At 65.9% G+C, this 55,305-nt stretch carries 47 protein-coding genes, 2 tRNA genes and 1 other RNA gene (1 of these 50 only partly in view); 30 read left to right on the top strand and 20 right to left on the bottom strand.

Annotation, left to right across the window (positions count from 1 at the left end; genetic code table 11):
- Nucleotides 1-433 precede the first annotated feature (433 nt).
- Complete coding sequence (locus ACFOHJ_RS07585; protein WP_378219878.1) at nucleotides 434-1,594, top strand: porin; 1,161 nt, start codon at nucleotides 434-436, stop codon at nucleotides 1,592-1,594.
- A gap of 353 nt (nucleotides 1,595-1,947) precedes the next feature.
- Nucleotides 1,948-3,906, top strand: a complete 1,959-nt coding sequence (locus ACFOHJ_RS07580; RefSeq protein ID WP_378219877.1) for an oxidoreductase — start codon at nucleotides 1,948-1,950, stop codon at nucleotides 3,904-3,906.
- 19 nt (nucleotides 3,907-3,925) lie between these two features.
- On the opposite strand, the gene ACFOHJ_RS07575 is transcribed toward ACFOHJ_RS07580, so the two are convergent.
- Both ACFOHJ_RS07575 and ACFOHJ_RS07570 read right to left on the bottom strand, forming a co-directional pair.
- Nucleotides 3,926-4,285, bottom strand: a complete 360-nt coding sequence (locus tag ACFOHJ_RS07575) for a DUF167 family protein (RefSeq protein WP_378219876.1) — start codon at nucleotides 4,283-4,285, stop codon at nucleotides 3,926-3,928.
- On the bottom strand, nucleotides 4,282-4,572 hold the full coding sequence (locus tag ACFOHJ_RS07570) for a YggT family protein (RefSeq protein ID WP_378219875.1): 291 nt from the start codon (nucleotides 4,570-4,572) through the stop codon (nucleotides 4,282-4,284). Before ACFOHJ_RS07570 ends, ACFOHJ_RS07575 begins: the two co-directional genes overlap by 4 nt.
- Before the next feature lie 190 nt (nucleotides 4,573-4,762).
- Here ACFOHJ_RS07570 and ACFOHJ_RS07565 point away from each other — a divergent pair.
- Together ACFOHJ_RS07565 and ACFOHJ_RS07560 are read left to right on the top strand one after the other, a co-directional pair.
- Nucleotides 4,763-4,838: transfer RNA gene (locus ACFOHJ_RS07565), tRNA-Ala, on the top strand.
- A 177-nt stretch (nucleotides 4,839-5,015) separates the two neighbouring features.
- Nucleotides 5,016-6,197 carry a glycosyltransferase 87 family protein gene (locus ACFOHJ_RS07560; protein WP_378219874.1) on the top strand — a complete coding sequence of 394 codons (1,182 nt, stop codon included), beginning with the start codon at nucleotides 5,016-5,018 and terminating at the stop codon, nucleotides 6,195-6,197.
- Nucleotides 6,198-6,286: 89 nt separating this feature from the next.
- On the opposite strand, the gene ACFOHJ_RS07555 is transcribed toward ACFOHJ_RS07560, so the two are convergent.
- Nucleotides 6,287-7,924 carry a GMC family oxidoreductase gene (locus ACFOHJ_RS07555; RefSeq protein WP_449224164.1) on the bottom strand — a complete coding sequence of 546 codons (1,638 nt, stop codon included), beginning with the start codon at nucleotides 7,922-7,924 and terminating at the stop codon, nucleotides 6,287-6,289.
- Between the two features lie 201 nt (nucleotides 7,925-8,125).
- Between ACFOHJ_RS07555 and ACFOHJ_RS07550 the strand changes: the two genes are divergently transcribed.
- From ACFOHJ_RS07550 to ACFOHJ_RS07530, 5 genes are all read left to right on the top strand, one after another.
- Nucleotides 8,126-9,328: an ABC transporter substrate-binding protein gene (locus ACFOHJ_RS07550; protein WP_378219872.1), complete on the top strand. Its 1,203-nt coding sequence runs from the start codon at nucleotides 8,126-8,128 to the stop codon at nucleotides 9,326-9,328.
- Between the two features lie 14 nt (nucleotides 9,329-9,342).
- Nucleotides 9,343-10,125, top strand: a complete 783-nt coding sequence (locus ACFOHJ_RS07545; protein ID WP_378219871.1) for an ABC transporter ATP-binding protein — start codon at nucleotides 9,343-9,345, stop codon at nucleotides 10,123-10,125.
- On the top strand, nucleotides 10,125-10,835 hold the full coding sequence (locus ACFOHJ_RS07540) for an ABC transporter ATP-binding protein (RefSeq protein ID WP_378219870.1): 711 nt from the start codon (nucleotides 10,125-10,127) through the stop codon (nucleotides 10,833-10,835). Before ACFOHJ_RS07545 ends, ACFOHJ_RS07540 begins: the two co-directional genes overlap by 1 nt.
- 285 nt (nucleotides 10,836-11,120) lie before the next feature.
- Nucleotides 11,121-12,008, top strand: a complete 888-nt coding sequence (locus ACFOHJ_RS07535) for a branched-chain amino acid ABC transporter permease (RefSeq protein ID WP_378219869.1) — start codon at nucleotides 11,121-11,123, stop codon at nucleotides 12,006-12,008.
- A 1-nt stretch (nucleotide 12,009) separates the two neighbouring features.
- Nucleotides 12,010-12,984, top strand: a complete 975-nt coding sequence (locus ACFOHJ_RS07530) for a branched-chain amino acid ABC transporter permease (protein ID WP_378219868.1) — start codon at nucleotides 12,010-12,012, stop codon at nucleotides 12,982-12,984.
- Here ACFOHJ_RS07530 and ACFOHJ_RS07525 read toward each other — a convergent pair.
- Entirely contained in the window at nucleotides 12,981-14,156 is a 1,176-nt protein-coding gene (locus ACFOHJ_RS07525) for an NnrS family protein (RefSeq protein WP_378219867.1), read from the bottom strand. The genes ACFOHJ_RS07530 and ACFOHJ_RS07525 overlap by 4 nt on opposite strands.
- A 73-nt stretch (nucleotides 14,157-14,229) precedes the next feature.
- Nucleotides 14,230-14,670, bottom strand: coding sequence for a pseudoazurin (locus ACFOHJ_RS07520; protein WP_378219866.1), 441 nt, complete (start codon nucleotides 14,668-14,670; stop codon nucleotides 14,230-14,232).
- Nucleotides 14,671-14,877: 207 nt separating this feature from the next.
- On the opposite strand from ACFOHJ_RS07520, the gene ACFOHJ_RS07515 reads away from it, so the two are divergent.
- Nucleotides 14,878-15,582 (top strand): Crp/Fnr family transcriptional regulator, encoded by a 705-nt coding sequence (locus ACFOHJ_RS07515; protein ID WP_378219865.1) that lies wholly within the window; start codon nucleotides 14,878-14,880, stop codon nucleotides 15,580-15,582.
- Between the two features lie 15 nt (nucleotides 15,583-15,597).
- Here ACFOHJ_RS07515 and argB read toward each other — a convergent pair whose 3' ends face one another.
- Entirely contained in the window at nucleotides 15,598-16,491 is an 894-nt protein-coding gene (gene argB, locus ACFOHJ_RS07510) for an acetylglutamate kinase (RefSeq protein ID WP_378219864.1), read from the bottom strand.
- Between the two features lie 189 nt (nucleotides 16,492-16,680).
- On the opposite strand from argB, the gene ACFOHJ_RS07505 reads away from it, so the two are divergent.
- Nucleotides 16,681-17,850: an AI-2E family transporter gene (locus tag ACFOHJ_RS07505; protein ID WP_378219863.1), complete on the top strand. Its 1,170-nt coding sequence runs from the start codon at nucleotides 16,681-16,683 to the stop codon at nucleotides 17,848-17,850.
- A 72-nt stretch (nucleotides 17,851-17,922) separates the two neighbouring features.
- On the top strand, nucleotides 17,923-18,924 hold the full coding sequence (locus ACFOHJ_RS07500; protein WP_378219862.1) for an LLM class flavin-dependent oxidoreductase: 1,002 nt from the start codon (nucleotides 17,923-17,925) through the stop codon (nucleotides 18,922-18,924).
- A 4-nt stretch (nucleotides 18,925-18,928) separates the two neighbouring features.
- Here ACFOHJ_RS07500 and ACFOHJ_RS07495 read toward each other — a convergent pair whose 3' ends face one another.
- The 6 genes from ACFOHJ_RS07495 to ffs all read right to left on the bottom strand — a co-directional run bounded on the left by ACFOHJ_RS07495 (nucleotide 18,929) and on the right by ffs (nucleotide 24,501).
- The gene (locus ACFOHJ_RS07495) at nucleotides 18,929-20,191 is read right to left on the bottom strand and encodes a lytic murein transglycosylase (RefSeq protein WP_378219861.1); all 1,263 of its coding nucleotides are present in this window, start codon (nucleotides 20,189-20,191) and stop codon (nucleotides 18,929-18,931) included.
- Nucleotides 20,191-20,796 carry a recombination mediator RecR gene (gene recR, locus ACFOHJ_RS07490; protein ID WP_378219860.1) on the bottom strand — a complete coding sequence of 202 codons (606 nt, stop codon included), beginning with the start codon at nucleotides 20,794-20,796 and terminating at the stop codon, nucleotides 20,191-20,193. Before recR ends, ACFOHJ_RS07495 begins: the two co-directional genes overlap by 1 nt.
- A 67-nt stretch (nucleotides 20,797-20,863) precedes the next feature.
- A complete protein-coding gene (locus ACFOHJ_RS07485) occupies nucleotides 20,864-21,850 on the bottom strand; it encodes a cell wall hydrolase (protein WP_378219859.1) in 987 nt (328 codons plus the stop codon).
- Nucleotides 21,851-22,044: 194 nt separating this feature from the next.
- Entirely contained in the window at nucleotides 22,045-22,368 is a 324-nt protein-coding gene (locus ACFOHJ_RS07480; RefSeq protein ID WP_378219858.1) for a YbaB/EbfC family nucleoid-associated protein, read from the bottom strand.
- A gap of 81 nt (nucleotides 22,369-22,449) precedes the next feature.
- A complete protein-coding gene (locus ACFOHJ_RS07475; RefSeq protein ID WP_378219857.1) occupies nucleotides 22,450-24,303 on the bottom strand; it encodes a DNA polymerase III subunit gamma/tau in 1,854 nt (617 codons plus the stop codon).
- Nucleotides 24,304-24,404: 101 nt separating this feature from the next.
- Nucleotides 24,405-24,501, bottom strand: an RNA gene (gene ffs, locus ACFOHJ_RS07470) — signal recognition particle sRNA small type.
- 149 nt (nucleotides 24,502-24,650) lie between these two features.
- On the opposite strand from ffs, the gene ACFOHJ_RS07465 reads away from it, so the two are divergent.
- Both ACFOHJ_RS07465 and nudC read left to right on the top strand, forming a co-directional pair.
- Nucleotides 24,651-25,070 carry an HIT domain-containing protein gene (locus tag ACFOHJ_RS07465; RefSeq protein ID WP_378219856.1) on the top strand — a complete coding sequence of 140 codons (420 nt, stop codon included), beginning with the start codon at nucleotides 24,651-24,653 and terminating at the stop codon, nucleotides 25,068-25,070.
- Between the two features lie 35 nt (nucleotides 25,071-25,105).
- Nucleotides 25,106-26,047, top strand: a complete 942-nt coding sequence (gene nudC / locus ACFOHJ_RS07460) for an NAD(+) diphosphatase (protein WP_378219855.1) — start codon at nucleotides 25,106-25,108, stop codon at nucleotides 26,045-26,047.
- 3 nt (nucleotides 26,048-26,050) lie between these two features.
- Here nudC and ACFOHJ_RS07455 read toward each other — a convergent pair whose 3' ends face one another.
- Nucleotides 26,051-26,914, bottom strand: coding sequence for a prephenate dehydratase (locus ACFOHJ_RS07455; protein ID WP_378219854.1), 864 nt, complete (start codon nucleotides 26,912-26,914; stop codon nucleotides 26,051-26,053).
- A gap of 19 nt (nucleotides 26,915-26,933) precedes the next feature.
- A complete protein-coding gene (locus tag ACFOHJ_RS07450; RefSeq protein ID WP_378219853.1) occupies nucleotides 26,934-27,662 on the bottom strand; it encodes a 3-deoxy-manno-octulosonate cytidylyltransferase in 729 nt (242 codons plus the stop codon).
- Nucleotides 27,663-27,852: 190 nt separating this feature from the next.
- On the opposite strand from ACFOHJ_RS07450, the gene ACFOHJ_RS07445 reads away from it, so the two are divergent.
- From ACFOHJ_RS07445 to ACFOHJ_RS07405, 9 genes are all read left to right on the top strand, one after another.
- Nucleotides 27,853-28,512: a c-type cytochrome gene (locus tag ACFOHJ_RS07445; RefSeq protein ID WP_378219852.1), complete on the top strand. Its 660-nt coding sequence runs from the start codon at nucleotides 27,853-27,855 to the stop codon at nucleotides 28,510-28,512.
- 164 nt (nucleotides 28,513-28,676) lie between these two features.
- Entirely contained in the window at nucleotides 28,677-30,530 is a 1,854-nt protein-coding gene (locus ACFOHJ_RS07440) for an extracellular solute-binding protein (RefSeq protein WP_378219851.1), read from the top strand.
- Entirely contained in the window at nucleotides 30,527-32,395 is a 1,869-nt protein-coding gene (locus ACFOHJ_RS07435) for an extracellular solute-binding protein (RefSeq protein ID WP_378219850.1), read from the top strand. Before ACFOHJ_RS07440 ends, ACFOHJ_RS07435 begins: the two co-directional genes overlap by 4 nt.
- A 108-nt stretch (nucleotides 32,396-32,503) precedes the next feature.
- Complete coding sequence (locus ACFOHJ_RS07430) at nucleotides 32,504-33,613, top strand: microcin C ABC transporter permease YejB (protein ID WP_378219849.1); 1,110 nt, start codon at nucleotides 32,504-32,506, stop codon at nucleotides 33,611-33,613.
- The gene (locus tag ACFOHJ_RS07425) at nucleotides 33,613-34,764 is read left to right on the top strand and encodes an ABC transporter permease (RefSeq protein ID WP_378219848.1); all 1,152 of its coding nucleotides are present in this window, start codon (nucleotides 33,613-33,615) and stop codon (nucleotides 34,762-34,764) included. Before ACFOHJ_RS07430 ends, ACFOHJ_RS07425 begins: the two co-directional genes overlap by 1 nt.
- A gap of 49 nt (nucleotides 34,765-34,813) precedes the next feature.
- Nucleotides 34,814-35,062, top strand: coding sequence for a type II toxin-antitoxin system VapB family antitoxin (locus tag ACFOHJ_RS07420; RefSeq protein WP_378219847.1), 249 nt, complete (start codon nucleotides 34,814-34,816; stop codon nucleotides 35,060-35,062).
- A complete protein-coding gene (locus ACFOHJ_RS07415) occupies nucleotides 35,059-35,451 on the top strand; it encodes a type II toxin-antitoxin system VapC family toxin (RefSeq protein ID WP_378219846.1) in 393 nt (130 codons plus the stop codon). Before ACFOHJ_RS07420 ends, ACFOHJ_RS07415 begins: the two co-directional genes overlap by 4 nt.
- Complete coding sequence (locus ACFOHJ_RS07410; RefSeq protein WP_378219845.1) at nucleotides 35,448-37,079, top strand: ABC transporter ATP-binding protein; 1,632 nt, start codon at nucleotides 35,448-35,450, stop codon at nucleotides 37,077-37,079. The genes ACFOHJ_RS07415 and ACFOHJ_RS07410 overlap by 4 nt, the downstream gene beginning before the upstream one ends.
- A 27-nt stretch (nucleotides 37,080-37,106) precedes the next feature.
- Nucleotides 37,107-38,048 carry a 2-hydroxyacid dehydrogenase gene (locus tag ACFOHJ_RS07405; protein WP_378219936.1) on the top strand — a complete coding sequence of 314 codons (942 nt, stop codon included), beginning with the start codon at nucleotides 37,107-37,109 and terminating at the stop codon, nucleotides 38,046-38,048.
- Between the two features lie 19 nt (nucleotides 38,049-38,067).
- Here ACFOHJ_RS07405 and ACFOHJ_RS07400 read toward each other — a convergent pair.
- Nucleotides 38,068-38,143: transfer RNA gene (locus ACFOHJ_RS07400), tRNA-Thr, on the bottom strand.
- 237 nt (nucleotides 38,144-38,380) lie between these two features.
- Between ACFOHJ_RS07400 and ACFOHJ_RS07395 the strand changes: the two genes are divergently transcribed.
- Nucleotides 38,381-39,514: a hypothetical protein gene (locus tag ACFOHJ_RS07395; RefSeq protein ID WP_378219844.1), complete on the top strand. Its 1,134-nt coding sequence runs from the start codon at nucleotides 38,381-38,383 to the stop codon at nucleotides 39,512-39,514.
- A gap of 53 nt (nucleotides 39,515-39,567) precedes the next feature.
- On the opposite strand, the gene ACFOHJ_RS07390 is transcribed toward ACFOHJ_RS07395, so the two are convergent.
- Nucleotides 39,568-41,163, bottom strand: coding sequence for a cisplatin damage response ATP-dependent DNA ligase (locus ACFOHJ_RS07390; RefSeq protein WP_378219843.1), 1,596 nt, complete (start codon nucleotides 41,161-41,163; stop codon nucleotides 39,568-39,570).
- Between the two features lie 80 nt (nucleotides 41,164-41,243).
- On the opposite strand from ACFOHJ_RS07390, the gene ACFOHJ_RS07385 reads away from it, so the two are divergent.
- Nucleotides 41,244-41,642, top strand: a complete 399-nt coding sequence (locus ACFOHJ_RS07385) for a YbhB/YbcL family Raf kinase inhibitor-like protein (RefSeq protein WP_378219842.1) — start codon at nucleotides 41,244-41,246, stop codon at nucleotides 41,640-41,642.
- A 5-nt stretch (nucleotides 41,643-41,647) separates the two neighbouring features.
- Here ACFOHJ_RS07385 and ACFOHJ_RS07380 read toward each other — a convergent pair whose 3' ends face one another.
- Nucleotides 41,648-42,658: a ligase-associated DNA damage response exonuclease gene (locus ACFOHJ_RS07380; RefSeq protein WP_378219841.1), complete on the bottom strand. Its 1,011-nt coding sequence runs from the start codon at nucleotides 42,656-42,658 to the stop codon at nucleotides 41,648-41,650.
- Between the two features lie 157 nt (nucleotides 42,659-42,815).
- Between ACFOHJ_RS07380 and ACFOHJ_RS07375 the strand changes: the two genes are divergently transcribed.
- Both ACFOHJ_RS07375 and pdeM read left to right on the top strand, forming a co-directional pair.
- Nucleotides 42,816-45,428 carry a ligase-associated DNA damage response DEXH box helicase gene (locus ACFOHJ_RS07375; RefSeq protein ID WP_378219840.1) on the top strand — a complete coding sequence of 871 codons (2,613 nt, stop codon included), beginning with the start codon at nucleotides 42,816-42,818 and terminating at the stop codon, nucleotides 45,426-45,428.
- Nucleotides 45,425-46,138 (top strand): ligase-associated DNA damage response endonuclease PdeM, encoded by a 714-nt coding sequence (gene pdeM / locus ACFOHJ_RS07370; protein ID WP_378219839.1) that lies wholly within the window; start codon nucleotides 45,425-45,427, stop codon nucleotides 46,136-46,138. Before ACFOHJ_RS07375 ends, pdeM begins: the two co-directional genes overlap by 4 nt.
- 8 nt (nucleotides 46,139-46,146) lie before the next feature.
- On the opposite strand, the gene ACFOHJ_RS07365 is transcribed toward pdeM, so the two are convergent.
- The 3 genes from ACFOHJ_RS07365 to ACFOHJ_RS07355 form a co-directional block, all read right to left on the bottom strand.
- The gene (locus tag ACFOHJ_RS07365) at nucleotides 46,147-46,959 is read right to left on the bottom strand and encodes a TIGR02186 family protein (RefSeq protein ID WP_378219838.1); all 813 of its coding nucleotides are present in this window, start codon (nucleotides 46,957-46,959) and stop codon (nucleotides 46,147-46,149) included.
- Nucleotides 46,959-47,882: a sulfite exporter TauE/SafE family protein gene (locus ACFOHJ_RS07360; RefSeq protein ID WP_378219837.1), complete on the bottom strand. Its 924-nt coding sequence runs from the start codon at nucleotides 47,880-47,882 to the stop codon at nucleotides 46,959-46,961. Before ACFOHJ_RS07360 ends, ACFOHJ_RS07365 begins: the two co-directional genes overlap by 1 nt.
- Nucleotides 47,883-48,078: 196 nt before the next feature.
- Nucleotides 48,079-51,732, bottom strand: a complete 3,654-nt coding sequence (locus ACFOHJ_RS07355; protein WP_378219935.1) for a peptidoglycan-binding protein — start codon at nucleotides 51,730-51,732, stop codon at nucleotides 48,079-48,081.
- 468 nt (nucleotides 51,733-52,200) lie between these two features.
- On the opposite strand from ACFOHJ_RS07355, the gene ACFOHJ_RS07350 reads away from it, so the two are divergent.
- The 3 genes from ACFOHJ_RS07350 to ACFOHJ_RS07340 form a co-directional block, all read left to right on the top strand.
- Nucleotides 52,201-52,659 (top strand): MerR family transcriptional regulator, encoded by a 459-nt coding sequence (locus ACFOHJ_RS07350; RefSeq protein ID WP_378219836.1) that lies wholly within the window; start codon nucleotides 52,201-52,203, stop codon nucleotides 52,657-52,659.
- A gap of 171 nt (nucleotides 52,660-52,830) precedes the next feature.
- Nucleotides 52,831-54,609: an acyl-CoA dehydrogenase gene (locus ACFOHJ_RS07345; RefSeq protein ID WP_378219835.1), complete on the top strand. Its 1,779-nt coding sequence runs from the start codon at nucleotides 52,831-52,833 to the stop codon at nucleotides 54,607-54,609.
- A gap of 83 nt (nucleotides 54,610-54,692) precedes the next feature.
- A protein-coding gene (locus ACFOHJ_RS07340) for an acetyl-CoA C-acetyltransferase (protein WP_378219834.1) crosses the window boundary here: on the top strand, nucleotides 54,693-55,305 show its 5' portion. Its footprint extends 596 nt past the window's final position; 613 of the gene's 1,209 nt are visible here — the first part of the coding sequence; it begins with the start codon at nucleotides 54,693-54,695; its stop codon lies off the right edge, out of view.

Here is a 55,305-nt window from a genome sequence, read left to right as displayed (position 1 = left end):
GAGTGAGTAAGGTCGGTCGCTTTCGTCGGAAACTGACCGTCGACGCGGCTACGATCCATGGAGCTCGAGACCCGCAAACGCAGCGGATTTTCGCATCGGGCTCGCCTCGCTTGGAATCACTCGACGGGTGAGTCGCGGTGCGAAGTGGCCGAAATCCCGCTCTCGGCCGGGGTCGGCATGCCTCATTTATTAATGAAGTGTTTAGGCCCTCCTCAAAATGTGCTGTTTCTGCAACAGGCCGAACCGATAGCACCGCGCCGGCGCTTGTCGCCGTACGAACGAGGTTGAACGGCTCCGACCGATGGGTAATGTCGGGAAAGAGGAAGCGGCGCGGACGCGCATCTTTTTCTAAGTGGGGATGGGGCAGGGAAAGCTGTCCTTCAGCAAAAAATTACCCAGACCCGTTTGTTAACTTTTGACTGGAGGTCAGAAAATGAACATTAAGAGCCTTCTTCTCGGCTCCGCTGCGGCCCTCGTCGCAGTTTCCGGCGTACAGGCTGCTGACGCAGTCGTCGTTGCCGAGCCGGAACCGGCTGAATACGTCCGCGTCTGCGACGTGTACGGCGCTGGTTACTTCTACATCCCCGGCACCGAGACCTGCCTGCGCGTTGGTGGCCTGATCCGTCAGGACATCTTCGGTGGCGATCTGCTCGGCCGCACCGACGTAGCGGACTTTCAGGACGGTGATGAGCACGACTCGTACCACTACAAGACCCGCGCTGAGCTCCGCTTCTGGACCGGCCAGGAAACCGAACTCGGCACGCTGTCGACCTATGTCAGCACCCGTTTCGAGTGGACCAACGGTGCTGCCGTTGATGGCTGGCTGAAGTACGGCTGGGTCCAGCTCGGCGGTCTGCGCCTTGGTAAGGACGAGTCGGCCTTCGACGCATTCAGCGGCTACGCTGGCAACGTGATCCAGGACTCGCTGATCGGCTACGGCGGCGACTTCGACACCAACCTGATCAGCTACACCTTCGACGCCGGCAACGGCTTCTCGGCGATCGTCTCGCTCGAGCAGGGCTACAACGGCGAAGATGGTGGCCTGGTGCTGCTCCCCTCGGGCAACATCGGTTTCGTCCCCAGCAACGTCATCAACAGCTATGTCCCGCACATCGTCGGCGGCATCAAGTACACCCAGGGCTGGGGCAGCGCGTCCTTCGTCGCTGGCTATGACAGCAACTACGAGACCGTCGCCCTCAAGGGTCGTCTCGGCGTCAACGTCGGCTCGAACGTCGAACTGTGGGTGATGGGTGCGTGGAGCAACCACAAGTACGGTCGCGATGGCTTCGCTACCGACCACGACTTCTACAAGAACTGGGATGGCCGTTGGGCTGTCTATGGCGGCGGCACCTACAAGATCAACGAAAAGACCTCGTTGAACGCCCAGCTGTCCTATGACGCCAGCAAGACCTTCGCTGCTGCGGCCAACGTGTCCTACGACATCGTCCCCGGCTGGAACGTCACGGCTGAAGTTGACTACGTCAACCAGAAGAACTGGCATGCCGGTGATGTTGGCTTCGTCGGCGCTGCGACCTCCGCTCATGAAAAGGGCGACGCCTGGGGCGTGGCGGTTCGTTTCGACCGCGCGTTCTAATCAACGCTTCATCGTCTGATGGAAAACCCGGCGGGCAACCGCCGGGTTTTTTCTTTGTGCGAGGCCGGCTGTCGCCGCGCGCTGCATACCCCCACCCCCCCGACCCCTCCCCTCAAGGGGGAGGGGGACTTGGTACCGCGCTCCCGCTTCCCCTCCCCCTTGTGGGGAGGGGTCGGGGGTGGGGGTACTGAAGCCCACACCTCCCGCGCCCGTCCTTCCGGTTTCCGCCACGCGGCCCCGGCATGACGTGAGCAGGAGGCCCGTTGCCGGGCATGCCGGCATTGCGCTACAAGGCGGGTAGCCAAGCGCTCCGTCCTGTCTTCGCAGGCGTTCGCTCAGCCTTGTGAGGGTGCATGACCAGCTTTCCGCATCTTTTTTCACCGATCCGGGTGGGCAAGATGGAGGTTCGCAACCGCATCCTCTCCACAGGCCACGACACGGTCATGGCCCATCACGGCCATGTCACGGATCAACTGATCGCCTATCAGGAGGCGCGCGCCCGCGGCGGGGTCGGCCTCATCGTCGCCCAGGTGTCCGGCGTGCACGAGACCGCGCGCTATACCTCGCATATCCTGATGGCCACTGACGACGACGCCATCCCCGGCTATGCCCGGTTGGCCGAGGCCGTGCACCGCCATGGCGCGAAGATTTGCGGCCAGCTTTTCCATCCGGGCCGCGAGATCATGGAAACGCAGGACGGCACGGCGGCCGTCGCCTATGCGCCCTCGGCGGTGCCCAATGCTCGCTTCCATGTCATGCCGGTGCCGCTGTCCCTGAAACTGCTGCGGGAAATCGTCTCCGGTTACGGCGATGCTGCTGCCCGGCTGATGAAGGCCGGGTTCGACGGCTGCGAGATCGTTGCCAGCCACGGCTATTTGCCCGCCCAGTTCCTCAACCCGCATGTCAACCTGCGCGAGGACGCCTATGGCGGGAGCGTCGAGAACCGGCTGCGCTTCCTGCGCGAGGTGGCTGCCGGTATCCGCGCCAAGACCGGTCCCGATTTCGTGGTCGGGCTGCGCATCACCGGCGAGGAGCACGACAGCCAGACGCTTGAGACGGCCGAGGTGCTGACCTTCTGCAAGATGCTCGATGGCGACGGGGTGATCGATTATTTCAACGTCGTCGCCGGCACCTCGGCATCGCTGATGGGGGCGGTCCATATCGTGCCGCCCATGTACTATTCCGGCGGCTATTCCGCGCCCTTTGCGGCCGCGCTCAAGACGATCGTCGGCAAGCCGGTGTTCGTCGCCGGCCGCATCAACCAGCCGCAGATCGCCGAACAGGTGCTGGAGACGGGGCAGGCCGACATGTGCGGCATGACCCGCGCCATGGTCTGCGATCCCGACATGCCGGAGAAGGCGAAGGACGGCCGCGTCGACGATATCCGCGCCTGTATCGGCTGCAACCAGGCCTGCATCGGCCATTTCCACAAGGGCTACCCGATTTCCTGCATCCAGCACCCGGAAACAGGGCGCGAACTGACGCTGGGGATGAAGACGAAGGCGACGTTGCGCAAACGGGTGATCGTCGCAGGCGGCGGCCCGGCCGGCATGAAGGCGGCCGCCGTCCTGGCCGAGCGCGGCCATGAGGTGGTGCTGCACGAGGCCGAAGCCCAACTGGGTGGCCAGGCCCGGCTGGCGCAGCTTCTGCCGGGGCGCGCCGAATTCGGCGGCATCATCACCAACCTGCAGCGCGAGATGGAACTGGCCGGCGTCGTCGTGCAGCGCCGCTCGCCGGTCACGCGGGCGCTGGTCGAGGCGGCCGGCGCCGACGCCGTGGTGATCGCAACCGGCGGCCGGCCGCACCGGCCCGCCATGGAGGGCGGCGAGGACAGCCATGTCGTCGATGCCTGGCAGGTGCTCACCGGCCAGGCCAATGTCGGCGCCAGCGTCGTCATCGCCGATTGGCGGGCGGACTGGATCGGCATGGGGCTGGCCGAAAAGCTGGCGCGCGACGGCTGCCGGGTGCGGCTATGCGTGGAAGCCGTCGCGGCGGGCGAAACCATCCACGGCTATGTCCGCGACACCATGGTCGCCAACCTGCACCGGTTGGGCGTCGAGATCGTTCCCTATGCGCGCCTCTACGGGGCCGATGGCGCGACCGTCTACATGGAGCACGCCGCCTCCGGCGAGCCGATGATTTTCGAGGACGTCGACACGCTGGTGCTGTCGCAGGGGCACGATCGCGTTGCCGAACTGGAAGCCGAACTCGACGGTTTTTCGGGCGAGGTTCACGTCATCGGCGATGCGCTGACGCCGCGTACCGCCGAGGAGGCGGTGCTTGAGGGTCTCAAGGCCGGGCTCGCGATCTGAGAGGCGGGGCAGAAGAGGCTCAACCGCCTTCGCCTGACGGCTTTTTGCCATCCGGCTGTCCGGCCAGCGCCGCCAGAACCTCCGCGAGATTCGACGGGTCGCCGCTGATATGCAGGGTCTTGAGCCGGGCCGCGCCACCGGCGCTGACGGAAACGCTCGACGCCGCTACGCCGAGCGCCTTGGCGACCAGCTTTTCCAATGCGGCGTTGGCAGCGCCCTTTTCCGGCACGGCGCGGACGCGCGCTTTCAGATAGCTGTGCCCGTCCGCCGCGGTTTCGGCGCCCTCGAGCCGGTCCTGCGCCGATTTGGGCGTCAGCCGCACGAACAGGTCGATGCCGCCGCCGCGCCGGCGCCAGCAGGAAGGGCCGGGGCTCGTCAATAAAAGGCGAACCGGACGGTGCTGTCGAGGAAACGCTGCAGGAAGAAGATGACCAGGAGCACGATGATGGGCGAGATATCGATGCCGCCGAGGTCGGGCAGGAAACGGCGAATCGGCCGGTAGACCGGCTCGGTCAGGCGGTAGAGCACCGTGCCGATGTTGTTCACGAAGGCGTTTCGCGAATTGACCACGTTGAAGGCGAACAGCCAGGAAAAGATGGCTGACGCGATGATGATCCACCAATACAGGCTGAGCGCGTAGATGAGCGTGTCGATAAGCGCGTTCATTAAAGGCTCCGTTCGATGAGCGACATGTAGCCATTGCCGGGGAAGCGGGCAAGACCCTTGCCGCTCGCGCCCGGTGCACTGTGGTGCGCGCGGTAGGGTAGACCGAAGTCGTGCGATGAAATCGGCGAGCGGACGCGCAGGCCGCTTGACAGGCGCCAGCCGCACCCCATAAATGCGCCATCCGCTGAACGGGGCTGTAGCTCAGCTGGGAGAGCGCGTCGTTCGCAATGACGAGGTCAGGGGTTCGATCCCCCTCAGCTCCACCAGCGGATTTGGACTGTGTGCCTGGCGATTTCCCGGCTCACTCACCAGTTTCTGCACCACTCCCGTATCCTTGCGAAAGCCCGTTTGTGAAGGTGCTGTACCGAAGGCGCCGGTCCGTGATATGCGCTCGCGGCAGGCAACTTGGGTAAAATTCGCCGTCGGCGGGGGCAATATCGACCATGGTGGGGTTCAGGCGCGTCTGGTCCGAGAGGATGGTGGATTGGGGTGGGCTGATCCTGTGGGTGACCAGCTTCCTTGTCATCCTGGTCATTTCGAGCCTTGCGCCGGACCACCGGTCGGTGATCCCCGCTTATCGGCATGGCGCCGCGGCGTTCGCGGCCGGCCAATCGCCCTATAATCTCGATCTCGCGGTCGGCTATCTTTATACGCCGGCTTTCGCGGTACTGTTCATGCCGTTCGCCAAGCTCGGCCCCTTTGCCGGCGACCTTCTCTGGCGGTTGCTGGGTTTTGCCGTGCTAACCTGGGCGGTGATGCGCCAGATCGCTCGGCTCCAGCCGTCGAACCGGATCTGGATGCTGTCCTATGCCGTGCTTCTGGCCCTGCCTGTATCGGCGGGTGCGATGCGCAACGGTCAGGCGACGGTGTTGCTGACCGGGGCATGCTGGCTGCTCATGTTGTCGGCGCTGGACGGCAAGCGGGCCGAAACGCTTTTCTGGGCCACGCTTGCCCTCGTCGCCAAGCCGACGGCGATCGTGGTGCTGCTCTTGATCGGCGTCTTGAGGCCGAAGCTCATTCCGATGCTGCTTTTGTCGGTGCTTCTTCTGCTGGCGATTCCCTATGCCTTCGGGCCGGCGGACTACGTGACCATGCTTTACGAGGATTTCGCCAGGCTGATGACGTCGATGTCGCTGCACCGGTCGGTGGCGTTCCAGCCCGCCGATTTCACCGCGCCGTTCACCGCCATCGGGATGCCGCTGCCGGAGACGGTGGCGACCGGCATCCGCCTCGTTGCCGCGCTTGCCACGCTGGGGCTGGTCGTCTGGTACGACCGCAAGCTGGACCGCAAGACCAGCAGGCTCGCCATCTTCCTGGCGGCCTGCTTCTACATGTGCATCTTCAATCCCCGCGTCGAATACAACACCTTCATCATGCTCGTCCTGCCGGCCGGGGTCGCGATCGCCGTCATGTGGGAGAACGGAAGCAGGGGATGGCTGCATGCCGTCCTTGCCGCGCTGCTGTTCCTGGCTGGCCTTACCGGTTTGTTCGGACAGGTGCACGCCTTGATCCGGCTTTGGTTCCGGCCGATCGTCATGATCGTCGTCACCGTGCCGCTTCTATGGTGGTTCTGGGTGAATTTTCGCACCAGGTCCTATCCCGCCGCGCCGGCCGCCGCGGCCTGAACGGTCGGGACTCTTCCGTCGTCCAGCCTTCGAGCGTGGCGTAGCGGACATGGGCCGCCCGCCTTTGCCGACGGCGGGAGCGTAAAGGATCAGGCCGACAGGATCATCTCGGAGGCCTTTTCCGCGATCATCACCGTCGGCGCATGGGTGTTGCCGGAGACGATGGTCGGCATGATCGAGGCATCGACCACGCGCAAGCGCTCGACGCCGTGAACCTTCAACTCGGGATCGACCACCGCGGCCGCGTCGTTGCCCATCCTGGCGGTGCCGACGGGGTGGAATATGGTGGTGGCGATGTCGCCGGCGGCGCGCGCCAGATCGTCCGGGCTGCTGATATGCGTGCCAGGCTTGAATTCCTGCGGGGTGTAGCGGCGCATGCGCTCGGTTGCCATCAGCCGCCGCGCATGGGTGATCGATTGCGCGGCGATCTCGCGGTCGCCGTCGGTGGACAGGTAGTTGGGCGCGATCGCCGGGGCCTGGCGCGGGTCGGCGTTGCGGATGCGCACATGGCCGCGCGATTCCGGCCTCAGGTTGCACACCGAAACCGTAATCGCTGGGAAGGTGTGCAGCGCCTCGCCGAACTTCTCCAGCGACAGCGGCTGGACGTGGAATTCGATGTTCGGCGTGTCGAAGCGCGGGTCGGAGCGCATGAAAATGCCGAACTGGCTCGGCGCCATCGCCATCGGCCCGGACTGCCACAGCGCGTATTCGAGCGCGATGCCGGCCTTGCCCCACAGGCTCGCCTGCCGCTCGTTCAGCGTCGCCGCGCCCTGGATGCGGAAGGCGGTGCGGATCTGCAAGTGGTCCTGGAGGTTTTCACCGACCCCCGGCAGGTCGCGCAGCACCTCGACGCCGTGTTCCCTGAGCAGCGGCGCGGGCCCGATTCCCGAAAGCTGCAACAGTTGCGGCGAGTTGACCGCGCCGGCCGAAAGCAGCACCTCGCCCGCTGCCCTGGCCCGTGACAGGCGACCGTTCTCGCCGCGAAACAGGATGCCGGTGGCGCGGTGGCCCTCGAACAGGATGCGCTCGGCCTGGGCATGGGTGGCGACGCGCAGGTTGGCGCGCTTGCGCACCGGGCGAAGGAAGGCGCGCGCCGCGGAAAAACGCACGCCGTGGCGCTGGTTGACGTCGAAATAGCCGGCGCCTTCGTTGTTGCCGGTGTTGAAATCGTCGGTCGCCGGCACGCCGAGTTCGCCGGCCGCCTCGCGCACCGCATCGAGGATCGGCCAGTGGAGCCGCTGCCGCTCCACGCGCAGCGGCCCGCCCTGGCCGTGGTTGGCGTCGTTCAGCGCATAGTGGTCTTCCGAGCGCCTGAACAGCGGCAGCACGTCGCTCCAGCCCCAGCCCGGATTGCCGAACTGGCGCCATTGGTCGTAGTCGCGTGCCTGGCCGCGCATGTAGATCATGCCGTTGATGGACGAGCAGCCGCCCAGCACGCGGCCGCGCGGATAGGAAAGCGAGCGGCCGTTGAGGCCCTTTTCCGCCTCCGTGCTGTAGCACCAGTCGGTGCGCGGATTGCCCATGCAGTAGAGATAGCCGACCGGGATATGCACCCAGTGGTAGTTGTCCTTACCACCGGCCTCCAGCAGCAGCACCCGGTTCTTCGGATTGGCGCTCAGCCGGTTGGCGAGCACGCAACCGGCCGAACCGGCGCCCACGACGATGTAATCCCACTCGCCGAAATCGTCGGCGTCACTGCCGTCCCGGCCATGCACTGCGTTGCCCATGCGCCTATTCATCGCCAAAATTGTCCGCTCCGCAATCGGGGAGGCGGCAAAAATACGGTATTTTATCTCGCTAAACGATATTATACGCCGCAGCCTCGGTTCCGTTCTTGACGAGGGCACGGCTGTTCCTCATTCTTCGAGAGGTATCATGCAGCCTCCGCCGCCGCTTGACGACGCGCTGCGTTAAGGGAGGACAACCAAGTGCGACTGACAACCCTCGTTTCCGCGGTTCTTTTGGCCACCACCGCCATTCCCGCCACGGCAGCCGACATTTCGGACGGCAAGGTCAAGATCGGCATCCTCAACGACCAGTCCGGCGTCTATGCCGATTTCGGCGGCAAGTGGTCGGTGGAGGCGGCCAAGATGGCGGTCGAGGATTTCGGCGGAAAGGTACAGGGCTCGCCGATCGAGATCGTCGATGCCGATCACCAGAACAAGCCCGACATCGCTTCCAACATCGCCCGCCAGTGGTATGACACCGAGCAGGTCGACGCCATCATGGAATTGACCACCTCGTCGGTGGCGCTCGCCGTGCAGGGCATTTCCAAGGACAAGAAGAAGATCGACATCGTCACCGGCGCGGCGACGACGGACCTGACCGGCAAGTCCTGTTCGCCCTATGGCTTCCACTGGGCCTATGACACGCATTCGCAGGCGGTAGGCACCGGCGGCGCGCTGGTCGAGGCGGGCGGCGATAGCTGGTTTTTCCTGACCGTCGACTACGCCTTCGGCTATTCGCTGGAAGAGCAGACATCGAAATTCGTGAAGGAAAAGGGCGGCAAGGTTTTGGGCTCCGTGCGCTACCCGCTCGGCACCACCGACTATTCCTCCTTCCTGCTGCAGGCGCAGTCTTCGGGCGCCAAGGTCATCGGCCTCGCCAATGCCGGCCTCGATACGTCGAACTCGATCAAGCAGGCGGCTGAATTCGGCATCGTGCAGGGCGGGCAGCGGCTGGCGGCGCTGCTGTTCACGCTGGCCGAGGTGCATGGCCTCGGGCTTCAGGCCGCGCAGGGCGTGGTGCTGACCGAAGGCTTCTACTGGGACCGCGACGACAAGAGCCGCGAATTCGCGCAGCGCTTCTTCGAGCGCACCAAGCGCATGCCCAACATGATCCAGGCCGGCACCTATTCGGCGGTGCTGCAATATCTGAAGGCCATCGACAAGGCCGGGACCGACGAAACCGAGGCGGTCGCCAAGGAACTCCATTCCATGCCTGTCAACGACGTCTTCACCGAGAACGGCAAGGTGCAGAGCGACGGCAACATGGTCCACGACATGTATCTCTATCAGGTGAAGAAGCCCGAGGAGAGCAAGAAGGACTGGGACTACTACACCTATCTCGCCACCATTCCGGGCGACAAGGCGTTCCTGCCCGCTTCGGAAAGTGGCTGCGACCTCAAGTGACGGCGGCCACAAGCGTGGCCACGGCAACGGACGATAGCGAAAATGGGCCGCGGGTGGTGCTTTCCGCCCGCGGCCTGCGAAAGGATTTTGCCGGCTTCACCGCCGTCAACAATGTCGACCTCGACGTTCATCACGGCAAGATCCACGCGCTGATCGGCCCCAACGGCGCCGGCAAGACGACCGTCTTCAACCTCCTGACCAAATTCCTGGCGCCGACCGGCGGCAGGATCGAACTGCTCGGCCGCGACATCACCCGTACCTCCGCCGCGCGGGTGGCGCGCATGGGGTTGGTGCGCTCGTTCCAGATATCGGCGATTTTTCCGCATCTGAGCGTGCTCGACAATGTGCGGGTCGCGCTGCAGCGGCCAGGCGGGCTCGCCACCCAGTTCTGGCGCTCGCTGGGCGCGCTCGACCGACTGACGCCGCGCGCGATGGAACTCCTGGCCTCGGTCGGCCTCGACGGCGATGCCGAGCGGCTTGCCGGCGACCTCTCCTACGGCCGCAAGCGGGTGCTCGAAATCGCCACCACGCTCGCGCTCGATCCCAAGGTGCTTTTGCTGGACGAGCCGATGGCCGGCATGGGCCATGAGGATGTCGGCACCGTTTCCGACATCATCCGAGCGGTGGCGAGGGACCGCGCCGTGCTGATGGTCGAGCATAACCTCACTGTCGTCGCAGACCTGTGCGACTGGATCACGGTGCTGCAGCACGGCGAGGTGCTGGCCGCCGGCGACTACGGCACGGTGAGCCGCGACGAGCGGGTCAAGGTCGCCTATATGGGAACGGAGCAAGCCTGATGGCCGGGAACGCGCCCCTGTTGTCGGTCCGCGGCCTCAATGCCTGGTATGGCGAAAGCCACGCGCTGCACGGGGTCGACCTGGAGGTCTTTCGCGGCGAGACGGTCACGTTGCTTGGCCGCAACGGGGTCGGCAAGACCACGACCTTGCGCTCCATCGTCGGCCTGATCCGCAAGCGCACCGGCGAGATTGGCTTCGACGGCCACGACCTGATGCACCTGCCGCTGCACCGAACCGCTTATGCCGGCATCGGCTTCGTGCCGGAAGAACGCGGCATCTTCGCCACGCTGACGGTGGACGAGAACCTGGTTCTGCCCCCGGTGGTAGCCCCGGGCGGCATGAGCGTGGAAGAGATTTTCGAGCTGTTCCCCAACCTGAAGGCGCGCCGCAACAGCCAGGGCACGAAACTGTCCGGCGGCGAGCAGCAGATGCTGGCGATCGCGCGCATGCTGCGCACCGGCGTCACCATGCTGCTGCTCGACGAACCGACCGAGGGGCTGGCGCCGGTCATCGTGCAGCGTATCGGCGACCTGCTGGCGGAACTCAAGGCGCGCGGCATGACCATCCTGCTGGTGGAACAGAATTTCCGCTTCGCCAGCCGCATCGCCGACCGCTTCTACCTGATGGAGCACGGTAAGGTGGTAGGCGGCTTCCCGGTGGCGGAACTGTCGTCGCATATGGCCGAACTGCACGAAGTGCTGGGGGTGTAAGGACGCCATGACGGAGAGGTTGTCGATTGCATTACCCCCACCCCTCACCTTTCCCCACAAGGGGGATTTTGCGGCAGCGCGACTTGCACTGGTCAGGCCGGGAAAAACGCTGATGCCGGTGTCCCCCTTCCCCTTGTGGGGAGGGGGCAGGGGTGGGGGTAATGAAGCCCGCGAAGGCGGCAGGTTCTCCAACTGCAGCAGCCTTGCCACGAAGGTGCAAGGGGTGTCCCATCCATCCGCCCCGGCTGCTTGCTGGCCTGCGGTTTCGACGGAGACCAGCGTGCCATGACCATGATCTTCGGAATCCCCCTGCAGGCCTTTCTCGGCCAACTGCTGGTCGGCCTCATCAACGGCTCGTTCTACGCCATGCTCAGCCTCGGGCTGGCGATCATCTTCGGCATGCTGCAGATCATCAACTTCGCCCACGGCGCTCAGTACATGCTGGGCGCTTTCGTCGGCTACCTGCTCCTGGTCAATTTCGGCATCGGCTACTGGCCGGCGCTGATCCTGGTGCCGGTGCTGGTTGGGCTGTTCGGCATGGTGCTGGAGCGGCTCGCCATCTCCCGACTCTACGGCGTCGATCCGCTCTACGGGCTGTTGTTCACCTTCGGCCTCGCCTTGGTCCTCGAGGGCGTGTTTCGCTACTATTACGGGGTGTCGGGCAATCCCTATTCGGTGCCGCCGCTGCTTTCCGGCGGCATGAATCTCGGCTTCATGTTCCTGCCGATCTATCGCGGCTGGGTGGTGGTGGCTTCGCTCATCGTCTGCTTCGGCACCTGGGCGCTGATCGAAAAGACGCGCCTCGGCTCCTACCTGCGCGCGGCGACAGAGAACCCGCAACTCGTCCAGGCTTTCGGCGTCAACGTGCCGTTGCTGCTTACCCTCACCTATGGGCTGGGCTCGGCGCTGGCCGGGCTTGCCGGCATCCTGGCGGCGCCGGTCTACCAGGTCAGCCCGCTGATGGGGTCGGACCTCATCATCGTCGTCTTCGCCGTCGTCGTGGTCGGCGGCATGGGCTCGATCCTCGGCGCGATCGTTACCGGCTATACGCTGGGGCTGGCGGAGGGGCTGACCAAGGTCTTCTACCCCGAGGCTTCCAATCTCGTCGTCTTCGTCATCATGGTGATTGTGCTTCTGGTCCGGCCCGCCGGCCTGTTCGGAAGGGATGCCTGACATGGTCGAGGTCACGCTTCAGGAAGCCCGCGCCCGTCGCTCCGAGCGGCTGGAGTGGACGCTGGTGGCGATCGGCATCGCCGCGCTCTTGGCCGGTCCCTTCTTCGTTTACCCGATCTTCCTGATGAAGATGCTGTGCTTCGCGCTGTTTGCCTGCGCCTTCAACCTTCTGCTCGGCTATACGGGCCTGCTGTCGTTCGGCCATGCCGCCTTCTTCGGCGGCGCGGCCTATTTCTGCGCCCATTCGGTCAAGGTCTGGGGCTGGCCGCCGGAAGCGGGCATCCTGCTCGGCACCGCCGGCGCCGCCGTCATGGGCCTGGTCATGGGCTTCTTCGCCATCCGCCGGCAGGGCATCTATTTCGCCATGATCACGCTGGCGCTGGCGCAGATGTTCTTCTTCTTCTGCGTGCAGGCGCCCTTCACGCAAGGCGAGGACGGCATCCAGGGCGTGCCGCGCGGCGCTTTGTTCGGCCTCGTCGACCTGCGTGACCCGCTCAACATCTATTACGTCGTGCTGGCGATTTTCCTGCTCGGCGTCTTTGCCATCTGGCGCATCGTCAATTCGCCCTTCGGCATGATCCTGAAATCGATCCGCGAAAACGAGGCCCGCGCCACCTCGCTCGGCTATTCGGTCGCCAACTACAAGCTGGCGGCCTTCGTCATGTCGGCGGCGCTGTCCGGGCTGGCCGGCGCCACCAAGGCCATCGTCTTCCAGTTCGCCACGCTGACCGACGTCACCTGGCAGATGTCGGGCGAAGTGATCCTGATGACGCTGCTCGGCGGCATCGGCACGATGGTCGGGCCGATCGTCGGCGCCGGGCTCGTCGTCGGCCTGCAGAACACGCTCGCCACCTCCGGCTTCCCGGTGACCATCGCCACCGGCGCGATCTTCATGATCTGCGTGCTGGTGTTCCGCCGCGGCATCGTCGGCGAGCTTTACGCCCGCCTGCTTCGGTCGTCCGGGCCGAAGAGCTAAATGCGCGGCCGCAGGATCATCGGGCCGTAGAGGACGCCAAAGCCCAGGAAGGCCAGCGCCCAGGCGCAGGCAGCGAGGTGGATGGCCCAGTCGCCGGGCAGGCCGAGCGCGGCCGCGATGCGGATGGCCGCCGCGGCGACGACCGCCGCGAACACGAAGCAGCCGGCCTTTCTGGCGGCAAGCGCGCGTCCGGTGTGGCCGAGCGTGGCGCGCACCATCACCGCGAGCGTCATCGTGCCGATCGCCCCGGCGCCGAAGGCGTGGATGCCGGCGGCGGGCGAAAGCGTTTCCGGGTAAAGGGCGGCGAGCCCGGCGAGAACAAAGCCGAGCGGCACGAACAGATAGGCGACGTGCAGGATGAGGACCAGCGGATCGCGCAAGGTGCGCTGGCCGGCCCAGCGGCCGAGACGCCAGAGGTTGGCGACGCCGGCTGCCAGCAGGGCAAGCCCCGTCGCCGGCCATTCCGGCAGCAAGGCCCATGCGGCCAGCGCCAGCGCAGACAGGCCGATGGCGGCGGCGTCTAAGCGGTTGAACGGCACCGGCAGCCGGCCGGGATTTTCGCGCACCAGCCAGTTGCGGGTGAAGCTTGGAATGATGCGCCCGCCGATGATGGTGATCAGCAGGATCGCGGCGCCGATGCCGAGCCGGCGGCCGATGTCCGAGATGCCGGCGAAATGCGCTTCGCCGTGGAACAGGATGTTGGCGGCCAAAAGCACCGTCACCGGAACGAGCACCTTGAGGTTGCGCCAGTTGCGGCCGGCGATGATCTCGGTCGCCGCCGCTGCGGCAACCGCCAGCAGGAAGGCGCAGTCGATGACGCCGGCCGCAAGCCAGCCGATCTGGCCTGAAAAGAAGACGGCGAAGCGGCCTGCCAGCCACAGGAGCACCAGCCCCAGCAGCGGCATGCCCTGCACCGGCAGCCGGCCGGTCCAGTTGGGAATAGCGGTCAGCAGGAAGCCGGTCATCACCGCCGCCAGATAGCCGAACAGGAGTTCGTGCACGTGCCAGTCGACCGGTGCGAACAGGCTGTCGATCTGGAATTTCCCGTAGAACAGCGGCAGCCACAGCAGGATGGCCAGCCCGGCATAAAGCGAACCGAAGAGGAAGAACGGCCTGAAGCCGTAGGATAGGATCGCCGGGTAATTGCCGGGTCTGGTGCGGGGGATGGCCACGCTCGGGTTCTTTCAAGGGCCGGATGCCGGCCATGGGGCGGCGCGGGTCAGGCCCGCGCCGCGCCGTTTTTGGTCAGTTGGCGGCAACCTGGGCGAGAAGCTCGGCGAAGGCCGGCTTGGCCTTGCCGGTCTGCTTGACCGCCTTGGCCTGTTCCAGGTTGACCGGCTTGCCGACCACGATCAGGGCGACCATGCCCATGCCGTAGTGCGGCGTGCACTTCACGCCATAGACGCCTTCCTTGTCCAGCGTCACCTTGAGTTCCTGGCTGATCTTGCCCTTGAAGGGCTCGGCTCCGTCGGGGATCATGCCCTTGATGGATTCGGCGTCATGCCCCTTGTCGGTCGGCACGAAGGTGACCGTGTCGCCGGGGGCGGCCTGGATGAAGTCGGGCTGGAACACCATGGCGCCCTTGTCGCCCTTGTTGAGCATCTGGACCTGATGGTCGGCAGCCTGCGCGGCGCCCGCGACCGTCATCGCGGCCAGCGCCGCTGCAAGTACCATAATCCGTTTCATTTCGATCTCCATTCTCACTGCGGCCAGCTATTGGTCGAGGGGAGGTATATGGCGGGCGGGCAAACTTTGTTTGTTGCAGCGCAAATTTCGGCGAGAATGCCGATTTGCCCCGAAGCTTGCGGTTTCACCGTCGAAGTGTGAAGTTGCGCCGTTTCCTGAGAACACGGTCGGCCCCGCCGGAACAAGGGTTCCATGTAGGAGAAATGCTTGAGCCATCTTGATCGCTCGCTGATTGCAGGACTTCCCCAGTTCCAGGGCATGGAGCCGCACGACCTCGACTACGTGCTGATGAACGCCCGTTCGCAGCTTGTCGCCAAGGACGCGGTGGTGTTCGAGCAGGAAGCCGAGGCGCATTCCTTCTTTCTCCTTCTCGATGGGCATGTGCGCGTCGTGAAGACCACGGCGGACGGCCAGCAGGTGATCGTGCGCTACATCAGCGCCGGCGAATTGCTGGGCATCGCCCATGCGCTGGGACGCACGACTTATCCGGCCAGCGCGATCGCGGCGGTGGACTGCGTCGTGCTGGCCTGGCCGGGGCGGCTGTGGGCAGAGTTTTCCGAGCGCTATCCCGCCTTCGGCGCCAGCACCTACAGGACAGTCGGCGCCCGCCTGCAGGAAGCCCATACCCGCGTCGTCGAGATGTCGACGCAGCAGGTCGAGCAGCGCGTCGCCCATGTGCTGCTGCGGCTGGCCAAGCAGACCGGCAAGAAATCCGAAGACGGCATCCTGATCGATTTTCCGATCTCGCGGCAGAACATCGCCGAAATGACGGGCACCACGCTGCACACCGTCAGCCGGTTGCTGAGCCTGTGGGAGACCAGGGGGCTGGTGCGCAGCGGCCGCCAGAAAGTCACCATCGTCCAGCCGCAGCGGCTGTTCATGCTGGCCGAGGGACGCCTGCCGAAGGAATGAGGCGTGCTGTCCCCGTCAGGGGACGATCAGCGTACCCGCGCCGTGCTCGGTGAACAGTTCCAGAAGCACCGAATGCGGCGTCTTGCCGTTGAGGATCACGACGCCTTCGACGCCGCGCTCGATGGCCTCGATGCAGGTTTCGACCTTGGGGATCATGCCGCCCGAAATGGTGCCGTCGACGATGAGGTCGCGTGCCTGCGCCACCGTCAATTCGGGCATCACCTGGCCGCTGGCGTCGAGCACGCCGGGAACGTCGGTCAGGAACAGGAGGCGCGAGGCGCCGAGCGCGCCGGCGATGGCGCCGGCGAAGGTGTCGGCGTTGATGTTGTAGGTATGGCCGTCGCGGCCGGGCGCCACCGGCGCCAGCACCGGGATCATCTCCGAGCGCGCCAAAAGGTCGAGCAGCCGGCGGTCGACCTCGACCGGTTCGCCGACGAAGCCGAGGTCGATCACGCGCTCGATATTGCTGTCCGGGTCGGTGACGGTCTTGCGCGCCTTCTCGGCGAAGACCATGTTGCCGTCCTTGCCGCACAGGCCGATCGCCCACTCGCCCTCGGCGTTGATCAGCGCCACGATCTCCTTGTTGATCGAGCCGGCGAGCACCATTTCGACGATCTCGACGGTCTTGGCGTCGGTCACGCGCAGGCCGCCCTCGAACTTCGATTCGATGCCCATCTTGGTCAACATCGCGCCGATCTGCGGACCGCCGCCATGGACGACGATCGGGTTGACGCCCGACTGCTTCAGGAGGGCGATGTCGCGCGCGAAGGCCTTGCCGAGCTCGGTGTTGCCCATGGCATGGCCGCCATACTTCACGACCACCGTCTTGTTCTCGTAGCGCTGCATATAGGGCAGGGCTGCCGAGAGCAGGTCGGCTTGCATTTCGGCGCTGGCTGCGATGTCCGTCATCGGCATGGGTTCCCGGCTGGCGTGGAAGGACGGCCGGGGTTTAACCGGATTTTCGTCACGGGGCAAACGCCATTATCGCCGATCCGGCACGGCAAGGCGCGCGCGGCCCCGATGGAACCGAAGCGGGCGAGCGACGTTCTTCCTCGCACGCGGCACCGGGTGCGGCGAGGAGGCCTGGCAGGGGGAACGATGAAAGCCGATGCACCTTCGAACGGCTCGGGTGATGCGCCCGACGAAGCAGCACTCAATATCCGCCGGATACGGTCGATGTTGGCGATAATGTTCCTCCTGATGACGGTCTACGCGCTCTATTTCGGGCGCGATTTCTTCATGCCCGTCATCCTGGCGTTCCTTCTCGCGCTGACGCTGACGCCGATCGTGCGTTTCCTGCGCAAGCGCGGCGTGCCCGAATCCATTTCGGCGACGCTGCTGGTGCTGTTCTCCGTGGGCTTCATGACCACGGCGGGCTACCTGCTCAGCGGGCCGGCGATCGACCTCATCAACAATGCGCCGACGATCGGCCAGCAGGTCAGCGAAAAGCTCAACCACCTGCGCCGCCCGTTCGAGAAATTCATGAAGATATCCGAGCAGATCGGCGCCATGACCGAACCGACCCAGGAGCCTGGCGTCTCGAAGGTAGTCGTCGCCCAGAGCGGCATCCTTTCGCAGGCGGCCGGAAGCGTGCTGTCCGGCGTCACCAGCATCACCATCGTCTTCGTGCTGTCGCTGTTCCTGCTCGCTTCCGGCACCATGTTCTATGAAAAGATCGTCCAGTCCTTCACCCGCATGAGCGAGAAGAAGCGGGCGCTGCGGGTCGTCTACGATGTCGAGCGCGAGATCTCGCGCTATCTTTTGACCGTCTCGCTGATCAATGCGGGCCTCGGCGTGGCGATCGGGCTCGGCCTGTGGGCGCTCGGCATGCCCAACCCGATGCTGTGGGGCGCGGCCGCCGCCCTGCTCAATTTCCTGCCCTATATCGGCGCGCTCACTAACATGCTGATGGTCGGCGTCATCGCGCTGATCAGCTTCGACAGCCTCGCCTATGCTATGCTGGCCCCGGCCTTCGTGCTGTTGTGCAACATCGTCGAAGGCCAGTTCGTGACGCCGATGGTCGTCGGCCGGCGGCTGGAGATCAATTCCGTCGCCATCTTCATCGCCATCGCTTTCTGGTCGTGGATGTGGGGCTTCGTCGGGGCGCTGATGGCGGTGCCGCTGCTGGTGATCGTCAAGGTCTTCTGTGACCATTTCGACGGGCTCGCCAATATCGGCAATTTCCTTTCCGCGCAGCAGTCGGCAGTGGAGGACGAAGAGGACGAGGACGGCGATCCGGCGGAGGACAAGGCGAAAATCGCGGCGTAAGCGGCCGTCGGTTTGTGGCGGCGGCCCGGGCATCCTATATCCGGGTCCGACCTCTCATTCCGGAAACCGCTCATGGCCACGCTGTCCGTCCTCGATCTTTCGCCCATCGTCGAAGGCGGCACCGCCTCGCAATCGCTGGCCAACTCGCTCGATCTGGCCCGCCATGCCGAAAGGCTCGGCTACCGGCGCTATTGGGTGGCCGAGCATCACAACATGCCCGGTATCGCCAGCGCCGCCACTGCCGTGGTCATCGCCCACATCGCGGGCGGCACGAAGACGATCCGGGTCGGCGCCGGCGGCATCATGCTGCCCAACCACGCGCCGCTGGTCATTGCCGAGCAGTTCGGCACGCTGGCGGCCCTGCATCCGGGGCGCATCGACCTCGGGCTTGGCCGCGCTCCCGGCGCCGACATGCTGACGGCGCGGGCGCTGCGCCGCAACATGGGCGACGGCGTCGACACCTTCCCGCAGGACGTCGTCGAGCTGATGCACTATTTCGAGCCCGCACAAGAGGGCCAGCGCGTGCGCGCCGTGCCCGGCGAGGGACAGGAGGTGCCGGTATGGGTCCTTGGCTCCAGCCTCTACGGCGCCCAGCTTGCCGCCATGCTCGGCCTGCCTTACGCTTTCGCCTCGCATTTCGCCCCGGCCGAACTGGAGCGGGCCATTGATGTCTACCGCAGCCGCTTCCAGCCCTCGCAGCACCTGGACAAGCCCTATGTGATGCTCGGCCTCAACGTCGTCGCCGCGCCGACCGATGCGCAGGCGACCTTCTTGTTCAGTTCGCTGCAACAGGCCTTCGTCAACCTGCGCACCGGCCATCCGGGACCGCTTCCGCCGCCGGTGGAGGGCTACGCGGAGAGCCTCGACCCGATGGCTCGCTCCATCCTGGGGCAGGCGCTGTCCTGCGCCATCGTCGGTTCGCCCGAAACGGTGCGGCAGGGCCTCGACGCCTTCCTGGCCCGCACCGGCGCCGACGAACTGATGGTCACCGCGCAGGTGTTCGACCATGCGGCGCGCGTGCGCTCGTTCGAGATCCTGGCCGAGGTCAACCGGGCGCTGTCACAAGCCGCCTGACGGACTATCGCAACGCCTTCACCAGTCCGGCGTCCGGGAAGCAGGTGGCGGCGCGCCCGTTCTTTTGCTGCCACAGGCCGATCGAGCGCCGCGTCTTGAAGCCCGGCAGGCCGTCGGCCGAGCCGACGTCGTAGCCCAGCTTCTCCAGGCCCCGCTGCATGGCGGCTATGTCGGAGCGGTAGAGCGTGCCGACGTCTCCCCAGCCGGCCGAGAAGCGCTTGTCGCCATGGGCGATGCGGTCGCCGGCATGGCCGATGAACAGCGCGTAGAGGTCGCTCATGTTGTATTCCTTGAGCACGTAGAAATTCGGCGTGACGATGAAGGCCGGTCCTTCGCGCCCCGCCGGCATCAGCAAAAATCCCTCGGCGCGCAGTTCGCCGACCGGGAACGGCTTGCCGCCGACGCGCGTGATCCCCAGCCCGGCCCATTGCGCGATGGTCTTGCCCTGGTCCGGTCCTTCCAGCGAACAGGAAACGCGGTCCGGAACCGTCACCTCGAATCCCCAGTCGCGCCCCTTCACCCAGCCGTAGTCGACGAGATAGCTGGCGATGGAAGCCAGCACGTCGGGGGTGGAATTCCAGATGTCGGGATGGCTGTCGCCGTCGAAATCGACCGCGTGTTTCAGGAACGAGGTCGGCATGAACTGCGGCTGGCCGAGCGCACCGGCCCAGGACGATTTCATCGCCGCGCGTGAGACCAGGCCCTTGTCGACGATGCGGAGCGCCGCCAGCAGTTCCGTGCGGAACATGTCCTTGCGGGTCGCCATGAAGGCCTTGGTGCCCAGCACCTCGAAGGCGTCGTAGGAAAGCTTCGCGGCGCCGTAGCCGGTCTCTCGGCCCCATATCGCCAGCACGACCGGGCCGGGGACGCCATAACGCTTCTCGATCGCCGCCAGCGTTTTGGCATTGGCCGGCAGCCGGGCGCGTCCCCCCGCCGTCACCGCGCCGATGGTCTTTTCGGCAAAGTAGTTGCCGGGCGAGCCGAACTCGGCCTGGTGCTGCTTCTTCGGCGTTTTCGGTTTTTCGCCCGGCATGACGAGGTCGGGCAGCTTCAGGTTGGGCCGGATGCCGGCAAGCGCCGCGTCGAAGGTTTTCTTCGAAATCCCCTCGGCCCGGGCCTGCGGCCACAGGTCGTTCTGGAGCCACGCCTGGAACTGGCCGTCGATCTGCGCGGCCCGCGTCGGTGCAATCAGTGCCAGCAACGCGATGAGGAGGGTAAGCGCGAGAACGGTCTTTCGGCTCGGGAAGACGCGCAAGGCCGTCATCATCAGAACACGGTGCGCGATTTGAGCGCCGCCGCCAGCGTGCCCTCGTCCAGGTAATCGAGCTCGCCGCCGACCGGCACGCCATGCGCCAGCCGCGTGACGCGGACATCGAGGCCGGAAAGCTGGTCGGTGATGTAGTGGGCCGTGGTCTGGCCCTCGACGGTGGCGTTGACGGCCAGGATCACTTCCTTGACCTCGCCGCCGGCCAGGCGGTCGACCAGCGAGCGGATGTTCAGCTGGTCCGGGCCGATGCCGTCGAGCGGCGACAGCGTGCCGCCGAGCACATGGTAGCGCACGTTCATGGCGCCCGCGCGCTCCAACGCCCACAGGTCGGCCACGTCCTCGACCACGATCAGCGTCGCCGCGTCGCGCCGCGGATCGGTGCAGATCATGCAGGGGTCGGTGGTGTCGACATTGCCGCAGGTGGAGCAGACGCGCACTTTTTCGACCGCCTCGCCCATGGCGGCGGCCAGCGGCTGCAGCAACTGCTCCTTCTTCTTGATGAGATGCAGCGCCGCGCGGCGGGCCGAACGCGGACCGAGCCCCGGCACCTTGGCCAGAAGCTGGATCAGGCGTTCGATTTCAGGACCGGCGATTCGCTTGGACATGAGGCCGGTATAAAGCCAATGGCAGGCATAGAACAGCGGGCGCCGGTGAGCCGGCGCGCCGTTGCCGTCACTGCACCGGCCGGTTCTCGCTCATGATCAGCCTGGCAACGGCGTCGGTATCGGTCGGCGTCGACTGGAAGGACAGCGTCGGCTGGTTCCCGCTCGACGCGGACGCGGTCATGAACGGTACCGACGAAGGCTGCGCCGTGTCGAAATCGGAAGCGCCGAAGCGGGCGGAATCGGGTTGGCGCATGGCCACCTGGACGGCCCGCGCCTGCTTGCCGACCCGCTCCTGCCGGGCCTGCGGCTGGGCGGCCGCCGTGGCGGCGGGACGCGGCGCCGGCGCCGGTGTCGCATCGGCCACCTGCGTCGGCGCGGCCACCTCGTCCTGCGCGCTCACGCCGGGCAGGGCGGCGGAAGCCACCATCGTGCGGGACGTCGCGCTGGAAGCCGAGGGCGTCGAGCCGTTGAGGGCGACCATGGTAATACGCTCGGAAGGCAGCGGCTGCCAGTTGCGGCCGCGCTTCTCGTAGAAGGCGTTGCCGCCCGCCACTTCGATGTAGTGCATGTTCTTGAAGGGAAATTTCAGCCCGGCCGTGTGGAAGTGCATGGCGTTTTTCAGCTTCGGCGCGCGCTCGCCCTTGAGCACGGCGTCGGCCGCGGCCATGACGTCCGGCAGCGCCTTAGAATTCATCTGCCGGCTCAGCACGCCCGGCGCGAATTGCTTCGGTTCGCCGACGACGCCGCAGATGGTATCGCCATGCTGGCCGGAGCGCAGGCGGTTCATCACCACCGTGCCAACCGCGACCATGCCTTCGCGGCTCGAGCGGTTGGATTCGAAGAACATCGCCCGCGCCAGGCATTCCCGGTCCTTGCCGTTGTATCCATAGGTCCGCGACCCGAGGAAACCGGATTTCGTGCTTGGCGTAAGACTGGCGGTGGAAAGGCTATCGGTGGTCTGGCTGCAACCTGCGACCAGAAGGGGGGAGATCAGGAGGCCCAGAAGTGCAGGGAGTTTGCGTCGCAGGGCGACCATCCTGTGGGAAATCGACAAACCGGCCTCTTTTTTTGCTGCTGTCCCGCCCCCGAGCCATGGCAAGAATGAGACAGTTTCCGGCAAAAAGATGGCCAACGCCTTAATGAGGACGATTGAAGCCCGGCCGCAAGGGGTTGAATGCGATCAACATTCCGCATCGAGCGGTTACAATGCGTGATCAGGCTTCGGGAGACGGCCGCTAAACCGCGGGGTCAGAAGGGCAGCTTCATTCCGGGCGGAAGCGGCAGGCCGGCCGTCAGCGACTGGGTCTTTTCCTGCATGAGCTGCTCGATCCGCGCCTTGGCATCGTTGTGGGCGGCGAGGATGAGATCCTCGAGGATTTCAACCTGGTCCTCCTTGAACAGCGAGGGGTCGATCTTCAGCGCCTTCATGTCGAATTTCCCGGAAAGCGTCACCTGGACGAGGCCGCCCCCGGACTGGCCGGAAGCCTCGATCGCGGCCATCTCTTCCTGCATGGCCTGGAACTTGGCCTGCATTTCCTTCGCCTTGCCCATCAGGCCGAGCAGATCTTTCATGGTCATCCGATCCTTTGCCGGTTGTCTTGTCGTCTCAAGGCACGATCCCGAAACCAGCGGTTTTCGGAAATCGCGCGCGTCCTAGCTTTCGTCGTCTTCGTCCGGCGCCGGCTCGACCGGCGCGGAGTCGTCTGCGTCTTCGGCATCCGGCGCATCGGGAATGCGCACGTCGATGATCCTGGCGCCCGGAAAGCGCGCCAGCACGGCGGCGACGGCGGGGTCCGCGCGGGCGTCCATGAGCGCGGTCTCGCGCCGGGCAGCCTCCGCCTCGGCAAGCGTCTGGCCGCCCGCTTCATTCGACAGCGAGACCATCCACCGTTGGCCGGTCCAGCTCTCCAGCCTGCTCTTCAACTCGCCAAGCAGCGTCTTAGGGGCCGTTTCGGTGAGGCCGACATCCAGCCTTCCGGGGCCGACCTTCAGATGCCGCACATGCGACTTCAGGTTTACCTTGAGGAGCTGGTCGCGGTGGCTCTCGGCGAGGGCGACGATATCGGCCAGCGATTTCACCGGCACGGCCGGGGGCGTTTCGGGCTCCGGCTGCGGCGGGACGGCAAGTGCGGTGGGCTCGGGCGCGCTCACCAGCCGCATCGTCTGCGCCGCGCCGCCGCTTGCGGGCATCTGGGCGGAAGCGACCGCGCTGGTGCCGCCGGACGGGGCCGGTGCGGGAGCGGCCGGGCCGGAGGTGGTGGGCATGCCGCCGCGCCGGGTATCGGCGGCGAGCGGAACCCCGCCGTCCTCCAGCGTTTTCAGCGCCTCGTCCAGGGTCGGCAGGTCGGCCGCGTGCGCGAGCCGGATCAGCACCATTTCGGCAGCGCTGACCGGCCGGTTGGAGCTCTGCACCTCGGGAATGCCCTTCAGCAGCATCTGCCAGCTGCGCGACAGCACCCGCACCGACAGCGCCTGGGCAAAAGCGGCGCCCCGGCTGCGCTCGTCCTGCGACAGTGAGGCGTCGTCGGCCGCTTCCGGCACGAAGCGCAGGCGGGTGACCAGATGGTTGAATTCGGCGAGGTCGGCGAGCACCGTGGCCGGGTCGGCCCCGGTATCGTACTGGGCGCGGAATTCGGCGAGAGCGGCCGCCACGTCGCCCTTCATGACGTGCTCGAACAGGTCGACGATGCGCGCCCGGTCGGCGAGGCCGAGCATGGCTCGCACTTCCGCTGCGCTCACCATCCCGCCCGCGGTGCCACCGCTATGGGCGATCGCCTGGTCGAGGATGGAGAGCGAATCGCGCGCCGAACCTTCCGCCGCGCGCGCGATCATCGCCAGCGCCTCGTCGTCGATGGCGATGCCTTCCTTCTCCGAGATCGCCGACAGGTGCGCCGTCAGCGCCCCGGCGTCGATGCGCCTGAGGTCGAAGCGCTGGCAGCGCGACAGGACGGTGATCGGCACTTTGCGGATTTCGGTGGTGGCGAAGATGAATTTGACGTGCGGCGGCGGCTCTTCCAGCGTTTTCAGCAGGCCGTTGAAGGCCTGGTTGGAGAGCATGTGCACTTCGTCGATGATATAGACCTTGTAGCGCGCCGAAACCGGTGCGTAGCGCACGCGGTCGATGATGTCGCGGATATCGTCGATGCCCGTATGCGAGGCCGCGTCCATCTCGATGACGTCGACGTGGCGGCCTTCCATGATCGCCTGGCAGTGCTCGCCGGGCACGGCGAGGTCGACGGTCGGCTGGTCGACGGTCGCACTTCTGTAGTTCAGCGCGCGCGCCAGGATGCGCGCCGTGGTGGTCTTGCCGACGCCGCGCACGCCCGTCAGCATCCACGCCTGCGCGATGCGGCCGGTGGCGAAGGCGTTGGTCAGCGTCCTGACCATCGGCTCCTGGCCGATCAGTTCGGAAAAGTTCGACGGCCGGTATTTCCGCGCCAGAACCCGGTAGGCGGCGTCCTTCGGCGGGCCGCTGCGGGTCTTGTCGTTTTCTCCGGCTTCACTCATCCCGTCCGTTCCGCTCCCCGGTAATGTCTCGCGCAGCCGATTCCGACGATAGAGTTTCGCCCGCGCGCCGGCACGGCGTCAATGTCGCGGGTGATGAGAAGGTGGGAGGCTGGAACAATGACCCGTTCCGGGCTCGTTAGGGCTGCTTCCTTCCGGACCTGACCCGGTTGGCGAGTGGATCGTCCACCACCAACCTCCCGGCTTCCATATCGGAAATTCGCGGCAGGAATGCAAGGGCGAAGCGAAATCGTTCCGTATCCCGCTTCAAAGCCAACGAATCGCTTGCGATGCCGCCGATGCCGAAATAGCCTCGACCGGTTTTCAGCGTTTCAAGAGGGGAAATGCCGATGATGGCGGGCCTGAAGGCAGGTTTCTCGCTCGACCGAAGGCTGGAAGCGGACAGCGAGCCCCTGATGTGGCTCGGCCTGTGCGAGCTTCGCGTGATGAACGACAGCCGCTGGCCGTGGCTGATCCTGGTGCCGCAGCGGCCGGGCATCGAGGAACTCCACGACATGACGCCCTTGGACCAGGCGATGCTGACCTTCGAGGCCAATATGGTGGCGCAGGCGCTGAAACGGGTGACCGGCTGCACCAAGATCAACACCGGCGCGCTCGGCAATATCGTGCGCCAGCTGCACGTCCATGTGGTGGCCCGCTCGGAAGGCGACAGCGGCTGGCCGGGTCCGGTCTGGGGCCATGGCCTGCGCGAACCCTACAAGGTCGCCGACCTCCGCAAGTTTGCCGAATCCGTCAAGGCAGCGCTATAAACCGACCCCCAGCCCCTTCGCGAGTCCCCGACAAGATGGTTTTTCGTTTATTTGACGCGTCCCCGCGTGAGCCGAGCCAGTTCGTCGGCTTTTCCGGCAACCGGATCGACCGGCAGTCGGAGAACCGGCCCGACGATTGCGTGCAGGTGGCGCTGGCCGATCCCCGCGCCCGCCTCATGCTGATCGGCGAAAACAAGCTGTTCCTGAAGGCGCAGGGCGAGGGATTCGACTGCTGGTTCAGCCTTGCCGAAGGCGAGGCGCACGGCGCCAAGCTCGCTGAGATCATCCTTCTCGGCCTCTCCTCAGCCGGCCCGGTGCTGGCGGCGCCTTCCGCGCTTGCTCTCGACAGCCTGCCCGAAACGCTCAAGGCGTCCGACTACCGCTCGGTCTATTCGCAGGGGCTCGTCGACGAGGAATCCGTCGGCGCGCTGGCGCAGGCGGCCTCGCTGCTGGCGTGGAACGTCAATCACCGCTTCTGCGGCCGTTGCGGCACCGAGACGGTGATGCGCGCCGGCGGCTACCGGCGCCATTGCCCGTCCTGCGGCGCGGACCATTTCCCGCGCACAGATCCGGTCGCGATCATGCTGACGGTGACGCGCGAAAAATGCCTGCTCGGCCGCAGCCCGCATTTCGCGCCGGGCATGTATTCCGCACTTGCCGGCTTCATCGAGCCGGGCGAGACCATCGAGGCGGCGGTGCGGCGCGAGACGCTGGAGGAGGCCGGCATCCGCCTCGGCCGTGTCGTCTATCACGCCAGCCAGCCCTGGCCGTTTCCCTATTCGCTGATGATCGGCTGCTTCGGCGAGCCGCTGGAGAAGGAAATCCGCCCCGACCTCGGCGAACTGGAGGACTGCCGCTGGTTTTTCCGCGACGAGGTGCGCTCGATGCTGGAGCGCGGCCATGCCGGCGGCCTGATCACGCCGCCCAGGGGGGCCATCGCCCACCACCTGATCCGAAGCTGGGTGGAGAGCGAATAAGCCTCAGTAGCGGGTGCCGCGCGCGGCGCGGTATTCGTTGGCCTCGTAGACGCCGAGGATGCGCACCTCGCGGGAGAAGAAGCGCAGTTCCTCCAGCGCCAGCGCGACATGGGCGTCGTCCGGATGGCCTTCGATGTCGGCGTAGAACTGGGTCGCGGTGAAGCCGCCGTCGAGCTGGTAACTCTCCAGCTTGGTCATGTTGACGCCGTTGGTGGCAAAGCCGCCCATCGCCTTGTAGAGCGCCGCCGGCACGTTGCGCACCTTGAACACGAAGGTCGTCATCATGTCGGCGTCGCCCGTGCGCTCGGCCCAGTGCTTGGCCTTGGACAGGACGACGAAGCGGGTAATGTTGTTCTCGGTGTCCTCGACATTTTCCTCGATCACGTCGAGGCCGTAGAGTTCGGCGGCCAGCGCCGGCGCCAGCGCTGCCATGGTGCGGTCCTTCACTTCGCTGACCAGCTTGGCCGCCCCCGCCGTATCGCCCGCCACCATCGGCTTCCAGCCGTTCTTGCGGATGTATTTGCGGCACTGGCCGAGCGCGTGGATATGGGTGTGCACGCTCCGGATTTCCTCGCGCTTCACGCCCCGCAGCACCATCAGCTGGAAATGGATCGGCAGGAAATATTCGCCGATGATGTGCAGCTTCGATTCCGGCAGCAGGTGATGGATGTCGGCGACCCGGCCGGCGATCGTGTTCTCGATCGGGATCATGGCGAGGTCGGCCTTGCCGGTCTCGACGGCGTTGAAGGCGTCCTCGAAGCTCGGGCAGGGCAGCGGCACCATCGACGGATAGACGTTGCGGCACGCGGTATCGGAATTGGCGCCCGGCTCTCCCTGGAAAGCTATCTTGTTGGTTTTTTCTGGCATGAGACGGGTCTTTTCGAAGTTATGTTGACAGAATCTGGCGGGCGCGTTCGAGGTCTTGCGGCGTATCGACGCCGAGCGGCAGCGAGCTCACGATCTCGGCGTCGATGCGCATCCCGGCTTCCAGCGCGCGAAGCTGTTCCAGGCGCTCGCGCTGCTCCAGCGGCGACGGCTTCAGCGCCACGAACCGCTCGAGCGCCGCGCGCCGGTAGGCGTAGAGGCCGACGTGGTGATAGAGCGGCCCCTCGCCCCAGGGGGCGGTGGCGCGGGTGAAGTAAAGCGCCCGGAGTCGTGTTGTCGACAGCGGCGAACCGACGATCTTGACGACGTTGGGGTTGGTCTTTTCCGCCGCGTCGGCGATCTCGACGCCGAGCGTGGCGATGTCGACGGACGGCTCGGCGAAAGGCCGCAGCGCCGCCCCGATGATCGCCGGATCGATCGTCGGCAAGTCGCCCTGCACGTTGACGATGGTCTCGACCTTGCCGCCGGGATCCACCGCGCCCAGCGCCTCGAAAATGCGGTCGGAGCCCGATTCGTGGTCGGCGCGCGTCATCACGGCTTCGAAGCCATGGGCGCGCACGGCCTCGGCCACCGCCGGCGTATCGGTGGCGACCACGACCCGGCCGAGCCCGGCCTCGGCGGCGCGGCGCGCGACATGCACGATCATCGGGCTGCCGGCGATATCGGCCAGCGGCTTGCCGGGCAGGCGGGTCGAGGCCATGCGGGCCGGGATCAGGACGAGAATGGACATGGGCGGTGCGGATCGTGGCGGGCGGGTGGAAAGTGTCAAAAAGTCTCACTGGAAGCGCTCTTATAGGTGTTGCAACGCCAGAGCAAAAGACCTAGTTTCCGCCCGATTTGACCAGCTCGGAGGGGTGGGTCGCGATGCCGTACGGACAGGCCGGGTGGATCGGCCTATCCGGAACAGGAGCCTGGGGTACATGGACTCTTTTGAAGTCAACAAAGTGATCGGCGGCCTGCTGGGGACCGTTTTCGTCGTCTTTTCCGTCGGCATTGCCTCCGACGCCCTGTTCGCCGAACAGGCGCCGGAAAAGCCGGGCTTCGTGATCGAGGCGGCGGAACCGACCGAAGGCGGCGGCGAGGCTGCTGCCGAGAAGGCGGTTCCGATCGCCGATCTGCTGGCGAAGGCCGACCCGGCCAAGGGCGAGGCCGTCTTCAAGAAGTGCCAGGCTTGCCACTCCGGTGAAAAGGGCGGCCCGAACAAGGTCGGTCCCGACCTGTGGGATGTCGTCGACCGCCCGGTGGCCGAGCATGAGGGCTTTGCCTATTCGGCCGGCATGAAGGACTTTTCCAAGGGCGGCAGCGAGAAGTGGACGTTCGACAACCTCAACCACTTCCTGACCTCGCCGAAGAATTTCGTGAAGGGCACGGCCATGGGCTTTGCCGGCATCAAGAAGGACGACGAGCGCGCCGACCTGATCGCCTACTTGCACACGCTGTCGGATAACCCGGTTCCGCTGCCGCAGCCCGGCGCTGCCGATGCCGGCGCTGCTGCGCCTGCCGAAGGCGGTGCGGCCGCTCCTGCCGAGGGCGCAGCCCCGGCTCCTGCGGAAGGAGCTGCGCCGGCGCCGGCGCAATAACAGGCTCTTCTGACGAAAATCCTTGAAAAAGCCGGGTTCTGCCCGGCTTTTTTGTTTGTCGCGGCAAAACCGGTCCAGCCGGTTCCCTTGTGCGGCGAATGGGCTAGATTGCGGACAGGGTAAAAGGGATGCACATGCGGATTTGCCGGGTTTCGTCGTTGTTCATGTCCATGCTCGCGGTGCTCATGCTCGCGGGCTCGCTGGCCACGGCGGCGGCCGACGAGTGGCGCACGACCTCCTCGCTGATCGGCGAATCCAAATATGGCGACGATTTCCAGCGCTACGACTACGTCAATCCCGACGCGCCGAAGGGCGGCACGCTGAACACCGTGGTCAGCGGTGCTTTCGACAGCTTCAATCCCTATATCGTCCAGGGCGCGGCCGGCGCCGGCTTTGCCGCCTTCGGCGGCGGCCTGCTCTACGACACGCTGATGGAGCAGGCGACGGACGAGGGCTCGGTCAACCACCCACTGGTCGCCGAAGCCTATAAATATCCGCCGGACTATTCCTCCGCCACCTACCGGCTCGATCCGCGGGCCAGATGGCACGACGGGACGCCGATCACCGTGGACGACGTCATCTGGTCGTTCAACGTGCTGAAGAAGAACAGCCCGATGTACAACCGCTATTTCGAAAACGTCACCGAAGCGGTGGCGGTGTCGGACCACGAGGTCGAGTTCCATTTCAACCAGAAGGGCAACCGCGAGCTGCCGCAGATCCTGGGCGGCCTCGTCGTCCTGCCGAAGCACTGGTGGGAAGGCACCGACGCCAAGGGCAACAAGCGCGATATATCGAAGCCCACGCTGGAGCCGCCGCTGGGCTCGGCCGCCTACAGGATCAAGAGCTTCAAGCCGGGTTCCGAGATCGTCTGGGAGCGGGTGCCCGACTATTGGGGCGTGAAGCTGCCGGTGAAGCTCGGCCGCGAGAATTTCGACATCCGGCGCTACGTCTACATCCAGGACGACAACGCCGAGTGGCTGGCCTTCACCAAGGGCGGGCTGGAGGACATCAAGCCGGAGAACAGTTCGCGGCGCTGGGCCACGGCCTACAATTTTCCGGCGCTGAAGGCGGGCGACGTCATCAAGAAGGAATTCAAGACGGCTTCGCCGGAACCGATGCAGGGCTTCGTGCTGAACCAGCGGCGCCCGCAGTTCCAGGATCGCCGGGTGCGCGAGGCGCTGACCTATGCGCTCGACTTCGAGAGCATGAACCGCACGCTTTTCTATGGCTACAACACCCGCACGACCAGCTATTTCCAGGGCACGGAACTGGCGTCCAGCGGGCTGCCGTCGCCGGAGGAGGTGAAGATCCTCGAGCCCTATCGCTCGCAATTGCCGCCGGAACTGTTCACCCAGGCCTTCAAGCTGCCGGTCTATGATTCGCCGCAGTCCGAGCGCCGCAACCTCGGTCAGGCGGTCAAGCTGTTCGAGCAGGCCGGCTGGGTGATCAAGAGCGGCAAGATGGTCAACGCGCAGAGCGGCGAACCCTTCCGTCTGGAAATCCTCGGCCGCGACCCGACCGACGAAGTCATCGCCAATCCGTTCCTCGACAACCTGAAGAAGATCGGCATCAGCGCCTCGCTGCGCATCGTCGATCCGAGCCAGTATGTGAACCGGGTGCGCAGTTTCGACTTCGACGTGGTGACCAGCATGTTCGGCCAGTCCGATTCGCCCGGCAACGAGCAGCGCGATTTCTGGAGTTCGAAGGCCGCCGACACGCCCGGCTCGCGCAACCTGATGGGCATCAAGAATCCGGTGGTCGACGCGCTGATCGACCGCATCATCTACGCCACCGACCGCGCCGACCTCGTCACCGCCACCCACGCGCTCGACCGGGTGCTGTTGTGGAACTACTACGTGGTGCCGCAATGGCACCGCTCGGTCGTCTGGCTGGCCTACTGGAACAAGTTCGGCATCCCGGACAAGCAGCCGGCCTATATCGGCGCCGACATCGAATCCTGGTGGATCGATACGGACAAGGAAAAGGCGCTGGCCGCCAAATACAAGAGCGGCAATTGATGGCGCTTCCCCGCCGCGACTTTCTCGCTCTCGGCCTGGCGGCAGGCGCCTCGGCCCTGTTGCCCGGCCGGGCGTTCGCCACCGTTGCGACGGGCACCAGGCTGCACGGCTTGTCGGCTTTCGGCGACCTGAAATACCCCGCCGATTTCGACCATTTCGCCTATGTGAATCCGCAGGCGCCGAAGGGCGGCGCGATGAATTTCGCGCCGCCCAACTGGGGCTACAACCAGAGCCCGCTGACCTTCAACACGTTGAATTCCTTTGCCCTGAAGGGCGATGCGCCGCCGCGCATGGAGATGTGTTTCGACACGCTGATGGAACGCGCGCTGGACGAGCCGGATGCCGTCTACGGGCTGCTCGCCGAGAGCGTCACCCTGTCGGCGGACCGCAACAGCTTCGATTTCGCGCTGCGGCCCGCCGCGCGCTGGCACGACGGCTCGCCGCTTACCGCGCACGACGTCGCCTTCTCCTTCATGCTCTACAAGGAAAAGGGCCATCCCGACCTGCTGCTGCCGCTTGTCGAGTTGAAGGAGGCGGTGGCGCTGGACGACCACACCGTGCGGCTGACGTTCAGCGGCAAGCAGTCGGTCCAGGCCATCCTGACCGCCGTCGGCATGCCGATCGTCTCGAAGGCCTATTATGCGACCAATGATTTCGAGGCCTCGACGATGACCGCGCCGCTCGGTTCCGGGCCCTACAAGGTCGGGCGGGTCTCGGCGGGCGAATTCATCGAATATGAGCGCGTCGCCGACTATTGGGGCGCCGATCTGCCGGTCAACCGCGGCCAGGACAATTTCGGCCGCATCCGCATCGACTTCTATCGCGACCGCCAGGCGGCGTTCCAGGCATTCAAGAAGGGCGACACCACCTTCCGCGAGGAGTTCGTGGCCCGCGTCTGGGCGACCGGCTACGATTTCCCGGCCCTGAAACAGGGCAAGGTGGTCAAGCGCGAGTTTCCCGGCGAGAAATGGCCGGCGATGCAGGCGTTCGCCATCAACCAGCGCCGGGAACGCTTTCGCGACGTGCGGGTGCGCCGCGCGCTCGACCTGTGCTTCGATTTCGAATGGACGAAGCGGACCTTGTTCGCCGGCTCCTACGAGCGTTCGCAATCCAATTTCGAGCGCTCGGATTTCCGCGCCGAAGGCCTGCCTTCGCCGCAGGAACTGGCGCTGCTGGAGCCGTTCCGCAACGAGCTGCCGCCCGAAGTGTTCGGCGAGCCGGTAATGCAGCCGGTCTCCGACGGCTCCGGGCGCGACCGCAAGCTGCTCGGCCAGGCGGCGAAGCTGCTGGCCGAGGCCGGCTGGAAGCGCGTCGGCGGCTTCGTCGTCAACGACAAGGGCGAGCGGCTCGCCGTCGAGATACTGGCCGAGGACGATTCTTTGGTGCGCATCACCTCGCCGTGGGCCGACAATATGAAGGCGGTCGGCATCGACGCTTCCGTGCGGCTGGTGGATTCCAACCAGTTCGAGGAGCGGCAGAACAATTTCGACTTCGACCTCAACCTGGTCGCCATTTCCATCGGCGCGACGCCGAGCGCGGATTCGCTCGAAACGCTCTATTCGTCGCGCGCCGCCGACCGGCCGGGCACGCGCAACTACCCCGGCACCAAAAGCCCGGCCATCGACGCGCTGGTGGCCGCTGCCGGCGCCGCGCAAAGCCGCGACGAACTGGTGACGGCGCTGAGGGCGCTCGACCGGGTCTTGCGCGCACGGCTCGACTGGATTCCAACATACTATCTGGCGAATCACCGCGCCGCCTATTGGGACATGTTCGGCTTCGTCGAGCAGAAGCCCGATTACGGCTTTCCGGTGGAAGCGCTGTGGTGGTTCGACAAGGACAAGGCTGCGAAGATTGGCAAGGGGTGAGGAAAAGTCCGCAAGGCAGGCGAAAAGCCTACGGTTCGGCTTTTCGAACGACCAACGCCCGGAGCGAAAGCGTAGCGCCGGGGCAAATTCCGTGGGGAGCGTGATCTGATGGGCGCCTATATCCTCCGGCGCCTCTTGCTGATGATCCCGACCCTGTTCGGCATCATGGCGATCTCCTTCGCCGTCATCCAGTTCGCGCCGGGCGGTCCGGTCGAGCAGGTCATCGCCAACCTGACCGGGCCCGGCGGCGGCGCCGGCGACCGGCTCGGCTCCGGTGGTGGCGGCGATGCGGGCGGCGGCAATTTCGAGATGGGGAGCGGTGGCGCGGGCAGTTCCAAATACCGCGGCGCGCAGGGCCTCGATCCCGAGTTCATCGCCAAGCTGGAAAAGCAGTTCGGCTTCGACAAGCCGCCACTCGAGCGCTTCGGCAAGATGCTGTGGGATTATGCCCGCTTCGATTTCGGCGACAGCTATTTCCGCGACATTTCGGTGGTCGACCTGATCTTGGAAAAGATGCCGGTGTCGATCTCGCTCGGCCTGTGGATCACGCTCATCTCCTACTTGATCTCGATCCCGCTCGGCATCCGCAAGGCGGTTCGCGACGGCTCGGCCTTCGACGTGTGGACGAGCGGCATCGTCATCGTCGCCTACGCCATTCCGGGCTTTCTGTTCGCCATCCTGTTGATGGTGCTGTTTGCCGGCGGCTCCTTCTACGACTGGTTTCCGCTGCGCGGCCTCGTCTCCGACAATTGGCGCGAGCTTTCGTGGCCGCAGCGCATCCTCGATTATTTCTGGCATCTGGCGCTGCCGCTGACGGCGATGTCGCTCTCCGCCTTCGCGACCACCACGCTGCTGACCAAGAACTCCTTCCTCGACGAAATCCGCAAGCAGTATGTGGTGACCGCCCGCGCCAAGGGTCTGTCGGAGCGACAGGTGCTTTACGGCCACGTCTTCCGCAACGCCATGCTGATCGTCATCGCCGGCTTTCCTGGCGCTTTCATCTCCGCCTTCTTCACCGGCTCGCTTTTGATCGAGAACATCTTCTCGCTGGACGGGCTCGGCCTGCTCGGCTTCCGCTCCATTGTCGAGCGCGACTATCCGGTGGTGTTCGCCAACCTCTATATCTTCTCGCTGATCGGGCTCGCCGTCAGCCTGATTTCCGACCTCACCTACACCTGGATCGATCCGCGCATCGACTTCGAGCGGAGGGATGTGTGATGGAACAGGCGGCATCCACGGCGGCGGACAAGCCAGACGGCGGCAAGGTGCGGCGGCCGTTCCTTTCGCCGCTCAACCAGCGCCGTTGGCAGAATTTCAAGGCCAATCGCCGGGGCTACTGGTCGCTCTGGCTGTTTCTTCTCCTGTTCGTGCTGTCGCTGTTTTCCGAGTTCATCGCCAACGACAAGCCGATCATCGCTTCCTACAAGGGCGAGATCCTTTTCCCCGTGCTGGTCGATTATCCGGAGGAGAAATTCGGCGGCTTCTACGCGGTGGCGGATTATCGCGATCCTGTCATCCGCGACGAGATCGAGGCCAACGGCTGGATGGTCTGGCCGCCGGTCCGCTATTCCTACACCACCGTCAACAATGCCATTCCCGAGGCGGCGCCCGCCAAGCCGTCATGGGAATATGACGAGAAGACCCGTTGCAGCCAGTATGCGCAAGGCGTGAACGATCCGGACTGCATCGTCGGCAACTGGAACTGGCTCGGCACCGACGACCAGGCGCGGGACGTGCTCGCGCGCGCCATCTACGGCTTTCGCGTGTCGGTGCTGTTCGGGCTGATCCTCACCCTCGGCTCTGCCGTCCTCGGCGTGTCGGCCGGTGCGGTCCAGGGCTATTTCGGCGGCTGGATCGACCTTCTGTTCCAGCGTTTCATCGAAATCTGGTCGGCGATCCCGGTGCTCTACCTGTTGCTGATCGTCGCCGCCATCCTGCCGCCCGGCTTCTTCATCCTGCTTGGCATCATGCTCTTATTCTCGTGGGTGGCTTTCGTCGGCGTGGTGCGGGCCGAGTTCCTGCGCGCCCGCAATTTCGAATATGTCAACGCGGCGCGCGCGCTCGGCGTGCCCAACCGCACCATCATCTTCCGCCATCTCCTGCCCAACGCCATGGTGGCGACGCTGACCTTCCTGCCCTTCATCCTCAACGGCTCGATCTCGACGCTGACCTCGCTCGATTTCCTGGGCTTCGGCCTGCCGCCGGGCTCGGCCTCGCTCGGCGAATTGTTGAAGCAGGGCCAGCGCAACCTCAACGCACCCTGGCTCGGCATCACCGGCTTCGTCACCCTGTCGATCATGCTGTCGCTGCTGATCTTCGTCGGCGAAGCCACCCGCGACGCCTTCGACCCCCGGAAGACGTTCAAATGAGACGTAGAGCATGGTATAAATTCGCCAACTTTCTACCATGGAGGCGATCATGGGCATGAACATCAAGAATGAGCATGTCGAGCGGCTGGCCCGCGAACTGGCGAAGGAGACGGGCGAAACCATCACCTCGGCGATCCAGCATGCGCTGGAAATGCGTCTGGAGAGGGTTCGCAAAGGGCGTGACATCGAGCGGCGCAAACACGACCTGGAGGAGTTCCTGAAGAAACTGCCGCCACCACCACCGGGCCTCACCAGCGATCATTCCGATCTCTACGACGAATGGGGCCTGCCCAAATGATCGTGGACGCCTCGGCGATATTGTCGATCCTCTTCGAGGAGCCGGATCGAAGGCGATACAGCGATGCCCTGATGGAGTATCAAGGCGATGCCGTCATGTCGCCGGTCAACTATCTGGAACTCGCCTTGCGGCTGGACCGCGGCGGAACGCCCGAGCTTTCGGCGGCGGTCGATCCGTTGCTCGAAATGCTGGGCGTGCATCTGGTGGCCGTAGAACCGGAGCACGCGGGCCTTGCCCGCGACGCCTACCGCCAGTTTGGAAAGGGCAACCATCCGGCGAAGCTCAATCTCGGCGACTGCTTCGCCTATGCGCTCGCCAAGGCGCGACGCGAGCCGCTTCTGTTCAAGGGCGATGATTTTCGCCAGACCGACGTCGAGGCGGCGATTTGAGCGGCGAACCCCTGCTTTCCGTTCGCGACCTGTCGGTCGCCTTCACGCAAGGCGGCACGACCTCGCTCGCCGTCGACCGGATTTCCTTCGACATCGGCAAGGGCGAGACGGTGGCGCTGGTCGGCGAATCCGGTTCCGGCAAGTCGGTCTCGGCGCTGTCGGTGCTGAAGCTCCTGCCCTATCCGCCCGCCTCCCATCCTTCCGGGCAAATCCTGTTCGACGCCGAGGACCTGCTTTCGCTCGGCGAAAGGGACCTCCGGCGCGTGCGCGGCAACAAGATCACCATGATCTTCCAGGAGCCGATGACCTCGCTCAACCCGCTGCATACCATCGAGCAGCAGATCGTCGAGGTGCTGCGGCTGCATCAGGGCCTTGGTGAGAAACAGGCGCGGGCGCGGGTGCTCGAACTGCTCAACGAGGTCGGCATCCGCGAGCCGGAAAAGCGGCTCGGCGCCTATCCGCACCAGCTTTCCGGCGGCCAGCGCCAGCGCGTCATGATCGCCATGGCGCTGGCCAACGAGCCGGAATTGCTGATTGCCGACGAGCCGACCACGGCGCTCGACGTCACGGTGCAGGCGCAGATTCTCGAACTGCTCGCCCGCCTCAAGCGCGCCAAGGGCATGTCGGTGCTGTTCATCACCCACGACCTCGGCATCGTGCGCAAGATCGCCGACCGCGTCTGCGTGATGACCAAGGGCCGGATCGTGGAAACCGGGCCGACGAAGCAGATTTTCGACAACCCGCAGCACGCCTATACGCGCCACCTTCTGGCCGCCGAGCCCAAGGGCCGCGCGCCGAAAGCCGACCCGCAGGCCAAGCCTGTGATGACGGGGCAGGACATCAAGGTCTGGTTCCCGATCAAGCAGGGCTTTTTCCGCAAGGTGGTGGACCATGTGAAGGCGGTGGACGGCATCGACGTCACCGTGCGCGCCGGTCAGACCGTCGGCGTGGTCGGCGAATCCGGCTCGGGCAAGACCACGCTCGGCCTGGCGCTGTCGCGCATGATCTCGTCGACGGGCGCCATCCGCTTCGAGGGCAGGGACATCAACCAGCTTTCGTTCAACGACATGCGGCCGCTGCGCAGCGAGTTGCAGATCGTTTTCCAGGACCCCTACGGCTCGCTCAGCCCGCGCATGTCGGTGTCCGAGATCATCGAGGAAGGCCTGAAGATCCACGAGCCGAAGCTCGATGCCGACGAACGCGACCGGCGCGTGATAGACGTGCTGGAGGAAGTCGGGCTCGACCCCGCCACCCGCGTGCGCTATCCGCACGAATTTTCCGGCGGCCAGCGCCAGCGCATCGCCATCGCGCGCGCCATGGTGCTGAAGCCGCGCTTCGTCATGCTGGACGAGCCGACCTCGGCGCTGGACATGAGCGTGCAGGCGCAGGTGGTGGACCTGTTGCGCGATCTGCAGGCCAAGCACGAACTGGCCTATCTGTTCATCAGCCACGACCTGAAAGTGGTGCGGGCGCTGGCCAATGACGTCATCGTCATGCGGGGCGGCAAGGTGGTGGAGGCCGGCCCCTGCGAGCAGATTTTCGACAACCCGCAAACCGACTATACTCGGGCGCTGATTTCGGCGGCCTTCAGGATCGAGACCGCGCCGGCCGGCGTGGTCAGCCAATAGCAGGAGAATTGACGAGACATGCCGACACTGGAAAAGGGCCGCGTCCTGCTCGCCATCACCGGCTTTCACCCGCGGCGCTGGCACGAACTGCTTGCGGCCGAGCGCGAGGTGGTGTCGGAGCCGGACAGCCTCACCGACCCGTCGATCACCTATGCGGTGGTGTGGAAGCAGCGGCCGAACCTTCTGTCCACCCTCCCCAATCTGCGCGCCATCTTCTCGGTCGGCGCCGGCGTCGACCACATCCTTGCCGACCCGACCATACCCGACGTGCCGATCGTCAAGGTGGTGGCCGACAACCTGACCCAGCACATGACCGAATATGTCGTGTGGCGGGTGATGGATCATCATCGCCAGGGCATGCTCTACCATGCCCAGCAAAAGAAGAAGATCTGGCACGAGCCGCCCCAGCGCCCCGCGGGCGACATCGCCGTCGGTATCATGGGAATGGGCAATCTCGGCCGTGCCGCGGCCGCGGCGCTGCTTTCGCTCGGCTTCAAGGTCAATGGCTGGGCGCGCGGCGAAAAGGTCGTGGACGGTGTCTCGACCTTTGCCGGCGAGAGCGGGCTGGTGCCCTTCCTCAACGCCACCGACATCCTGGTCGTGCTCCTGCCGCTGACGCCCGCCACGCAGGGCATCCTCAATTATGGCCTGCTGAAGGAATTGCGGCGGCGCAACGGGCTGGGCGGCGCTGTCCTCATCAATGCCGGCCGCGGCCGCCTGCAGAAGGACGCCGATATCCTGCGCGCGCTGGACGACGGCACCTTGAAGGAAGCGAGCCTCGACGTGTTCGAGGTCGAGCCGCTGCCCAAGACCAGCCCGCTATGGGGGCATCCGAAAGTGTTCGTCACCCCGCATGCGGCGGCGACTTCCGACCCGAACCATCTGGTTCCGCCCATGCTGGACCAGATGGACGCCTTCGAGCGCGGCGAGCCGCTGCGCAACCTGGTCAACCGCAAGGAAGGCTATTGAACGATCTTTGGAAGAAGGGTGGTGCCGCCTGCGTGACTCGAACACGCGACCCTCGCATTACGAATGCGATGCTCTACCGACTGAGCTAAGGCGGCGCCGGAAGGCGGTGCCTTCAGGTTGCGCTGGGTGATAGACGGAAGCGCCGGGAATTTCAAGCCGGGTATTCGCCGAATCATGTGCGTGGCGGCACGCACCGCTCGACGCCGCTCAACGGCGTTGCCAGCAGGGTCGATGGCCGGCGCGGCCGCCGCAAACGACAGCCGGCAGTTGATTGATCGGCTCGCTGCGTTTAACGATCTTCCCGACGTGGACAGGCCACGAAGGAGCATTGCTTGGACCCGATCGAAAAAGCGATCCGGAACGCCTTTGCCAAAGGCAATGCTGAAGACCGCGCGTTTCGCGAGAAAGTCTACCGGTCGGCCTTCGCCGCGCTCGACCGTGCGCTTCAGGCCAATCCGAGCATTACCGTCGAAACCGCGATCAAGCGGCGCAAGGCGATGCAGGCCAGGATTGCCGAGATCGAAGCGGAATTCCTCCCTTCCGCTGCCCCGCAGGTAGAGCGCGACGCCCCGACTCCGTCGGTGGAGGCGCCGGCCGTTTCCGTGCCGGCTGCTGCATCGGCGCCATCGCCGGCGCCAGGTAATGGCCGTCAAGAGCCGTCGATGGGCGCTGAGCCGGCCCCGGCGGTTGCGGCTTCCTCGCGTTCCGATGCCGCGCCTGTCGTTCCCGACATCGTGCTGGAACCGACCTTTGCCGGTTCGACCTCGACCGAGGCCGGTTCGTTCGCCGGCGGCGGCGTCGAGGTCATGCCCGACCGCGACGAGCGTCGGGCGGCGCGCCGCTTTCCGGTCCGCCGGTTCGTGTTCGGCCTGCTGGTGCTCGCCGCCATCGCCGCCGGCGTGTGGTGGGTGGCGACCAGCGGCGTCCTCAAGCTCCCGCAGCGGCCCGGCGCGTCGGCGGTCGGCAGTTCCGAGTCCCCCGGCAACAACGTGGCGGAACCCGTCAGGCCCGGCGATGCCGGCCAGGACCGCAACTGGATCGTCGTCTTCACGCCGGACGACCCGACGCTGGTCAGCGCGCCCTCCGATGCCTCGGCCGAGGTCACGAAGGACGATACCGGCTCGTTCCTGCGCATCCGCTCGGGCGCTTCGGGCGCGGCGGTCAGCTTCGACGTAGGGCAGGGTGTGTTGAAGGAACTGGCGGGCAAGCACGCCGTCTTCGATGTCCTTGCCCGCTCCGAAGAAGGCAAGCCGACGCAGATGGTGCTCGACTGCAATTTTGGCGACTTCGGCGACTGCGGCCGCCGCCGCTTTGCCGTCGGCCATGAGCGCAACGAATACCTGTTCGACGTCCAGTTCCCCGACGCGCAGCCGAAGGCGGGCGGAACCATCGCGATCAATCCCGATTTCGAGGCGCAGGGCAAGGCCATCGATATCTACGAGATCCGCGTATCGGTCGCCCAGTAGGGCATCCCGCAGCCGGACGGAATCGCCCGGCGTCGCCTGAATAGCTGTGCCTTTCAGTCGAGCAGCGCCTGCAGCGTCTCGATGCGGTCGGCTTCGGCCGCCGGCTTGTCCCAGCGCAGCCGCGAGATGCGGGGAAAGCGCATGGCGACGCCTGACTTGTGCCGTGTGGAGCGGGCAAGGCCCTCGAACGCCACCTCCAGCACCAGGCCGCTGTGGCGGTCGGCGCGCACGGCGCGTACCGGCCCGAAGCGCTCGACGGTGTTGTCGCGCACATATTTGTCGATTTGCCGCAATTCCTCGTCGGTGAAGCCGAAATAGGCCTTGCCCACCGGCACCAGTTCCTCCGCGGTTTCCGGCCCGGACCAGACCCCGAACGTGTAGTCGGAATAGAAGCCGGACCGCTTGCCGTGGCCGCGCTGCGCATACATCAGCACCGCGTCGACGGTGTAGGGGTCGCGTTTCCATTTGAACCATGGCCCTTTCGGCCGCCCGGTGAGGTAGGGCGAATCCCGGCGCTTCAGCATCACGCCTTCGATGATCGGATGCGGCGGCGCGTTGCGCAGGGCTTCCAACTGCTCCCAGCTTTCGAACGGAACCAGCGGCGAAAGGTCGAAGCGGACCGGGTCGAGGCTTTGCACGAAGCCCTCCAGGCGTCTGCGCCGTTCGGTGAAGGGCAGCGCGCGCGTATCCTCGCCGCCGTCCTGCAAAAGGTCGTAGCAGCGCATGAAGGCGGGATAGCGCTGCATGATCTTCGCCGACACCGCCTTGCGGTTGAGGCGCTGCTGCAGGTCGGAAAAAGTGCCGGTCGCCGAGGGCGTGCCGACGAGCAACTCGCCGTCGAGCACGCCGGAAAAGGCCATGACCTCGGCAAGGTCGGGAAAGGCGCCCGACACATCGTCGCCGGTGCGCGAATAAAGCCGGCCCAGGCCTGCCTCGCAAACCGCCTGCACACGGATACCGTCCCACTTCCATTCCGCCGCGAAGTCTGCCGGTTCCAGCTTTTCAAGATCGTCGGTGTCGGCGGGATTGGCCAGCATCACCGGACGAAACAGGGCCTTTGCCTTGGTCTCGGGCCTCGCGGCCTTGCCTTCCAGCCAGGCGAAAAGCCCGGCATAGGGCGGCGCAAGGCCATGCCACAATTCCTCGATCTCGGTGACCTCGACCGGGCCGAGATCGGCCACGGCCTGCTTGGCGAGGCGTGCCGACACCCCGATCCTGAGGCCGCCGGTGACGAGCTTGAGGATGGCGTAGCGGGCCTCGATGTCGGCGCTGTCGAGCAGGTCGGCCAGCACCCTCGGTCCGTCTGAACGGCTCGCCGCCTGCAATTTTCCCACCACCTCGGCCAGCGTCGGCTGGTGGCCGGCGCGCGTTTGCGGTCCCGCCGGCCATACCAGCGAAACCGTTTCGGCAAGGTCGCCGACGTAATCGTAGGAATAGCCGAACAGGATGGGGTCGACGCGTTCGGCGACGAGGGCGCGCAGCATCGCCGGCTTCACCGCCGCGATGTTCAGCTCGCCGGTGATCGCCGCCAGCGCCAGTCCGCGGTCCGGGTCCTCGACGGTGCGGAAATAGTCGGTGAGCAGCCGCAGCTTGCCGTTGCGCGCCGGCGTCAGCACCAGCCAGTCGAGAAGCTCGGCGAAGCGGTTCATGATTGGTTACTTGACATTTGCCGCCCGCAGCACTGCCGTAGGCCGATCGACCGGCTGAACGGATGGTCAGGGGATTTACGATGATGAAGCGCGTGTTGACCTTGGTTGCCGCATCGGCGCTGCTCGGCCTGGCGCCGGCGGCGGCTGCCGATTTCTCGTTCGGGTTCGACTGGGGCAATCTCAGGAAATGCACCAGCGGCAACCCGAACACGGTGCCGAACCCCCGGTTCAGGCTTCGTGGCGTTCCCGCGGGAACCGCCTCCATCCAGTTCCGGATGGTCGACCTTGCCGTTCCTTCCTATCCGCATGGCGGCGGAACGGTGAAATATGCCGGCGAGTCCACGATCCAGCCGGGAGCTTTCCAGTACCGCAGCCCGTGCCCGCCCGGCGGGCGCCACACCTATGAATGGACGGCCGTCGCCAGGGACGCGTCCGGCAAGGTGCTCGGTCAGGCAAAGGCGCGCAAGGCGTATCCCTGAAGCCATCAGTCGCCCTCGTCCTCATAGCCGACGAGGTGCAGCGGCCGGGCGGCGATGCCTTCCAGTTCGCACCAGCGCACCAGCGCCTCCTCGCGGCCGTGCGTGACCCAGACTTCCCCGGCCCCGGTGTCGCGGATCGTGTCGGTCAGTTCGTCCCAGTCCGAATGGTCGGAGATGATGAGCGGCAGTTCGACGCCGCGCTGCCGGGCGCGCTGGCGGATGCGCATCCAGCCCGAGGCGAAGCAGGCGACCGGATCGGGAAAGCGCCGCGCCCAGCGGTCGGCGAAGGCGGCGGGCGGCCCGACGACGATCTGGCCAGCGAAATCGGCCCGGTTTCCGGTTTCCGCGGTTGCCGGTTCGAGCGGCCCGAGATCGATGTTGCGGCTCCGGTAGTAGTCGCAGAGTTTCGCCACCGCGCCGTGAATGTAGATCGGCCGCTCATGGCCGGCCTCGCGCAGCAGCCGGATGACGCGCTGCGCCTTGCCCAGCGCATAGGCGCCGACGAGATGGGTGCGTTCGGGAAATTGCGCCACTGATTTCAACAGCCGCGCCATCTCGTGGCCGTCCGAAGGGTGACGGAACACCGGCAGGCCGAACGTCGCCTCGGTGATGAACACGTCGCAAGCCACCACCTCGAACGGAAGGCAGGTGGGATCGGGTCGGCGCTTGTAGTCGCCGGAAGCGACGATGCGCAGGCCCTTGTGCTCCACCGCGATCTGCGCCGACCCCAGCACATGCCCGGCCGGGTGGAACCGGACGCTGGCCTCGCCGCAGGCGATGGTCTCGCCCAGCACGGCCGCCTGCGTCGATCCGGCGAATCCGTCGCCGTAGCGCAGGGCCATGATGTCGAGCGTCTCGCGCGTCGCCAGCACGGTGCCGTGGCCGGCGCGCGCATGGTCGGAATGGCCGTGCGTGACCAGCGCACGCGCCACCGGCCGCACCGGATCGATGAAGAAATCGCCGGGCGGGCAATAAAGCCCTTCGGGGCGGGGATGAAGCAGGTCGCTGGCGCGCATGCGGCAAAGATAGGCTTTTGTCGCGGCAGGGGAAGGCCGGGGGCAGGTTCTCCTGCCAAGCGACAAGCCGGGATACGGAAATGGGCACGCGGCTACGATCCCGTTTTGTTCCAGAATTTCCTTGGCGATTTGCCTTCCTCGCGCTACCTCTGCCCGGGTGACCGCCGAACCGCGCCTTACGGACGAAAATGCCGCCGCCTTGCTGCCCGAACCGTTCGCAAGATGGTTCGCGCAGAAGGGGTGGGCGCCGCGCGCGCACCAGCTCGAACTGCTTTCGCGCGCACAGGTCGGAGAATCCGTGCTGCTGATCGCGCCGACCGGCGCCGGCAAGACGCTGGCCGGATTCCTGCCGACGCTGACCGAACTGGCGGGGCGCACGAAGCGAAGGCCCGGCATGGCGAGGCACGGCGTGCACACGCTCTACATCTCGCCGCTGAAGGCGCTCGCCGTCGACATCGAGCGCAACCTCGGCAAGCCGGTAGCGGAGATCGGCCTTTCCCTCACCATCGAGACGCGCACCGGCGATACGCCGCAGCACAAGCGGGCGCGGCAGAAATTGGCCCCGCCCGACATCCTGTTGACGACGCCGGAACAACTGGCGCTGCTGATCGCCTCCCCGGATGCGAGGCGCTTCTTCGAGGATCTGCGCTATGTCGTGCTGGACGAACTGCATTCGCTGGTGACCTCGAAGCGCGGCCACCTTTTGGCCCTCGGGCTGGCGCGGCTGCGCCGGCTAGCGCCGGGCCTGCAGGCCATTGGCCTGTCGGCCACCGTCGCCGAGCCGGACGAACTGCGCCGCTGGCTGGTGCCGCAGATCCGGTTGAGCGCTGAACCCCCACCCCTGACCCCTCCCCCTTGTGGGGAGGGGTCAGGGGTGGGGGTCAACCAACCAGAAACGGCCCCGTCGGCGAGCAGGCCCATGGCTTCCCTCATCACCGTCGAGGGTGGGGCGAAGCCGGATATTTCGATCCTCGATTCGCAGGAACGGGTGCCGTGGGCGGGCCATTCGGCGCGTTATGCCATCGGCGAGATCTACGAGCAGATCAGGCGCCACAAGACGACGCTGCTATTCGTCAACACGCGCAGCCAGGCCGAGCTTCTGTTTCGGGAACTGTGGCGGGTCAACGAGGATACGCTGCCGATCGCGCTGCACCACGGCTCGCTCGACGTCGGCCAGCGGCGGCGAGTCGAAAAGGCGATGGGCGACAACGCGCTGAGGGCGATCGTCGCCACCTCGACGCTCGATCTCGGCATCGACTGGGGTGATGTCGACCTGGTCGTCCATGTCGGTGCGCCGAAGGGGGCGAGCCGGCTGGCGCAGCGCATCGGCCGCGCCAACCACCGCATGGACGAGCCGTCCAAGGCGATTCTCGTTCCGGCCAACCGCTTCGAGGTGCTGGAATGCCGGGCAGCGCTCGACGCCAACTATCTCGGCGCGCAGGACACGCCGCCGCTGACCGCCGGCGGGCTCGACGTGCTGGCGCAGCACGTGCTGGGCTGCGCCTGCGCCGCCCCCTTTCTGGCCGAGGACCTGCTGGCGGAAATCCGCGCCGCCGCGCCTTACGCCGATCTCGACGGCGAGACGTTCGGGCGCGTCGTCGATTTCGTCGCCACCGGCGGCTATGCGCTGAAAAACTACGAGCGCTATGCCCGCATCCGGAAGAACAAGGACGGCCGCTGGCGCGTCAGCCATCCGCGCGTCGCCCAGCAGTACCGACTGAACGTCGGCACCATCATCGAGGTGCCGGCGCTCAACGTGCGCTACGTGAAGGCCGGCTCAAAGGCTTCCGCTTCGCGCGGCGGCATGGTGCTCGGCAAGATCGAGGAAGCGTTTTTGGAAACGCTGGTTCACGGCGACACGTTTCTGTTTGCCGGCAAGATATTGCGCTTCGAGGGCATCCGCGAGAACGAGTGCTTTGTCTCGAATGCACCGGGCAAGGACGCCAAGGTGCCCTATTACGGCGGCGGAAAATTCCCGCTCTCCACCTACCTGGCCGAACAGGTGCGGCGCATCATCGACGATCCGGCGCGCTGGAAGAACCTGCCGGTGCAAGTCGCCGACTGGCTCGCCATCCAGGCCGACAAGTCGATGCTGCCGAAGCGGGCCGACCTTCTGGTCGAGACCTTTCCGCGGGGAAACAGGCACTACATGGTGGCCTATGCCTTCGAGGGCCGGCTGGCGCACCAGACGCTCGGCATGCTCCTGACGCGCCGGCTGGAGCGAGCCGGCGCGCGCCCGCTCGGCTTCGTCGCCACCGACTACGCGCTCGCCGTCTGGTCGCTGGGCGACATGGGCGCAATGTTCAGGGCGGGAAAGCCGTCGCTCGGGGCACTGTTCGACGAGGACATGCTGGGCGACGACCTCGAGGCGTGGCTGGCCGACAGCTGGCTTCTGAAGCGCACCTTCCGCGCCTGCGCGCTGATCTCGGGCCTGATCGAGAAGCGTCATCCGGGCCAGGAAAAGAGCGGCCGCCAGGTCACGGTGTCGACCGATCTCATCTACGACGTGCTGCGCAGCCATGAGCCCGACCATATCCTGTTGCAGGCGACGCGGGCGGACGCCGCCGCCGGCCTGCTCGATGTCAGCAGGCTTGCCGGCCTGCTCTCGCGCGTCCGGGGCCGAATCGTGCATAAGCATCTGGAACACATCTCGCCGCTGGCGGTCCCGATTATGCTGGAGGTCGGCAAGATGCCGGTCAACGGCGAGGCCGACGAGACATTGTTGATGGATGCGGCCGGCCTGGTCGAGGAGGCCATGGGGTCAGGATGAAGATTGTTTCTGCCCGTGCTGAGCACAGCGAAGGAGACTTGGTTTCCATCGCTGGCGAACGCGCGGTATGCGACCGGCGCGGCGTGCTCTACTTTCCCGATTACGGGTTGCTGGCCGTGTCCGACCTGCATCTGGAAAAGGGGTCTTCGCTGGCGCGGCGCGGCACGCTCGCCCCGCCCTACGATACGGCGGCGACGCTGCTTCGGCTTCAGGCGGTGATTGCCGATTACCGGCCTGAAATCGTCGTCAGCCTCGGCGACAGTTTCCATGACGGCGAGGGCGCCGCACGCATGCACGCGGCGTTCCGGGCGCAGCTCGAAGCGCTGATGGCCGGCCGCGACTGGTTCTGGGTCGCCGGCAACCACGATCCGGAAGCGCCGGCGGGCCTGCCGGGAGAAACCGTGCGCGAGATCATGATCGGCGCCCTGTCGTTCCGCCACGAACCGTCGCCGGAGCGGGCGGAGGGCGAGATCTCCGGCCATCTGCACCCCTGCGCGCGGATCGTGCAGCGTGGCCGTTCGGTGAGAAGGCGCTGCTTTGCCGGCGACGGCGGCCGCATGATCATGCCGGCCTTCGGTGCCTATACCGGATCGCTCAACGTGCTCGACCGCGCCTATGCCGGCCTGTTCCGGCACGAGAGCCTGATGGCCTACATGCTGGGCGCAAGGCGCATCTTCGCGCTGCCGGGCTCGATGCTGCAGCCGGGGTAGGCGGCCGTTCAGTCCTTGCGGAAGACGATGCGGCCGAGCCAGCCGGTGATGATCGCCAGGAACACGGCGAACGAGCCGTAGAAGATCGAATGGTTGTGGGCGAGGCGGTAGACCGCCTGCTCGAAGCCCGACTTGCGGATTTCGAGCTGCGCCGAATTTTCCTTGATGAACAGCCCGTTCTTGAACAGGAAGGCGCGCGCCTTGTGGGTGCCGATCTGCACGTCCGGCGCGAGCCGCACCGTGGCACGGAACAGGTTCTGAGACAGGAACTGCACGCCGCCGACATTCTCGCTGTAAAGGCCGGTGGCGCTCTTACGCTCGCGTAGCGCCTTGGTGAATTCCTGGATGGTCGTCGGGTTCTGGTCCGGTTCGGCCGGCTCCAGGTAGATGTTGTTGGGGCCGAGCGACAACTGCTTGTAGCTGTTCGGCTCGGTGATGTCCTGCAACGGGCGCGTACTCGCCATCGAATAGGAGACCGGCACGTTGTCGAAGGTTTCCGATTCCAGGTTGATCCAGACGCCGAGCACGCGGTCCTTGCGGCGCACGACGACGGGCTGGCCCGGTCCCTCCAGCACAACGATGACGTCGTAGCGGCCCTGCCGCGCGACCTGCGGGTCGGCGTCCTCGAGCGAACCGAAGATGGTGAGGTCGGCGCCCGAGAAGCCGGCGGTGATGGCGATGTTGTTGGTGGAAAGGCCGATCTGGATGCCCTCGCTGTGCAGGGGGCGGGCATAGGGCGCCTGCGCCTGCGCAACTGGAGCCAGCACCAGCGAAAGCGCCGCCGCGGCCAGGAAAGCCTTGAGGGTGGAGCGCCCATCCATCAGTTCAGGCCCGCGGTCGAGAGCGAGTAGAGGTTGGGCGGCGTGACGAACAGGTCGATGGCAAGGCGGATCGCGACCGCCAGCACCAGAAGCGCCAGCAGAGCCCGCAATTGTTCGCCGCGCAGCTTCTGCCCGACCTTGGCGCCGTATTGCGCGCCCGCGACCCCGCCGGCCATCAGCATGAAGGCGAGGATGACGTCGACCGTATAGTTGGTCGCCGAGTGGATCAGCGTGGTGTAGGCGGAGGTGAAAATGATCTGGAACAGCGAGGTGCCGATGACGACGTTGGTCGGCACCTTGAGCAGGTAGATCAGGGCCGGCACCATGATGAAGCCGCCGCCGACGCCCATGATCGAGGACAGAAAGCCGATGGCCGCGCCGAGGCCCAGCACCGGGATCACGCTGACGAACAACTTCGAGGCGCGGAAGCGCATCTTGAGCGGCAGGCGGTGGATCCAGTTGTGCTGGCCGGATTTCTTCAGCACCGGCGCGGCCCCGTCGCGGCTCTTGCGCAGCGCGTTGACGCTCTCGATCAGCATCAGCCCGCCGACGATGCCGAGCATGATGACATAGAGAAGCGAGATGAACAGGTCGAGCTGCCCCAGCCGGCGCAGGAAGCCGAACACGAATATGCCGCCGGTGGATCCGACCACGCCTCCCGCCAGAAGCACGCCGCCGAGCTTGAAGTCGAGCGTGCCGCGCTTCATGTGCGACAGCGCGCCGGAGAAGGAGGAGGCGATGACCTGGTTGGCGCCGGTGGCGACGGCGATGGCGGGCGGGATGTTGTAGAAGATCAGCAGCGGGGTGATGAGAAAGCCGCCGCCGACGCCGAACATGCCCGACAGGAAACCCACCGCGGCCCCCATGGCCAGCAGCACGAAGACGTTGACGGAAATTTCCGCGATCGGGAGATAAATGCCCACCCGTCAGTCTCGTTCTGTTTCATTGGCCGGCCATGACGGCCGGGCCTGCCTATCGTCTTGAAAGTCTATATCACCGAAAAGCTAACCTGTTCTTGCCGCGACGCCGCGAAGGCGATCGCGGCGTCGAAACAAAAGCATCTCAATCGGTTAGCAGGCAAATTTGTGGCAGGGCGTCGTGGAAACGACGCCGATGCCGCTATTTCTTCGCAAGCAGCGCCTTGACCAGCTTTTCGTCGACTTCGCCGGTCGGCGGCAGTTCGTTGTCGCTCTGGAAGGCCATGATGGCGTTCTTGGTCTTCTCGCCCATGACGCCGTCGGCACCGCCGGCCTCGTAGCCGTTCTTGTTGAGGATGCGCTGGATGTTCTGCACGGCCTTCTTCATGTCGATGCTGGCCGTCACCGCCGGGTCCGCGTCCTGCCAGGAGGCGGGGATGTCGACCGCGTTGACGGCCTCGTCGATGGGCTTGGCCTTCCACAGCTTGGCGGCGGCGCGGGCGCGCTCCAGCTGCTCGGGCCGCAGCGCGTGCGCGATCTCGTCGCGCTTGGCGGCGGCGTCCTTGTCGCCGGCATCGGCAACGAGCGAGAACCACTTGTAGGCCTCCTCGAGGTTCTGCTTCATGCCCACGCCCTTGGCGGCGAGGATGCCGAGGTTGAACTGGCTGTCCTTGACGCCGAGGTCGGCCGCCGCCTGGAACCAGCGCGCCGCCGCTTCATTGTCGGGGGCGCCGTCGGTGGCCATGGCGAACAGCACGGCGAGGTTGTGCATGGCGCTGGCGTTGCCCTGGGCTGCTGCCAGTTGATACCAGGTCTTGGCCTTTGGAATGTCGCGCTCGACGCCGATGCCCTTCTCGTAGAAATTGCCGATACGGTATTCGGCCGGGGCGAAGCCGCGTTCGGCCGATTTCTCGTACCACTTCGCGGCGGCAGCCATGTCTTCCTTGACGCCGCGCGCCTCGGCATAGCGCGAGCCGATCTCGAACAGCGCCTTGGCATCGCCTTGCGCGGCCGCGTCGCGCAGCGCCTGCGGGCCGGCGTCGGCGGGAATGTCGGTCGAAGGCTGGGTGGTGGCAACGGCAGCAGCAGCGGCGGCGGGAGTCGCAACCGCGCCGGTCGTCTCGGTCGGGGCGAACGCGGAGGGTTGGAAAGCGGCCGTGTGAACGGCCTCATGCGGTGCTTCCGCCGGGATCTCGATGGTCGCGGCCTCGGCAGGCGTCGCCTCGGCGGCGGGGGTCGTGACGATGCGGTCCGGCGCGGCTTCGTCGGCGGGCTGTGCGTCGTGCACCGGCGCCGGCGCATCTGCCGATGCCGTTTTCTGGGCCGGCGCTGCCTGGGCTTCGCCCTCTCCGGGGCTGGCCTGGAGTTCGGTCGTTGCCGCCGCGGGTTCGCCGGCATCGGTTGCCGCCGCCACGTCCGCGTGCTGCTCGGCGACGATCGGGCTGGCGTTGCTGGCGGCGGTCTGCGTGGAGTCGGCCAGGAGCGCCTTGCCGAGCAGCGTGCCGGCCAGCGCCAGGGCTATGGCGGTGGTGGCCATCAGGATCGGCTTGCGCCGGGCCTTGAGCATGTCGCCGATGCGCAGCGCCCGCACCGGGCCGCCGAGCGAGGACTGCCGCTTCTGCGCGTCGGCCTCGGCGGCCGCCGCCTGCGCGGCCCGCCTTGCCGCGGCGATGAAATCGGACTGCGAGGCGTCGCCCGATGCCGGGTTGCCTGCCGCCTGTCCGCGCTCGTCGCGCACGCGCTTCATGATGGCGCTGAGGTCGGGCGCGCCCGAGCCGGGTTCGAGCGGCTGGTTGGCGAGCCGCGGGTCGAGCGGCTCGTCGAGGTCGACGGCCGGCGTCTCGGCGGCCGCTGCCGGCTCTTCCGCGGAAGGGGTTTCCGGCCGCTTCTTCCGGAACGCGCGGCTAAGGCCGCCCAGCATCGACTTGCGGCGGCCGCTTTTCTCCGCCGGCTCGGCGATAGGGTCGCTGCCGAGCGCGGCCATGGCGGCTTCGGCGGCGGCCTGTGCCGGCGTGCGAACCATGGCTTCGGGCTCCCGCACCGGGGTGGTGGCGTCGAGCGTGGCCATGCCTTCGGCGAGCAGCAGCGACGGCTGGTCGACCTCCATGGAGGGCGCATTGTGCACCGTGATCTTCGGCTCGGGGAGGGGGGCGGCCTGTTCCAGCGAGCCGAGCCGGTCGACGATCTTGAGCAGCGTGTCGTGGATGGCCTCGAAGGTGCGGGAGTTGCGCTCGTCGGAGCGGCGCGTCAGCGTCTCCAGCATCTTGAGGTCTTCGGCGAGGCCGGAAACGGCGGCGCTGTCGGCATTCGATCCGGCCAGCGACCGCACGGCGTTCTCCGCCGCTTCGCGGGCGGCGTGCACGATCGCGTTCTGCGTTGCCGCGAGCGCCTGCTCGATGTCGTCGAGACGAGGCGCGATGGCCTCGAATTCCGGCGACTGGGCGCCGGTCTGCGCAAGGTGGGCCGAAAGGCTGTTTACCTGCGCCTCGAGGCTGCGGATGAGATCGGGGTCGATGCTCGCCACCAGCGCGGCGGAGGCGTCGAGCCGTTCGGCGAAGGCGCTGAAGCGGGCGTCGATGGCGTCCATGATGCCGGCGCTGGCGATCTGCGCTTCCGGTCCGCGCTGGTCGAGCCTCGCGACGACCTCGTCCAGCCGCCGTTCGAGGTCCTGGAACAGGAGCGTGCTCTGCTCGAGAACGTCGCCCTGGCGGCGGTCCATGACGGCGGACAGCGCCTCGAACCGCTGTTCCAGCCCATGGAAGAGCATGTCCGGGTCCGGCATCACCGGCGCGTGGTCGATCTTGTCGGCGATCAGCGCGATCTGCTGGGCTAGCCGTTCCATGGCCTGCTGCGGCAGGTTGGTCTGCGCGGCAAGGTCGTCGACATGCGCCGACAGCATGGTGAGGCGGGCCATCATCTCCTGGCCCTGCCGGTCGGCGGTCACTTCCTCGATCTGGGCGGCAAGGGAATCGATGCGCCGCTCGATACGGTCCAGCGCCTCGGGGTCGACGCTGCTGTTCTGGGCGGCGACGCTGGAGGCTACGATGGCGCGCGAAATCTCGTCGAGCCGCTCGTCGATCATGGCCAGCGTGTTGCCGGAGCCGTCGCTTTCGCGGCTGACGAAATGATCGACGGCGCCGGCCAGCGTCCGCACCTTCTCCTCGAGCGAGCGCAGAGACAGCGATTCGGGCAGGTTGTTGACGGCGTTGCCGATCTGCTCCAGCCGCTCGGCCAGCATGGCGATGGCATCGTCGCCGGCCTGCTTGCCGGCATTGGCGTCGACGCGGGTCTCGAAGGCGCTCCAGCGACGGTCGAAATCGTCGAAGCGGCGGCCGACCGACTGCACGCTTTGCTCGCGGGCGAGGATGTCGAGCGCGGCCCTCACCTGTTCCATCTCCAGGCGAAGGGAATTGATGTTGCGGTCGTCGCTCTTTTCGGCAAGAGCCTGGATGGCGCCCGACAGCCGCTCGAATTCCCGGCCGAGCTCGGCGCTGTCCCTGGCGGCGGGCGAGGACTGGGCGGCGCGGCCGATATCCTGGCGCAGCGCCTCGAATTCGCGGTGCAGGCCGGAGGTCATCTGGCTGCGCAACTCCTCGCGCAGGCCGCGCAGTTCGCCGGCGATCCTGCCGGCGGCTGTCGGGCCGTCGGCCTCGCCTTCGCGGGCGCCTGCCGGCTGGGTCATCGGCGGGTAGGCACGCCGCGGCTCGGGGTTGCGTGGCTCCGCAGAGGCCTGGCGGCTGCGGCCGATCTGCTCTTCCAGCGCCTTGAGCGACTGGTTGAGCTGGTCCAGCGCGCTGAGCGACTTGTGCTGCCTGCCGGCGTTGAGTGTGTCGAGGTAGGACCGCTTGGTGTTCATCGGGACGCCGTCTTTCGAAATGGCTGGCACGGGGCCAGATCCTCTCAACTCCTGTCGCAATCGAGGCGGGAACGCCCGAACTCGGCGAGGGCAGAGTTCCGCAGCTTGTCCGGCGCTTCGAAGACCGTGAAAAAATCGATACAGGATGACCACGGATAACCGACATCCGCACAATTCCCCCGACATGGTAAATAACGCGTTAACCAAGCTTAAGAACGTTGAAGGGTTATTCGGAAATCGCCGGAGAAAGACGGCTTCGCGCCGACCTACGCTATTGTTGTCTGATAAAACCCTTGCGTGTAGGGAATCGGCCTCGTATATCTTTTACGTAAACGTAAGATGGCTTGGCGAGCGTTGTACGATTTGTCGAAACTACGATCCGGAAGCCGGGCGCCCGAACGGCTCCGTAAGGGCATGCGGTCTCGTCCGTGTCGTGACGGCGGGGAGTGACGGCGGGGAGTGATGCCGATGGAAATGGGAACGGATGGCCGGGCAGCCGGTGGGGAAGCCGTGCCGGGCGAGGCGGAAGACGATCTCACCCGTATCGGCGACATGGCCAAGACCTTCGGCGTGACGCTGCGCGCGCTTCGCTTCTATGAGGACAAGGGCCTGTTGCAGCCGCGGCGCGAAGGGGCGACGCGGCTCTACACGCGCCGCGACAAGGCGCGGCTGAAGCTGATCCTTCTCGGCCGCCGGGTCGGGTTCTCGCTGCGCGACGTCAAGCAGATGATCGATCTCTACGACCCGACCGGTTCGAACACGAAGCAACTGCGGCTCACGCTCGAGAAGTCGGAAAAACAGCGCGTGCGGCTGCAAAAGCAGCGCATGGCGATCGACGAAGCGATCGCGGAACTCGACACCATGATGGACGTGGTCCGCACCCAGCTCGCAGAGCAGGCTGGCGACAAGAACCGCACCGCCGGCTAGCCTGTTTTCCGGCTTGGAAGGCTTGTCTGGTCGCAAGCTCGATGCAGGCAGGTCGCGTCGTTTGGTTGAGAAATATTGATGTTTACGTAAACGTCAATATTTACTAGTTTGACCTCGACAGGCAGGGCATGGGCGTTCACGGTGCCTGTCGCAACGAGCAGGAGCAAGCACATGCCGATCTACACCGCGCCGGTTCGGGATACGCTGTTCGTGCTCGACGAAGTGCTGGGTTTTTCGCGCTACTCCAACCTGCCGGGCTTTTCGGATGCGTCGCCGGATGTGCTGGAAGCGATTCTCGCCGAAGGCGCGAAGCTGGCCGAAAACGATATGCTGCCGCTTAACCGTGTCGGCGATACCGAAGGCTGCGTGCGCCATGACGACGGCTCCGTGGCGACGCCGACAGGATTCAGGCAGGCCTTCGACAAGTACCGCGAAGGCGGTTGGATGGGGCTGGCCGTTCCCGCCGAGCATGGCGGGCAGGGCCTGCCCTATGCGGTGCATACGGCGGCCGGGGAGTATTTCTCCTCCGCCAATATGGCGCTGATGATGTATGCGGGCCTGACCCAGGGCGCGATCGCCGCCCTCATCGCCCACGGCAGCGACGCGCAGAAGGCGACCTTCCTGCCGAAGATGGTCGACGGCTCGTGGACCGGCACCATGAACCTGACCGAGCCGCATTGCGGCACCGATCTCGGCCTGCTGCGTACCAGGGCGGTCCCGGCCGGCAACGGCGTCTACAAACTGTCGGGGCAAAAGATCTTCATCTCGGCCGGCGAGCACGACATGGCCGAAAACATCGTCCATCTGGTCTTGGCCCGCATCGAGGGCGCGCCGGAAGGCACGAGAGGCATTTCGCTGTTCATCGTGCCGAAGTTCAAGCTCGACAAGGACGGCAACCCCGGCGGGCGCAACGCGGTCTCGTGCGGCTCCATCGAGGAGAAGATGGGCATCCACGGCAACGCCACCTGCGTCATGAACTACGACGAGGCCGAGGGCGTGCTGCTCGGCGAGGAAAACGGCGGGCTGAAGGCCATGTTCGTGATGATGAACGAGGCGCGGCTCGGCGTCGGCCTGCAAGGCCAGTCGATCTCGGAGGTCGCGTATCAGAACGCGGCCGCCTATGCGAAGGAGCGCTTGCAGGGCCGCTCGCTGGGCGGGCCGAAGAACCAGGATAGCAAGGCCGATCCGATCATCGTCCATCCCGACATCCGCCGCGCGCTGATGACCATGAAGGCCTTCAACGAGGCGGGTCGGGCGCTGCTTCTGTGGACGGCGCTGCAGTCGGATATCGCCCACCGCGCCGACGATGTACAGGCCCGCCAGACCGCCGACGACCTGCTCGGCCTGTTGACGCCGGTGGTCAAGGGCGTGCTGACCGATCGCGGCTTCGACCACGCGGTGATGGCGCAGCAGGTGTTCGGCGGCCATGGCTATATCGAGGAAAACGGCATGAGCCAGTTCGTGCGCGATGCCCGCATCGCCATGATCTACGAAGGGACGAACGGCATCCAGGCGCTCGATCTCGTCGGCCGTAAGCTGGCGCAGAACGGCGGCCGCGCCGTGCAGGCCTTCTTCAGGGAAGTCGGCGATTTCTGCGAGGAAAACCGTTCCGATGAAAAGATGGCGCCTTTCACCAAGGCGCTGAAGAACGGGCTGAACGACCTTCAGGCCGCGACGCTATGGCTGATGCAGAACGCGGTGGCCAAGCCCGACAATGCGGGCGCCGCCGCCAGCGACTACCTGCATCTCTTCGGGCTGGTGGCGCTCGGCTATATGTGGGGGCGCATGGTCAAGGTGGCGCTGGCGCAGGCCGGCACGGAGTTCTACGACAACAAGCTGGTCACCGCGCGCTTCTTCATGGAGCGCCTCTTGCCGGAGACGGGGCTGCGGCTGGCGCGCCTGTCGAGCGGCGCCGATACGATGATGGCCTTGCCGGCCGAGGCGTTCTGACAGCCGGCGAGCGGTGTCGCGACCTGGAATGAAATTGGCGGTCGCGCGTGCCTGCGGCGCGACTGCTGAGCGAGGAGAAGAAAATGGCCGAAGCTTATGTCTATGATGCCGTGCGCACCCCGCGCGGGCGCGGCAAGAAGGACGGCGCGCTGCACGAGGTGCCGGCGGTGCGGCTGGCGGCAAGGACGCTGGAAGCCGTCCGCGACCGCAACGGGCTCGACACCTCGACGGTGGACGACATCATCTTCGGCTGCGTCGATCCGGTCGGCGAGGCGGGCTCGGTCATTCCGCGCGCCGCCGCCTTCGAGGCCGGCTACGACGACAAGGCGCCGGGCATGCAGATCTCGCGCTTCTGCGCCTCCGGCCTCGATTCCATCAACCTGGCCGCCGCCAAGATCGTGCAGGGCGCCGACGACATCGTCATTGCCGGCGGGGTCGAATCGATGAGCCGCGTCGGCATGGGCATGTCGGGCGGCGCCTGGTTCATGGACCCATCGGTCGGCCTGCCGGCGTGGTTCGTGCCGCAAGGCATCTCGGCCGACCTCATCGCCACCAAATACGGCTTCTCCCGCGACGACGTCGACGCCTATGCGGTGGAAAGCCAGAAGCGCGCGGCGCACGCCTGGGAAAAGGGTTTCTTCAGGAAGTCGGTCATTCCGGTCAAGGACCAGAACGGGCTCACCATCCTCGACCATG

Origin of the sequence: Aquamicrobium soli (assembly GCF_042646345.1) — a bacterium.
Classification (GTDB): domain Bacteria; phylum Pseudomonadota; class Alphaproteobacteria; order Rhizobiales; family Rhizobiaceae; genus Mesorhizobium; species Mesorhizobium soli_A.
Note: the sequence above shows the minus strand (reverse complement) of the source record. Positions and strands in the feature narration are given on the sequence as shown.

Excerpts from the sequence above, each read along its gene's own strand:
- ACFOHJ_RS07415 (WP_378219846.1), top strand. The coding sequence starts at position 35,059 with ATGATCGTGGACGCCTCGGCGATATTGTCGATCCTCTTCGAGGAGCCG.
- ACFOHJ_RS07380 (WP_378219841.1), bottom strand. The coding sequence starts at position 42,658 with ATGCGCGCCAGCGACCTGCTTCATCCCCGCCCCGAAGGGCTTTATTGC.
- ACFOHJ_RS07530 (WP_378219868.1), top strand. The coding sequence starts at position 12,010 with ATGGTCGAGGTCACGCTTCAGGAAGCCCGCGCCCGTCGCTCCGAGCGG.
- ACFOHJ_RS07425 (WP_378219848.1), top strand. The coding sequence starts at position 33,613 with ATGGAACAGGCGGCATCCACGGCGGCGGACAAGCCAGACGGCGGCAAG.
- ACFOHJ_RS07420 (WP_378219847.1), top strand. The coding sequence starts at position 34,814 with ATGGGCATGAACATCAAGAATGAGCATGTCGAGCGGCTGGCCCGCGAA.
- ACFOHJ_RS07570 (WP_378219875.1), bottom strand. The coding sequence starts at position 4,572 with ATGAACGCGCTTATCGACACGCTCATCTACGCGCTCAGCCTGTATTGG.
- ACFOHJ_RS07480 (WP_378219858.1), bottom strand. The coding sequence starts at position 22,368 with ATGAAAGATCTGCTCGGCCTGATGGGCAAGGCGAAGGAAATGCAGGCC.
- ACFOHJ_RS07500 (WP_378219862.1), top strand. The coding sequence starts at position 17,923 with ATGGCCACGCTGTCCGTCCTCGATCTTTCGCCCATCGTCGAAGGCGGC.
- ACFOHJ_RS07505 (WP_378219863.1), top strand. The coding sequence starts at position 16,681 with ATGAAAGCCGATGCACCTTCGAACGGCTCGGGTGATGCGCCCGACGAA.
- ACFOHJ_RS07350 (WP_378219836.1), top strand. The coding sequence starts at position 52,201 with ATGGAAATGGGAACGGATGGCCGGGCAGCCGGTGGGGAAGCCGTGCCG.
- ACFOHJ_RS07580 (WP_378219877.1), top strand. The coding sequence starts at position 1,948 with ATGACCAGCTTTCCGCATCTTTTTTCACCGATCCGGGTGGGCAAGATG.
- ACFOHJ_RS07495 (WP_378219861.1), bottom strand. The coding sequence starts at position 20,191 with ATGATGACGGCCTTGCGCGTCTTCCCGAGCCGAAAGACCGTTCTCGCG.
- ACFOHJ_RS07465 (WP_378219856.1), top strand. The coding sequence starts at position 24,651 with ATGATGGCGGGCCTGAAGGCAGGTTTCTCGCTCGACCGAAGGCTGGAA.
- nudC (WP_378219855.1), top strand. The coding sequence starts at position 25,106 with ATGGTTTTTCGTTTATTTGACGCGTCCCCGCGTGAGCCGAGCCAGTTC.
- ACFOHJ_RS07450 (WP_378219853.1), bottom strand. The coding sequence starts at position 27,662 with ATGTCCATTCTCGTCCTGATCCCGGCCCGCATGGCCTCGACCCGCCTG.
- ACFOHJ_RS07540 (WP_378219870.1), top strand. The coding sequence starts at position 10,125 with ATGGCCGGGAACGCGCCCCTGTTGTCGGTCCGCGGCCTCAATGCCTGG.
- ACFOHJ_RS07560 (WP_378219874.1), top strand. The coding sequence starts at position 5,016 with ATGGTGGGGTTCAGGCGCGTCTGGTCCGAGAGGATGGTGGATTGGGGT.
- ACFOHJ_RS07355 (WP_378219935.1), bottom strand. The coding sequence starts at position 51,732 with ATGAACACCAAGCGGTCCTACCTCGACACACTCAACGCCGGCAGGCAG.
- ACFOHJ_RS07555 (WP_449224164.1), bottom strand. The coding sequence starts at position 7,924 with ATGGGCAACGCAGTGCATGGCCGGGACGGCAGTGACGCCGACGATTTC.
- ACFOHJ_RS07390 (WP_378219843.1), bottom strand. The coding sequence starts at position 41,163 with ATGAACCGCTTCGCCGAGCTTCTCGACTGGCTGGTGCTGACGCCGGCG.
- recR (WP_378219860.1), bottom strand. The coding sequence starts at position 20,796 with ATGTCCAAGCGAATCGCCGGTCCTGAAATCGAACGCCTGATCCAGCTT.
- ACFOHJ_RS07535 (WP_378219869.1), top strand. The coding sequence starts at position 11,121 with ATGACCATGATCTTCGGAATCCCCCTGCAGGCCTTTCTCGGCCAACTG.
- ACFOHJ_RS07520 (WP_378219866.1), bottom strand. The coding sequence starts at position 14,670 with ATGAAACGGATTATGGTACTTGCAGCGGCGCTGGCCGCGATGACGGTC.
- ACFOHJ_RS07455 (WP_378219854.1), bottom strand. The coding sequence starts at position 26,914 with ATGCCAGAAAAAACCAACAAGATAGCTTTCCAGGGAGAGCCGGGCGCC.
- ACFOHJ_RS07445 (WP_378219852.1), top strand. The coding sequence starts at position 27,853 with ATGGACTCTTTTGAAGTCAACAAAGTGATCGGCGGCCTGCTGGGGACC.
- ACFOHJ_RS07430 (WP_378219849.1), top strand. The coding sequence starts at position 32,504 with ATGGGCGCCTATATCCTCCGGCGCCTCTTGCTGATGATCCCGACCCTG.
- pdeM (WP_378219839.1), top strand. The coding sequence starts at position 45,425 with ATGAAGATTGTTTCTGCCCGTGCTGAGCACAGCGAAGGAGACTTGGTT.
- ACFOHJ_RS07440 (WP_378219851.1), top strand. The coding sequence starts at position 28,677 with ATGTCCATGCTCGCGGTGCTCATGCTCGCGGGCTCGCTGGCCACGGCG.
- ACFOHJ_RS07365 (WP_378219838.1), bottom strand. The coding sequence starts at position 46,959 with ATGGATGGGCGCTCCACCCTCAAGGCTTTCCTGGCCGCGGCGGCGCTT.
- ACFOHJ_RS07385 (WP_378219842.1), top strand. The coding sequence starts at position 41,244 with ATGATGAAGCGCGTGTTGACCTTGGTTGCCGCATCGGCGCTGCTCGGC.
- ACFOHJ_RS07585 (WP_378219878.1), top strand. The coding sequence starts at position 434 with ATGAACATTAAGAGCCTTCTTCTCGGCTCCGCTGCGGCCCTCGTCGCA.
- ACFOHJ_RS07345 (WP_378219835.1), top strand. The coding sequence starts at position 52,831 with ATGCCGATCTACACCGCGCCGGTTCGGGATACGCTGTTCGTGCTCGAC.
- ACFOHJ_RS07475 (WP_378219857.1), bottom strand. The coding sequence starts at position 24,303 with ATGAGTGAAGCCGGAGAAAACGACAAGACCCGCAGCGGCCCGCCGAAG.
- argB (WP_378219864.1), bottom strand. The coding sequence starts at position 16,491 with ATGACGGACATCGCAGCCAGCGCCGAAATGCAAGCCGACCTGCTCTCG.